The following is a 49,438-nucleotide window of genomic DNA, read 5'->3' as shown; positions in this document are numbered from 1 at the left end:
TCGTTTTGCTATTCGTGAAGGTGGTCGTACTGTTGGTGCCGGTATCGTCTCTAAGATCATTGAATAAATAATGCTTGTTGAGTGCTTTGATTATTGAAGGCACTTTGTATAACAGGGAAATAAAGAGCATGAACAGTCAGAATATTCGCATTCGCTTGAAAGCGTTTGATCATAGAATTCTTGATACGTCGACGCGTGAGATCGTATCGACTGCTAAACGTACCGGTGCAAATGTCCGTGGTCCCATTCCGCTTCCGACGCGGATTGAGAAGTTTACGGTCAATCGTGGACCGCATATCGATAAGAAAAGTCGTGAGCAGTTTGAGATGCGAACACATAAGCGTCTTCTTGACATTGTTGATCCAACGCCGCAAACAGTGGATGCGCTTATGAAGCTCGATCTTTCTGCTGGTGTGGATGTAGAAATTAAGCTCTGAGGTTTGAGGACAGAAGGAACAGACCCGATGCGTTCAGGTGTAATAGCACAGAAGCTGGGCATGACCCGTATTTATAATGATGCTGGTGAGCATGTGCCGGTGACGGTACTTCGTTTGGAGAATTGTCAAGTCGTTGCTCAGCGTACAGTTGAAAAGAATGGTTATACTGCTGTTCAATTAGGTGTAGGCTTTGCTAAGGTTAAGAATACTTCACAAGCTCTTCGTGGACATTTTGCTAAGGCTTCTGTTGAGCCTAAAGCCAAAATAGCAGAGTTTCGTGTGAGTCCCGACAATCTTCTTGATGTTGGTACTGAGATTACAGTGGAACATTTTGTTCCAGGACAAAGAGTTGATGTGACTGGTACCAGTATTGGTAAGGGGTTTGCTGGTGTTATGAAACGACATAACTTTGGTGGGCATCGTGCTTCTCATGGTAATTCGATTACACATCGTGCTCATGGTTCTACAGGGCAGTGCCAAGATCCTGGTAAAGTTTTTAAAGGTAAAAAAATGGCTGGCCATATGGGGCAAGTGCGTGTAACAACACAGAATATTGAAGTTATTTCCACTGATAGTGAGCGTGGTTTAATTTTAGTGCGTGGTGCTGTTTCTGGTTCTAAAGGTTCTTGGATTTTGATACGGGATGCTGTGAAGAAGCGTCTTCCTGATAATGCTCCAAAGCCTGCTGGTATTCGCCGTCTTGTGAAGGAGAAAGCGGAAATGGTTACTCCGGTGACGGAAACCTCTGAGGTTGAGGGAGCCTAATAATGGATCTTGTAATTAAAACTCTTGATGGTAATGAAGCTGGCAAATTAAAGGTTTCTGAAGCTATTTTTGATCTTGTTCCGCGTGAGGATATTTTGCAACGTGTTGTTCGTTGGCAGCTTGCACGTCGTCAGCAGGGAAGTCATCAATCCCAAGGTCGTTCTGATGTGTCGCGAACAGGGGCAAAAATGTTTAAACAGAAAGGAACTGGGCGTGCTCGACATTCATCTGCACGTGCACCGCAGTTTAGGGGTGGGGGTAAGGCACATGGACCGGTGGTTCGTAGCCATGCGCATGATCTTCCTAAAAAGATTCGTGCTCTTGGGTTACGTCTTGCTTTATCTGCAAAATTAAAAGCAAAAGATTTAATTATTGTGGATGAGTTGACTGTTAAGGATGCTAAAACGAAAATGCTTGTTTCTCATTTTTCTAAGCTTGGATTTAATAACGCTCTCTTGATTGATGGTAAAGAGATTGATATTAACTTTTTTCGTGCAGCCTCTAATATCCCTAATATTGACATTTTGCCTATTCAGGGAATTAATGTTTATGATATTTTGCGTCGCAGCAAACTTGTTTTATCAAAAGCAGCTGTTGAGGCTCTTGAGGAGCGTTTTAAATGACAGATCTTCGCCATTATGATATAATTATTAGTCCAGTTATTACTGAAAAGGCGACTATGATTTCTGAATATAATCAAGTTGCTTTTAATGTCGCGCCGAAAGCGACGAAGCCTGAGATTAAGGCTGCTATTGAAGCGCTTTTTAGCGTAAAAGTTAAAGCAGTTAACACGATAGTCCGTAAGGGTAAAGTGAAGCGTTTCAAAGGTATAGTTGGTCGGCAGAGTGATGTCAAAAAAGCGATCGTAACTCTGGCCAGTGGTCAGACTATCGACGTTTCGACAGGTCTTTAAGAGGCTCGGAGATAGGAATAATGGCACTTAAGCAGTTTAATCCAACGACACCTGGGCAGCGTCAGCTTGTTATTGTGGAACGTTCTTGTCTTTATAAGGGAAAACCTGTAAAGATGTTAACTGAAGGTTTGTCTTCAAAGGGTGGACGTAATAATCGCGGTCGTGTTACTGCTCGTTTTCAGGGTGGTGGACATAAACGTAGTTATCGGTTTGTCGACTTTAAGCGTCTTAAACGTGATGTTTCAGCAAAAGTTGAGCGTTTAGAATACGATCCTAATCGTACCGCTTTTATTGCTTTAATCCGCTATGAGGATGGGCAATTGAGTTATATTCTTGCACCACAGCGTCTTGGTGTTGGTGATTCTGTTATGGCTGGTTTAAATGTGGATGTTAAACCAGGTAATGCTATGCCTCTTGCTAATATGCCTGTAGGTACAATTATTCATAATGTTGAGATGAAGCCAGGGAAAGGCGGACAGATTGCACGTTCAGCAGGTGCTTATGCGCAGTTGGTTGGACGAGATCATGGTATGGCTATTCTTCGTTTAAATTCTGGTGAGCAGCGTTTGGTTCCGAGTAGCTGTTTTGCAACTGTTGGCGCTGTTTCAAATCCTGATCATGGGAATATTAATGATGGTAAAGCAGGTCGGTCACGTTGGCGTGGTAAGCGTCCACATGTTCGTGGTGTTGCTATGAACCCCGTTGATCATCCACACGGTGGCGGTGAAGGTCGTACATCGGGGGGGCGCCATCCAGTATCTCCTTGGGGTAAACCTACGAAAGGTAAGCGTACGCGCTCCAATAAAGCTACTGATAAATTTATTATGCGTACGCGTCATCAACGCAAGAAATGAGAAAGGTAGTCTGAGGTGGTTCGTTCAGTGTGGAAAGGTCCGTTTGTTGACGGCTATCTTCTTGGTAAAGCAGAGAAGGTACGTTCAAGTGGGCGCAACGAAGTTATAAAAATATGGAGTCGTCGCTCTACTATTTTACCGCAATTTGTTGGTTTAACTTTTGGTGTTTACAACGGTAATAAGCATATTCCTGTTTCTGTTTCTGAAGAGATGGTTGGGCATAAGTTTGGTGAGTTCGCTCCTACCCGAACTTATTATGGTCATGGTGCCGATAAGAAAGCGAAGAGGAAGTAGGAATGGGAAAAGCTAAAGTTTCGCGCCAGCTTAAAGATAATGAAGCAAGAGCTGTCACGCGGACAATTCGTGTTAGTCCGCAGAAGCTTAATTTAGTTGCTGCAATGATTCGTGGTAAAAGAGTTAATGTAGCGCTCGCTGATTTGATGTTTTCACGCAAGCGTATTGCTGCTACTGTGAAAAAAACGCTTGAATCAGCAATTGCAAATGCAGAAAATAACCACGATCTTGATATTGATTCGCTTGTTGTGGCGGAAGCTTATGTTGGTAAGTCGATAGTGATGAAGCGCTTTCATGTTCGTGGTCGAGGGCGTGCTAGTAGAATTGAACGTCCATTTTCGCATCTTACTGTTATTGTTCGTGAAGTTACCGAAAAAGTGGAGGCCGCGTAATGGGGCAGAAGATCAATCCAATAGGACTTCGTCTTGGTGTTAATCGGACTTGGGACTCTCGTTGGTATGCTGATAGTGGTGAATATGGGCGCCTTCTTCATGAAGATTTGAAAATTCGTTCATATGTGCTTGAGGAGCTTAAACAGGCAGCTATTTCTAAGGTTGTTATTGAGCGTCCTCATAAAAAGTGTCGTATTACGATTCATTCTGCACGTCCTGGTTTGATTATTGGTAAAAAGGGTGCTGATATCGAAAAGCTTCGTCGTAAGCTATCAGAAATGACGGATGCTGAAACTTCATTGAATATTGTGGAGATTCGTAAACCGGAGATTGATGCGACAATTATTGCGCAATCAATTGCTCAACAGTTAGAGCGTCGTGTTGCTTTTCGTCGTGCAATGAAGCGTGCTGTTCAGTCTGCTATGCGTCTTGGTGCGGAAGGTATTCGTATCAATTGTTCTGGCCGTCTTGGTGGTGCTGAAATTGCTCGTATGGAATGGTATCGTGAAGGTCGTGTTCCACTTCATACCTTGCGTTCTGATGTTGATTACGGTACAGCAGAAGCTAAGACCGCTTATGGTATTTGTGGTATTAAAGTTTGGGTCTTTAAGGGTGAGATTCTTGAGCATGATCCGATGGCTTCAGAACGTCGTGCTACGGAAGCTGATCAATCTGGTTCTTCATCGAATCGTCGCCGCGAAAATGCTTAGTTTTTGAGATTGAACTAAAATTTGGAGTAGAGAACAATGTTGCAGCCAAAGCGCACAAAGTTCCGTAAACAGTTCAAAGGCCGTATTCACGGTTTTGCGAAGGGTGGTACGGATTTGAATTTCGGTGCCTACGGTTTGAAGGCTGTTGAGCCGGAGCGGGTCACTGCTCGTCAAATTGAAGCGGCGCGTCGTGCGATTACACGTTATATGAAGCGTTCTGGTCGTGTGTGGATTCGTATTTTTCCAGATCTTCCGGTTACATCTAAACCGACTGAAGTTCGTATGGGTAAAGGTAAGGGAAGTGTTGATTATTGGGCTGCACGTGTTGCTCCTGGGCGCGTCATGTTTGAGCTTGATGGAGTTCCGGAGGATGTTGCACGTGAAGCACTAAGATTGGGTGCTGCAAAGTTGCCTATAAAAACGCGTTTCATCCAGCGTATTGCTGAATAGTGAGGTTAAGCGATGAGAGCCACAGAATTACGGGCGCAAACGCTCGACCAAATGAAAGATGAATTGGCTAAGTTAAAGAAAGAGCAATTTAATTTGCGTTTTCAAAAAGCAACAGGTCAATTAGAAAAGACTGCGCGCGTTAGACAAGTTCGTCGTGATATTGCGCGTATTAAAACTTTTCTTCGTCAAAAGATAAGTGAAAGTAAGGTTTAAGGAAATAAGAGATGCCTAAACGCGTTTTGCAGGGTGTTGTTATTAGCGACAAAAGTGATAAGACTGTTGTTGTCAAAGTTGAACGCCGTTATTCTCATCCGCTTCTTAAGAAGACTGTTCGGCAGTCTAAAAATTATAAAGCGCATGACGAAAACAACCAATTTAAGATTGGGGATCAAGTTTCTATTCAAGAATCTAGACCAATTTCGAAAGATAAATGTTGGATTGTTGTAAAAGACAATGTAGCGTAATGAGTTAAGCTTATTGTTTTAGAATTTAACAGTGTGGTTATCATTGATAAATTTGAAGGCGATAACTTTATCGTTATTTGGCAGGCAAATCCGAGTGTGTAAAAGGTACAATCGGATATATGTGTTAAGAGAAGGTGGCCAGTCATGATTCAGATGCAAACAAACCTCGACGTTGCTGATAATTCTGGAGCGCGTCGTGTCATGTGCATCAAAGTGTTAGGCGGTTCAAAGCGGAAATATGCTTCGGTCGGTGACATTATTGTTGTTTCGGTTAAGGATGCAATTCCTCGTGGACGTGTTAAAAAAGGTGATGTTATGAAAGCTGTTGTGGTTCGTACTGCTAAGGATATTCGTCGCGCAGATGGTAGTGTCATTCGTTTTGATAGTAATGCTGCGGTTTTGGTGGATAATAAAAAAGAGCCGATCGGTACTCGTATCTTTGGACCTGTTCCCCGTGAATTGCGTGGTAGGAATCATATGAAGATCATCTCGCTTGCTCCTGAAGTTCTGTAAGGAGTAAATGTTATGCAGAAGATTCGAAAAGGTGATAAAGTTGTTGTTTTGTCCGGTAAGGATAAAGGATGTAGTGGTGAAGTAATTAAGGTTAGTCCAAAAGAGAATAAGGCTTTTGTTCGTGGGATTAATATGATTAAACGTCATCAACGTCAAACGCAGAAGCAAGAAGCTGGAATTATTTCTAAAGAAGCTCCGATTCATCTGTCTAATTTGGCGATTGCTGATCCTAAAGATGGTAGGCCTACACGTGTAGGCTTTCGTGTGAATGCAGATGGTAATAAGGTTCGTTTTGCCAAGCGTTCGGGAGAGTTGATTAATGGCTGAGGAAAGACAAATACCGCGTATGAAAGCGCATTATTTTGAAGTGATTCGTAAAGTGCTTCAAGAGAGGTTTAATTACAGAAATGCAATGCAAATTCCGCGGATTGATAAAGTTGTAATAAATATGGGGATAGGTGAAGCAACTGCTGATTCCAAGAAACCTTCCCTTGCCGCTGAGGATTTAGGGCTAATAACGGGTCAGAAGGCTGTTGTTACGCGTGCGCGTAATTCTATTGCGACCTTTAAGGTTCGTGAAGGAATGCCTCTTGGGGCTAAAGTTACATTGCGTAAAGATCGTATGTTTGAGTTTTTAGATCGTCTTGTGACGATTGCTCTTCCGCGGGTTCGTGACTTTCGTGGTTTAAATCCAAAGAGTTTTGATGGTCGTGGCAATTTTGCTATGGGTATTAAAGAACACATTGTGTTTCCAGAAATCAACTATGATAAAGTTGATCAAATTTGGGGCATGGATATTATTGTTTGTACGACAGCAAAAACGGATGATGAAGCTCGTGAGTTATTGCGTGCTTTTAATTTTCCTTTTCGTTCGTAACGGCAAGCGTAGTGAGGTGAAATTATGGCCAAAGTAAGTGCCGTTGAAAAAAATAAGCGTCGTGAGTTGATGGTAAAGTGCTATGCTGCTCGTCGTGCACGTTTGAAAGCAATAGTTATGGATCAGAAGGTTTCTCTTGAAGAACGTTTTAAAGCTTCTGTTCAGTTGGCAGAGTTGCCGCGTAATTCTTCGAAAGTTCGTATTCGTAATCGCTGTGAGGTTTCAGGTCGTCCGCGGGCTTATTATCGTAAATTAAAAATGTCGCGAATTGCGTTGCGTGAACTTGGCTCTATTGGCTATATTCCTGGTATTGTAAAGTCTAGTTGGTAAGAGGAGATTATTTAATGTCTATGTCAGATCCTCTTGGTGATATGTTAACACGTATTCGTAATGCACTTGGTCGTAAAAAAGGTAAAGTAGTTACTCCAGCTTCGAAGCTTCGTGCACACGTTCTTGATGTTCTTCAGTCGGAAGGTTATATTCGCGGATATAATCGAATTGATTTAGGTGATGGGAAAGCTGAAATTGAAATCGAATTGAAGTATTTTGAAGGGCTGGCTGCTATTCGTGAGATTTCACGTGTATCAAAGCCAGGGCGTCGTGTGTATGTTTCTGCTAAGTCACTTCCTCAGGTGGCAAATGGCCTTGGTATTTCGATTTTATCGACTCCTAAAGGCGTCATGGCAGATCATGAGGCGCGTGAACAGAATGTTGGTGGAGAACTCCTTTGTCGTGTTTTCTAAGTTATGTCAAGAAAACGGAAGAAAAAGTAGGTTAGAACAATGTCTCGTATTGGAAAGAAACCCATTTCAATTCCTTCTGGAGTTACTGCTACTGTTGAAGGTCAGCTGGTTAAGGCAAAAGGTCCAAAAGGTGAGCTGAGTTACGTCGTCAATGATGAAGTCTTAGTCAAACTTGAGGACAATATCATATCAGTTATGCCGCGGGATCAGTCAAAAGATGCGCGTTCTAAATGGGGTATGTCGCGCTCAATGATTGAGAACATTTTTTGTGGTGTGAAAGATGGTTTTGAAAAGAGGTTGGAGATTAATGGGGTTGGTTATCGTGCTGCTTTGCAGGGTAAGGATGTTCAACTATCTCTGGGTTTTTCGCATGATGTGGTTTATAAAGTTCCGTCGGGTGTTACTGTGACTGTTCCTAAGCCAACGGAAATTGTTGTTTCTGGAATTGATAAACAGCAAGTTGGACAAGTTGCAGCGGAGATTCGTGAGTATCGTAGGCCTGAGCCTTATAAAGGTAAAGGTGTTAAGCATGCAGATGAACGTATCTTCCGTAAAGAAGGTAAAAAGAAATAAGGATTTTGTATTATGGTTTCATCTAAGGACATTATCCAACGTCGTGCAAGGCGTGTTCGTCGTAGAATTAAAATGGTTTCTCATGATCGTCCTCGGCTTAGTGTTTATCGTTCAAATCAGAACATTTATGCTCAAGTTATCGATGATTTGCGGGGATGTACACTTGTTTCAGCCTCTACTCTTGAAAGTGATTTGAAAAAATCGTTAAAGAGTGGTGCTGATAAAAAGGCGGCCTTTGCTGTTGGTAAGTTAATTGCTGAGCGTGCGAAGAAAGCGGGTGTTAATGAGGTGGTTTTTGATCGTGGAGCGTATGTGTACCATGGTCGCGTCAAAGCTTTAGCTGAAGCTGCTCGTGAAGGTGGTTTGAATTTCTAAAATTTCTTATTTATGAATGAGTAAGGAGAGTTTAGAGTATTTCGTTTAAGTTCTTCCAGTTTGATGAGGGACTTTGTTATCGTGCTTCCGGAAAAGAAAAAGGAATGAGGAATGGCACAAAAAGAACGTGGTGAGAGAGAAGAACGCGATAATGAATTTGTCGATAGGCTCGTTCATATCAATCGTGTTGCTAAAGTTGTAAAGGGTGGTCGGCGTTTTGGTTTTGCCGCTCTTGTTGTCGTTGGAGATCAAAAAGGGCGTGTGGGTTTTGGACATGGTAAAGCCCGTGAAGTTCCAGAAGCCGTTCGTAAAGCAACGGAATCTGCAAAACGTGGGATGATTTATGTTCCGCTTCGGTCTGGGCGTACATTGCATCATGATCTTGAAGGTCGTCACGGAGCTGGGCGTGTTTTGCTACGTTCGGCTTCTGCTGGTACTGGTATTATTGCTGGGGGACCGATGCGTGCTATTTTTGAAGCTCTTGGTATGCAGGATGTCGTTGCAAAATCACTAGGATCGTCGAATCCTTATAACATGGTTCGTGCAACATTTGATGCATTAAAACATCAAGTGCATCCTAGAGATATTGCTGCTCAACGTGGTATAAAGTATTCGACTTTGCAGGCGCGTCGTCGCCATTTAGTCGACCTAGAAGGGTAGTTTCTGAGATTATCAGAAAAGGAATTAGGAAATGGTTCAGAAAAAATCTCAGAGTGGTAAAACTGTGACTGTGGAACAAATTGGAAGCCCTATTCGAAACTCACAGATTCAGCGTGCAACCTTAAAGGGGCTTGGACTAAATAAAATGCGTCGTCGGCGCGTTTTAGATGATACACTTTGTGTGCGGGGTATGATTGCTCGGGTTCGGCATCTTGTTCGCGTTATAGATGAAGGTTAAGGGTTGCGGGAGTATTAGATATGAAACTCAATGAACTGCGTGATTGCGAAGGCGCAACAAAAAATCGTAAGCGTGTTGGGCGTGGTATTGGTTCCGGTATGGGTAAGACTGGTGGTCGTGGTGTAAAAGGGCAAAAGTCACGTTCTGGTGTTTCCCTTAATGGTTTTGAAGGTGGGCAAATGCCTATCTATCGTCGTTTGCCAAAACGTGGATTTAGGAATTTCTTTGCTAAAACCTACAATGAAGTTTCACTAGGACGTATTCAGTTGGCAGTTGATGCAGGTAAGTTGAATATTGAAAAGCCTGTTGATATGGTTTCTTTGAAAGAGGCTGGTATTATTCGTCGTGAAAAAGATGGGGTTCGTCTTCTTTCTGCTGGTGATTTGAAAACTAAGATTACCTTTCATGTTTCTGGTGCTTCACAAGCTGCTCGTGTTAAGATTGAAAAAGTGGGTGGTCAGGTTATTCTTCCTGATATTGCTCGATAATTTTTTAATATGAATAGAGACCTAAAGAAGAATGATATCTGTTTTGTGGGATCTTTTGTGGAGAATTGTTTAAGTTCTGCATTTGTTTATGTATGCATATATGAATTTTAGGATTATACTTCTGTGATTTAAAGAACTGGAGTGTAAAGTGGAGACGTTTTATGGCATCAGCAGCAGAGCAATTTGCTTCCAATATAAACTTCGGCACCTTTTCGCGTGCAACTGAATTAAAGAAACGTATCTGGTTTACTCTGTTGGCGCTTCTTGTATATCGTTTTGGCACTTACATCTCTCTTCCAGGTATCAATATCGATGCTTTGCGGCAAACATTTGAACATCACGCGTCGGGTGTATTAGGACTCTTTAATATGTTTGCTGGAGGTGCCGTTGGGCGTATGGCTATTTTTGCGCTGGGTATCATGCCTTATATATCGGCATCTATTATTGTGCAATTGTTAACATCTATTATTCCTTCTTTGGAAACTCTTAAAAAAGAAGGAGATTTAGGTCGTAAGATTATCAATCAATATACGCGTTATGTAACAGTCGTATTGGCAATCCTACAAGCTTTTGGTATTGCGGTTGCGCTTGAAAGCGGTATAGGGTCGGGGCTTCAAATTGTTTTAGAACCAGGTCTTATGTTTCGTATTTCTTCTGTTATTACGCTTGTTGGCGGAACGATGTTTCTTATGTGGCTTGGCGAGCAAATTACGTCACGTGGTATTGGTAATGGGGTTTCTCTTATCATTTTTACAGGGATTGTAGCCAACTTTCCTTCTACTTTTGCTCAGCTTTTGACAGCTCATAGTCAGGCTGATTTATCAACTTTTCTTTTAATAGGAATCGTTCTTATTGCTGTTTTGGTTATTGGGCTTATTGTTTTTATAGAGCGTGCGCAACGGCGAATTCTTATCCAATACCCGAAACGTCAGGTCGGTAATCAAATGTTTCAAGGAGATATGTCGCATCTTCCTTTAAAGTTGAATACTGCTGGTGTTATTCCACCTATTTTTGCTTCATCTTTATTATTATTACCTGCCACTATTAATAATTTTTCTGATAAAATGCCACAATGGGTTCAGGAGATTTCTTATGCTCTTGGTCATGGACAGCCACTTTATATGATTGTTTATGCATTTTTAATGGCGTTTTTTTGCTTTTTTTATACAGCTATTGTGTTTAATCCAAGTGATACTGCAGATCAGTTGAAAAAACATTCTGGTTTTATTCCAGGGATTCGTCCAGGTGAGCGTACAGCCGAATATATTGATTACGTTTTGACGCGTATTACTGTTGTGGGGGCACTTTATATTATCTTGGTTTGTTTGTTACCTGAATTTATGATATCTGCATTACAGGTTCCTTTTTATCTTGGGGGAACATCCTTGTTGATTGTTGTTACTGTTACACTTGATACGGTTGCTCAAATTCAGGGGCATCTTGTTGCCCACCAATATGAAGGGTTGATAAAAAAATCAAAACTTCGTGGAGGTAGAAGGAATCGATGAGAGTTATTCTTTTAGGTCCTCCTGGAGCGGGAAAAGGTACGCAAGCAAAAATGTTGACTGAGGAATATAGCATTCCTCATTTATCAACAGGGGATATGTTGCGTGAGGTGATTGCCAAAGAAACGGAGATTGGTAAAAAAGCTAAAGCTATTATAAGTTCTGGTGCTTTGGTACCTGATAGTATTGTTAATCAAATCGTATCAGATCGGATTGATGAAGCTGATTGTGTAAACGGTTTTGTTTTGGATGGATATCCGCGAACTGTAGGGCAGGCAGAAGCGTTGCAACAGATACTGAATTCAAAAAATACGCAGCTTAATGCTGTTATTGAGTTGTGTGTTGATGAAGACGTGTTGATTGAACGTATGAAGAAGCGCGTTGAAGAAACAATAGCGGCTGGTGGACAGGTTCGTTTAGATGACAATCCTGTTGCTTTTGCAAAAAGATTAGTAGAATATCGTGAAAAAACAGCTCCCTTATCAAAATTTTATTCAGAGAGGGGAATGTTGAAGGTTATTGATGGAATGATTGGTGTTGCTGAAGTGACACGTATGATTAGAGGGTTTCTTTCATGAGATTTTTTTAGAAATAAATGAAAAGAGTTGACTTTTGAGATGAAATCTATCAAAAGTGAATTTAATTTATTTTAGTGAAATAATAGGATTCGGAAGAATTTTTTTCTGAGTCTATTTTTTTCTATAAGGTATATCAGGTATTTTATAACAATTTGTCAAAAATAACTAAGGAGAGTAGGCGTGGCTCGTATTGCTGGCGTCAATATCCCGACAAATAAGCGTGTAATTATTGCGCTTCAATATATCCACGGGATTGGACCAAAATTTGCTCAAGAAATTATTGAAAGAGTTGGCATTCCTTTGGGGCGTCGTGTGCATGAGCTTTCAGATGCTGAGGTGCTGCAGATTCGTGAGGCAATAGATCAGGGGTATCAAGTTGAAGGTGATCTTCGTCGTGAGGTTGCTATGAATGTTAAGCGTTTGATGGATCTTGGTTGTTATCGAGGATTGCGTCATCGCCGGTCTTTGCCTGTCCGAGGACAGCGTACACATACGAATGCTCGTACGCGTAAAGGTCCGGCTAAGGCAATCGCCGGTAAGAAGAAATAAGGGCCTTTGTGGAAGGTTTTTATATGTTCTTTTTCTTGTTTGATTTGTTTGACAAGGAAAAAAAGGTGGAGCTGCTGATGTTACGGCAGTGATGAGATCGTTGAAAGGGAAATTATGGCCAAGGAAGCCACACGTGTTCGTCGTCGCGAACGTAAAAATATTTCATCGGGTGTTGTTCATATTAATTCAACATTTAATAACACAATGATTACTATTACTGATGCTCAGGGTAATGCAATTGCTTGGTCATCTGCGGGAGCTCAGGGGTTTAAAGGTGCGCGTAAATCGACACCTTTTGCTGCTCAAGTTGCTGCGGAGGATTGTGCAAGAAAAGCGCAAGAGCATGGTATGCGTTCTTTGGAAGTTGAAGTTTGTGGACCTGGATCAGGGCGTGAATCTGCTCTACGAGCATTGCAATCTGTTGGTTTTGTCATTACTTCTATTCGCGATGTAACACCAATTCCTCATAATGGATGTCGTCCGCGGAAAAGGCGGCGTGTTTAATTGGGTGTTGTTTTTTGTTGTCGGAGATTTCTCTGATGTTCACATTGGTCGTTACGATTGAATGGTAACGGAACTAAAGAACGGGAATAAAAATATGATCCAGAAAAACTGGCAGGAACTTATTAAACCCAATAAGGTTGAATCATGTGCACATGATAATCCAAATATTATAAGTGTGATTGCTGAACCTCTTGAGCGTGGTTTTGGTTTAACGTTAGGAAATGCGCTTCGTCGCGTTTTGTTATCTTCGCTTCGTGGTGCTGCTATTACTGCTGTGCAGATTGACGGTGTCTTGCATGAATTTTCATCGATTCCAGGTGTGCGTGAGGATGTTACGGATATTATTCTGAATATAAAAGAAATTGCGCTTCGTATGGAAGAAGAAGGTCCTAAACGTGTCGTCGTTTATAAAGAGGGGCCTGGTGTCGTGAAAGCGGGAGATATCAGTACAGTTGGGGATATGGAAATTCTAAATCCAGATCATGTTATTTGTACTCTTGATGAAGAAGCTGAAATTCGTATGGAATTTATTGTCAACACAGGAAAGGGGTATGTTCCATCTGATCGTAATTGTGTTGATGATGCACGTATAGGGCTTATTCCAATTGATAGTCTTTATTCACCGATCCGTAAGGTATCTTATAAAGTAGAAAATACACGCGAAGGTCAAGTTCTCGATTATGATAAATTAACGCTCACGATTGAAACAAACGGTGCTGTTAATGGTGAGGATGCTGTTGCTTTTGCAGCACGCATTCTTCAGGATCAATTATCGTTATTTATTAACTTTGAAGAGCCACAGAAGGAGCCTGTTGAAGAGGCTGATTCTGAGCTTTCTTTTAATCCTGCTCTTCTCAAAAAAGTGGATGAATTAGAACTTTCAGTTCGTTCGGCAAATTGTCTTAAGAATGATAATATTGTCTATATTGGTGATCTGATTCAGAAAACAGAATCTGAAATGCTTCGGACACCGAACTTTGGTCGAAAATCGTTGAATGAGATTAAAGAAGTTTTGGCGTGTATGGGTTTACATCTTGGGATGGAGATTCCTGCGTGGCCGCCTGAAAACATTGATGATCTTGCAAAACGTTATGAAGATCAATATTAAAATTAGAATTTAAGGAGAGGGCTTATGCGCCATAGTAAGTCAGGACGCAAGTTGAACCGTACTGCCAGTCACCGTAAAGCGATGTTTGCAAATATGGCAACTTCGTTGATCGAGCATGAGCAGATTGTGACAACGCTTCCAAAAGCTAAAGAAATTCGTCCTATTGTTGAAAAACTTGTTACTCTTGGTAAGCGTGGTGGTTTGCATGCGCGTCGGCAAGCTATTGCAGCACTTCGTGATGCAGGAAAGGTTGCGAAATTATTTGATACGCTTGCGCCACGTTATGCATCACGCAACGGTGGGTATTTGCGTATTATGAAAGCGGGGTTTCGTACCGGTGATAATGCGCCCATGGCTGTTATAGAATTTGTTGATCGTGATGTTGAAGCGAAGGGTGCTGGGGATCGTGCTCGCATGGAAGCTTCTGAGAATGAAAAGGGAACATCTTCGTAGAGTTTTTTATTCTGTTGGATTTTTAAAGGCCGCCTTGTCTTGGGCGGTTTTTTTGTGAGCATTTTTAAGTTTGTTTTAGTTGAGAAATAGGTGCAGAGAGAAAATTATAGAATATTGAATTATCTTATTTTTATAATATTTATTGTTCAAATAGGTTGTTTTTATTCTCTATTATGAAATATTAATAGAGGTCCTTAATTTGCGGGGATACGTTTTTTTATTCTATTAATCTTCAACAGAATGTGCTGATTTTATAAGGAGTGGATTATGAGGTGTTCTTTTTGGGTGCAGATTTTTTTTGTAATTATGATGCAGATATCATTTGATCATGTATATGCTCATGTTCCTCAAACACAAACAGAAATCACTCTTTCATTTGCTCCTTTAGTTAAAAAGACAGTTCCATCTGTTGTAAATATTTATGCAGCTCGACAAATTAGAGCTAGATCACCTTTTGAAGGCGATCCATTTTTTGAGCAATTTTTTGGTCGTTTTCAAAATAAATTTCCTGTTCGTAAGCAATCGTCATTAGGATCAGGGGTGATTGTTGATGCACGTGGTTTGATCGTTACAAATTACCACGTCATTAAAGATGCAAGCGAAATTAAAGTGGCTTTTTCTGATGGACGGGAGTTTGAGAGTAAGGTCGTGCTCAAAGATGAAGCAACTGATATTGCAATTCTTGAAGTTAAGGAAAAAGATGCTCAATTTCCGGTTCTTTCTTTGGGAAATTCTGATACTGTTGAAGTTGGTGATCTTGTTCTTGCTATTGGTAATCCTTTTGGTGTTGGTCAAACAGTTACAAGTGGTATTGTTTCAGCGCAAGCGCGTACACGTGTTGGGATTTCTGATTTTGACTTTTTTATTCAAACAGACGCAGCCATTAATCCAGGGAATTCTGGTGGCGCTTTAATTGATATGAAAGGTCAGTTAATCGGAATTAATACGGCTATTTATTCGCGTTCCGGTGGTTCTGTAGGGATTGGTTTTGCTATTCCAGTTAATCTTGTAAAAGTAATGCTTGATACTGTTAAACGCGGTGGAAAATATTTTGTGCCGCCTTATATTGGGGCTTCTTTTCAAAATGTTACACCTGATATTGCTGGTGGTTTAGGTTTAGAACGTCCCTATGGTGCTCTGATTATTGAAGTTATCAAAGATAGTCCTGCTGAAAAAGCTGGATTGAAAGTAGGTGATGTTATTTTGAGTGTGCAGGGGGTACGCGTTGACAGCCCAGATAGTCTTGGGTATCGTTTGATGACAGCTGACGTTGAGCATAGTCTTGCTTTGGAATATTTACGAAGTGGAAAAACTTTAAAAACACAAATAACAGTTTCATCGATATCAGAAACTGCATTTTTAAAATCTGAAAAAATTACGGGTGAAAGTCCTCTTGCTGGTGCTGAGGTGTTAGATTTAACACCGCAAAATAGTCGACGTTTTCATCTTCCTATATCTGCAAAAGGGGTTGTGATTACCAATCTTGAGGAAATGAGCAATGCTGCTGGAATTTTTCAGTCAGGAGATATTCTACGTGTTGTAAATGGCCATAAAATTCAAACAGTTCATCAGTTGAAAAAGGTTCTTATGCAAGGTCGCTCAAATATGTGGCAATTGGAATATGAACGTGATGGTATGTATATTCGCCAATTTATTCGTTGAGGTTTTTTTGAAGAAAGATTTTTTTACTTCGTCGTTTGATTTTCAAGTTAATAAAAATCAGCCACTAGCAGAAAGAATGCGCCCTTGTTCTCTCAATGATGTTGTGGGACAAAAGCATTTGATTGGAGAGGATGGTTTGCTTTCACGTATGGCGGCAACAGGCTCAATTGGATCGATGATTTTTTGGGGACCTCCAGGGACGGGAAAAACGACCGTTGCACGTTTGTTAGCCCTTGAAACAAATTTCGCGTTTGAACAGGTTTCTGCTATTTTTACAGGAGTTTCTGAACTTAAAAAGATTTTTGAAGTTGCGCAGAGGCGTTTTATATCTGGGGATAAAACACTTCTCTTTGTTGATGAAATTCATCGGTTTAATCGTGCACAGCAGGATAGTTTTCTTTCTGTGATGGAAGAGGGTACTGTGGTACTTATAGGTGCAACAACCGAAAATCCTTCTTTTGAACTGAATGCTGCCCTTCTTTCGCGTGCACGTGTTTTAACATTTCTTTCTCATGATCATGAAAGTTTGGACATGCTTTTGAGGCGTGCTGAAGAAGTGGAGGGAAAAACTCTTCCCTTGGATAATGATGCCAGAGACGTTTTGATAGAGATGTCTGATGGTGATGCGAGGGTTGCGTTAACATTGGCAGAGGAAGTTTGGTCTATTGCATCATTGGGAGAGATTCTTGATGTTGTTGCTTTGCAAAAAGTTATTCAGCGTCGTGCGCCTATTTATGATAAAGGACGAGATGGGCATTATAATCTCATTTCAGCGTTGCATAAATCCGTTCGTGGATCTGATCCTGATGCTGCGCTTTATTATTTGGCACGTATGTTGGATGCTGGTGAAGATCCTCTCTATATTGGGCGAAGATTGGTTCGTATAGCCGTTGAAGATGTTGGTTTGGCGGATCCTCAAGCTCTTGTCATTTGTAATGCAGCAAAAGATGCCTATGATTATTTAGGATCACCAGAAGGAGAATTGGCTTTGGCGCAAGCATGTCTTTATGTTGCAACTGCGCCAAAGTCAAATGCAGCATATCTTGCGTATAAAGCAGCACTGCGTTGTGCACGCAAAAATGGCTCTTTACCACCTCCTAAGCATATTCTTAATGCTCCTACGAAATTTATGAAGGAAGAAGGGTATGGAAGTGGTTATTGTTATGACCATGATGAACCAGATGCTTTTTCAGGACAAGAATATTTTCCCGAAAAACTTGGGCGTCAGAGTTATTATAAACCAGTTGAGCGTGGTTTTGAGCGTGAAATTGTGAAACGTCTTGAGTGGTGGCAACAGTTGCGCAAAAAACGTAAAGATCAAAATAAAATTTGAGTTGAAATACGTTTTTTATTGATCTCTTATGTTATTGTATGAGAAATTTAGCTTATATTTTAAACATTTATTGCATTGCTTGTAGAGATTTTTTTTTGATATCTCCAAAATTGCATATTTTTTCAAATTTAAATATGTCATTCAACTTTTAAGCTGCTTTATTTTTTTTGGTTTTTATTAAATAATATATTGACTTATAATGATAATTGACTGTTTCGTAAGTTGAATGAAAGTTTCAAATACCGTAAATTTCTCTCATCCCAAGTCTGTTATTTGTTGAAGCAATCAAGTTATTCGCTTGCATGTTACAAGCAGGATTAGCGTGTGATAAAAACTGTACAAGAAAGGACTAAAAATCCCTCTTATGAATCGTCTCAAGTGCCGAGAGCTGTCGCAACATTGGGGGATGATAAATAGTGTGATGGTGCCGGCTTGCTCCTTCTATAGAGTAAAGATGGTGGTGCCTAAAGGGTTTTGCAGTATACCACATTCATAGGTGTTGTCACAAAATGAGCTTGGAAGTTTTGAGAGATGTTTCTTAAATCAAGTGCATGAATATGCAACACAATAGCGTTTTGTTCTTCGATGCAATAGGGTATGAGGTTGATTGATGATGCGTTTTTTGTGTGATCAATAGTGGGAGAATTCTTAGTCTCTCAAGTATTTAATCAAAGGGATAAGCAGAAGGGTTGTAGAACATTGTGTTTAAAATTAAATTGTTCCTTTTCTAGAGAGATATAAATATGTTAACTATGCTCCCATAGAGATATTACTTTATTGAAGTTTATTATGTGTCATAAGATAAGCAATGCCAATTCTTTATTGTGATGGTCATGAATGTTTATGGACATAATGTGGAGATAGGAATGGAAATAGTCTGTGAAAATCTAAACTCAAGCCTTTAGTTAAATTAAAAGTACAGTGTACACTAAAGTTTTAGGTTATTATGGATTCGGTCAAGGATATAATCGTGGATAAAACAAAAGCTCTCGATGCTGCTCTCTCACAAATTGAACGTTCTTTTGGTAAAGGCTCGATTATGCGTCTTGGGCAAAAAGAGCAGGTTGTTGAAATTGAAACAATTCCAACAGGGTCGTTATCCTTGGATATTGCTTTAGGGATTGGTGGATTACCGAAGGGGCGTATTGTTGAGATTTATGGACCAGAAAGTTCTGGGAAAACAACATTGGCTCTCCATGCTATTGCTGAGGCACAGAAAGGTGGTGGGATTTGTGCTTTTATTGATGCAGAGCATGCGCTTGATCCTATTTATGCGCGTAAGCTTGGTGTTGATTTAGAAAACTTGTTCATTTCTCAGCCAGATACCGGTGAACAGGCATTGGAAATTACAGAAACGTTGGTTCGTTCTGGTGCCGTTGATGTGCTTGTTGTGGATTCTGTCGCAGCTTTAACACCGCGAGCAGAAATTGACGGTGAAATGGGTGATGCTTTGCCCGGATTGCAAGCTCGGTTAATGAGTAAAGCGTTACGAAAATTAACCGCAGCAATTTTTCGCTCTAACTGTATGGTTGTTTTTATTAATCAAATTCGCATGAAAATTGGTGTGATGTTTGGTTCTCCTGAAACGACAACGGGTGGAAACGCTTTAAAGTTTTATGCTTCTGTTCGTTTAGATATTCGTCGCATTGGATCCATTAAAGATAGGGATTCAATCGTTGGTAATCAGACGCGCGTTAAAGTGGTGAAAAATAAATTGGCACCTCCATTCAAACAGGTTGAGTTTGATATTATTTATGGTGAAGGTATTTCCAAAGTAGGTGAATTGATTGATTTGGGTGTCAAGGTTGGTGTTGTGGAAAAATCTGGTGCATGGTTTTCTTATAATTCTCAGCGTTTAGGGCAGGGGCGTGAGAATGCAAAGCAGTTTTTACGTGAACATGTGGAAATAGCTACAGAGATTGAAGCAGCTTTGCGCCAAAATGCTGGTTTGATTGCGATTGAATTGTTAGAAAATGCAGGGTCAGAAAATATAGAAAGTGATGAAGCCATTTGATGGGGCGTTTTTTTCGTTTATAATTTTTTTCCTTTAAGATTTTTCTGTTTTTTTGTTTGAGTTTTTAAATACGCAGTCGTTGTTTCTCAATTTTTTAAAACAAATATTCCATTTTTGATTAAATTGACTCCATGCGTGGCGAAGAGGATTTAATGAGGGGGATTTTTCTTTTATGGTTTTGTGCTGTATTGAGCAGGTGTCAACATGAATAATGTTAATAATATTCGGTCAATATTTTTGGATTATTTTCATCGTAATGGGCATAAAGTTCTTTCTTCTAGTCCGCTTGTTCCGCGGAATGATCCTACACTTATGTTTACAAATGCAGGGATGGTGCAGTTTAAAAATGTTTTTACTGGACTTGAACAACCTTCTTATACGCAGGCAACAACGGCACAAAAATGTGTTCGTGCGGGTGGAAAGCATAATGATCTTGATAATGTTGGTTATACGGCGCGCCATCATACATTTTTTGAAATGCTGGGTAATTTTTCTTTCGGTGATTATTTCAAGGAAGAAGCTATTTTTTTATCATGGAATCTTTTAACAAAGGAATTTTGCCTGCCAAAAGATAAATTGTTGGTGACAGTTTATCAGAGTGATGATGTTGCTGCTGAACTGTGGCGTAAAATTTCTGGTCTTCCAGATGAAAAAATTGTCCGTATTGCGACGGCTGATAATTTTTGGTCGATGGGAGAAACAGGCCCTTGTGGGCCTTGTTCGGAGATTTTTTATGATCATGGTGATGAAATCTGGGGCGGTCCTCCTGGAAGTGCTAATGAAGATGGGGATCGCTTTATTGAGATTTGGAATCTTGTTTTTATGCAGTATGAGCAAGTTTCTAAGGAAGAACGTGTTAACTTACCTCACCCTTCTATTGATACCGGTATGGGGTTAGAGCGTATTGCAGCTGTTTTACAGGGTGTTCATGATAATTATGACATTGATCTTTTTCGTGCATTAATTGACGCGTCAGAAGAAATTACAGGGATTGAGGCAAAGGGTGATTTTATTGCCAGCCATCGTGTCATTGCTGATCATCTTCGCTCATCTGCATTTTTGATTGCTGATGGTGTGCTTCCTTCTAATGAAGGAAGAGGATATGTTTTACGTCGTATTATGCGTCGTGCTATGCGTCATGCGCATCTTCTTGGTGCTAAAGAGCCCTTAATGTGGCAACTTTTGCCTGCTTTAATTCGCGAAATGGGACAAGCTTATCCTGAGTTGGTGCGTGCTGAATCTTTGGTTTCAGAAACTTTAAGGTTAGAAGAAATACGTTTTCGTAAAACGCTTGAACGAGGACTTGGTTTGTTGAACGAAGCAAGTACCGATCTTAAAGAAGGGGACTATTTGAATGGTGAAGTTGCTTTCAAGCTCTATGATACCTATGGTTTTCCGCTTGATTTGACGCAAGATGTTCTTCGTCGTCGCGGAATATCTGTTGATGTTGGTGCTTTTGATAAAGCGATGGAACGCCAAAAAGAGGAGGCACGTGCCAATTGGTCTGGTTCTGGAGAAGCTGGAACAGAAAAAATCTGGTTTTCTGTTCGTGATCAAGTGGGGGCTACAGAATTTTTAGGTTATGAAACTGAGACGGCGAAAGGTATTCTTACAGCTCTTGTGTGTGATGGTAAAATTGTTGATCATATTTCTTCAGGTCAGAAAGCTATGCTTGTTGTTAATCAGACACCTTTTTATGGTGAATCTGGTGGGCAAATTGGTGATAGCGGTATCATTTCTGGTGAAAATTTTATTTTTAAGGTGCATGATACCCAAAGAAAGGGTGATGGTGTTTTTATCCATATTGGGGAGGTGAAATCTGGTCAGGCATCGAGGTCTGATTGTGTAGAATTAACGGTTGATATTGTTCGTCGTAAGAAAATTCGTGCGAATCACTCTGCTACTCATTTGTTACACGAAGCTTTACGCCAAACATTGGGGGACCATGTTACACAAAAGGGCTCTCTTGTATCGCCAGATCGGTTGCGTTTTGATTTTTCACATCCAAAATCCGTTTCACCAGAAGAGTTGAAAAAAATAGAAGATTTAGCCAATGAGATTATTTTGCAAAATAGTAGAGTGATAACGCGCCTCATGGCTGTAGATGATGCCATTTCTGAAGGAGCCATGGCATTGTTTGGTGAAAAATATGGTGATGAAGTTCGTGTTGTTTCTATGGGGGAGCCACTTGAACAGGGAAGATTAAAAAAGCGTTGGTCAATTGAGCTTTGTGGAGGGACACATGTGGAGCGAACAGGTGATATCGGTTTGATTCATATTGTTTCTGAAAGTTCTGTTTCAGCTGGAGTGCGGCGTATTGAAGCTTTAACAGGCAAAGAAGCACGTCTTTATCTTAGCCGCCAAGATGAACGTATTCATGAAATTGCTGATCTTTTAAAAATTTCTTCTGTTGGCGTGGAAGAACGGGTGCGAATTTTGCTTGATGATCGTCGTAAACTTGAAAAAGAATTGAATGATGTACGCAAGAAAATGATGTTGAGTGGTGGAATAACAGAAAGGAGCCAAGATGATATTATCATCATCAATGGGTTTTCTTTTACCGGACGCGTTGTTAAAAATATTTTACCACGGGATCTTAAGGCGCTTGTCGATTCTGAGAAAAAACAAATTGGATCTGGAGTGGTTGCTTTTATTAGTGTCTCGGAGGATGGAAAAGGGAGTGCTGTTGTCGGTGTTACGGATGATTTAACGGATAAATTAAATGCTGTAGATCTCGTTCGTATTCTTTCAGCGATGCTTGGTGGTAAAGGTGGAGGTGGCCGTCCTGATATGGCGCAGGCTGGTGGTCCTGAGGGGAACAAAGCTGAGGAGGCATTTGCGGCACTAAAAGATTTTCTTGAAAAAAATTAAAGAATGAAATCATTCTGCATAGGTGTTTTTCACATTGTTATATTTGGTTGGCATCTATGTATCATGAATATCTGTCTGGTGTATTTCTGAAATGCAGATACAGCGTAATTGGGGAAAATACAATTGTAAAGATAAAGACAGTGTTTGTCTTTATCACCACTTTATCATTTGGCTTTATAGCTTCCAAGCGTTTCAGGAATCACCTTTTTAAGATAAGATAGATTATGCAGCACTTCATGCTTTGCTGTGTATTCTTTTACTAGGGAGACTAGTTATTATGTTGCTCTTATAGATTTTTTGAAGAAACATCTCTTTTTATGAAAGAAAAATATAAGATTTATTGCATACGATTATCCTTATAAAGTTATAAGCTGTCATTATTCGATTAGTTTTCAAATGAATAAAATCTCTTTCCTTGAAAAGGCTTATAAAAGCGTTGTTATATCTTAGAGCTATTGTTTTCATTTTGCTTGTTATGTACAAAAAAACAGTTTTTTGGTTTATTATTAAAAGGTCTTGAAAGGAATATTCTCCTATCTTTATAAATCTTTATTTCATATTATAAAGTAATGAATTATCAATATGAATCAAAGGAATATCACATAAATCTAAAGATTTAGATTAACATCTAATTTATTTATGATAAAATTGCTTTAATACATTGAGTTATAATGATAATTTATCGTTTTATCTTTTGAACAAGAGCTACGAATATTCGTAGGGTTTTATTATTTCAAATTCTGTGTATGTTAAATTAATCAAAACCACTCACGAATGTCGTTGTGAAATGGGCTTAAGAGCATTGAAAAATGTTTCTTAAAAAAAGTCATATGAATGTGCAAAACAATGATGTTCTGTTCTTTATGAGAGGACTATAAAGAAAGTGATAAACAAAAGTGCAACGCAATACATAATATTCATTATTTAAAAGATATTACTTTAGTTCGTTTTGAAATTCGTAAAGCTGAGTTAAAAGAAGACGGTAAAACTGGAAATTGTTTTTACCTTTACATCTTTACATTTTCCCTAAATGAGAATGTATACTCGTCAATATGCACAGATATAGGAAAATATTTTTGTTCTAATCTAGTAAAATTGCAATAGCAGAGAAAATACTAAACTGTTTTAATATTTTTCTTAAATACCTAAAATGGATTGTGGCATTTTTAGAAATCTTTTTACTTGTATCATATATAAGCACTCTATCTTGTATTGAAGAGGCATTTTTTGCATAAGATCTATGAAGAGTATCGTTTTTATGATGCTATGGCTTCATGTAAGGGGATAACATTTTCTCCTTCTCTTTCTGGTGGTTTGATTGTTAAACCACTTGCCTTTAAAAAATTAGAGAAACGTCCCCCTTTATCGATCAATTCTTGAAAGTTTCCTTTTTCCATTAAGTGACCATGATCCAGAAAGAGTATCACATCAGCATTGCGTACTGTTGAGAGGCGATGTGCTATAATAAAAGTAGTGCGGTTATGGCTTATGCAATCGAGAGCATCTTTGACACGTGCCTCTGTTTCAACATCAAGAGCGCTTGTTGCTTCATCTAGAATGAGAATAGGGGCATTTTTTAAAACAGCGCGTGCAATTGCTAGTCGCTGTTTTTCTCCACCTGATAATTGAGATCCTCGTTCGCCCACCATTGTGTTATAACAATCAGCTTTTTTTAGAATAAAATCGTGAGCTTCTGCTATTTTTGCTGCTTCATAAAGTTCTTCATTCGTTGCGCTCGCTTTTCCTATTGAAATATTGTCATGAATAGTACGGTTGAAAAGACCCGAGTCTTGAAATACTGTTGCTAGAGATTTGCGTAAAGATTCGCGATTGATTGAGCATATATTTATTCCATCAATGGAGATATGCCCAAGGGTAGGGTCGTATACGCGCTGCAACAGATTGATCAATGTTGTTTTTCCAGCCCCTGTTGGTCCTACAATCGCAACAGTTTGTCCTGCTTTAACCTCAAAGGAAATATCAAAAACACCTTGAGAAGAATTTGGGAATTGATAGGTCACGTGATGAAATTGTATGGCGCCTTTAACATTTTGGAGGGAAGGAAGATTTTGTGGTTCGTTGATATGAAAGGTTGAGTCTTCCATTTCAAAAAATTCTTGCAGTTTTGCTTGTGAGGATATTGCACAATTAATAAAATTGCTCATTTGGTCTAGGCGGCTAATCATGAGTTGTGCAAATCCAACAAAAGCAACGACTTCACCTACTCGTAATTGATCTTTTGCAACAAAAAAAGCTCCAAGGAGAAGAACACAAACGATTGAAATTGTTGAAGCCATTCGATTTAAGCCACTGGCGAGCGCCCACCAATTGAGAACAGGATTTTGTGCTTTAAGAAGAGCATTTGTATGTTGATGCAGTATGGAAGTTTCTTCTTTTATTCGGTTATAACTTTGTACAATGGAAACATTAGAGATTGAATCACTGACATGTTTAAAAAGGTTATGATGATAGCATTCTACAGCGGCTTGTCCGTCTTTTGTTTTTCGCATCACTAAACGTGCAATTAATACATAAATGATGGCAAGCACAACCAAGACTATTGAAAGACGCCAATTCATATTAAACGCTATGGGGATGAGAACCAATAAGGCGACAAGCGTTGAGAGATGTTGGCGCATAAAATCAAGCCATATGGTTGACATGGAATCTATTGCGCGCAAAAGTGTATGGAGTGCGTTGGAAGTTCCACGTTGTTGATGCCAAATTAAAGGCATGGCAATGATACGTTCGAAAGATTCCGTTAAAACCGTTAAGCGGCGTCTATGGGCTAAGCGGTCAGCACCGCGAGCAACAAGGACATAAGCAATAATATGTGAAAGTCCAAAACAAACCCAAATGGCAAGAGTAGGGATGATAGCTGTTTTGTCTGTAATAGAATCAATAACCCGTCCAAATAAAATAGGTTCTGCAATAGTGATAATAGCTAATATAACATTAGCGGTACAGATTAAAAGGGATGCATTTTTTTCTCTATTTAGGTAAGTGAGAACACGTGCATAGGTTTTGAATAAGGACACGGTTAATTATCTCCATTCGCTATTAAGCGTAAAGGCTGTTGATTTTTACAACGCTTAGTTTTTAGCTAATAAAATTTGGACGTTAAGAAAAGGAAATTTTGGATACTAACTGTAATATGGTGTGATAAAACCAACTAAAATATGAATTTTTGTGTTTATAAAGGCGCAAAAATAGATCAATAAAATTATCAGGTAAGGGAATTTTCATGGCAGGCATAGAAATAAAAAAAGTTGAGGCAGATGAAAATGGAATGCGCTTAGATCGCTGGTTTAAAGTGCATTATCCAGGACTTGGTTTTGGAGCTTTGCAAAAATTGTTGCGTTCTGGTCAGATACGGGTTGATAGTGGACGTGTTAAAGCCGATACGCGTCTTTGTATAGGGCAAGCTGTTCGTATTCCACCTCTCCCTATTAATGACAAGGAAAATCTTTCAATAACGGATAAAACACTTCGTGGGCAGGATGATGGGACCGTTTTGAAAAAAATGCTGCTTTATGAAGATCCAAAGGTATTTGTTTTTAATAAACCAGCTGGGTTGGCTGTACAAGGAGGCTCTGGTTTAACACGTCATATGGATAGTATGCTTGAGGTATGGCGCAATAAAAAAGGTGAAAAGCCGCGTTTGGTTCATCGTCTTGATCGTGAGACGTCGGGTGTGCTTATTGTTGCGCGATCAAGGGGAGCTGCTCAGTCCTTAACTGCTGCTTTTAGAGCGCGAGAAACAAAAAAGACTTATTGGGCGTTGGTTCGGGGTGTGCCTAAAAAAAAGCAGGACAAAATTTCAACGTGGATGGTTAAGGAAATGACTGCACAAGGTGACAAAATGCGTGTTTGTGAACATGGGGAGCCAGATTCACATCATGCGGTTTCCTACTATCGCGTTTTAGATACGCGAGGGCGGGCTCTTTCGTGGCTTGAAATGGAACCCTATACAGGGAGAACACATCAGCTTCGTGTGCATGCTGCCCATATGGATCATCCTATCATTGGCGATACAAAGTATTTTTTTTCTGATAGTAATTGGACATTACCAGGAGGAATTCAAAATCGTCTTCATCTTCATGCACGTCGTATTCGTATTCCTCATCCTTCAGGAGGAATATTGGACATTGTTGCACCTTTACCACCTCATATGGTCCAAAGTTTTAATCTTTTATCTTTTAATGAGAGTGATGCTGAAACCAACTAAACAAACTTCATTTGTTCTTTTTGATTGATACAAATTTTGTCTATAAATTTTATAAGATGAATAGGGCATTATTTGAAGAAAGTTTTTGATAAGTCAATTGCTATGAGAAAATTGTGTTTTTGAGTGATGAAATTTTCGAATATCATGGCTTTCTTTCTACAGATCTTTATCCATAATTGATTGTATTGTTATTTTTGGATATGATGTATCGTTTAATAATCTGAGTTTATGAAGCTGCTCCTTTGAATTATCTACAGAGGTCATATATTGGGGAGGCGTGTCTGTTGAGGGAGATGAGTTAGATAAAATCTGAAAGATATTTACTAAAATAGTGAAAGCAATTTTAGTTTTTTCATGGGGAATAATGGAGGCATTTTATAGTAATGCTGAGGGAAAGTAGCCTCTCAAAAAATTCCTGTTGTCAAGGATTTTTGTTTTGTTATCAATGTGGTTTGATATGCTTATAGTATAGATTTATGCTTTGTATCTTTGCTTACACAATGAAGCCTTCTTAGCAAAGCTCTCCTTTCAATGACCAATTATTTTTCTACTTACTTAGTTTATCCAAAAGATTATCTTTCATAAAAGAAGAAATAAGTTTTTAGTATCTTAATGCTTCATTGAAGTGAACTCATCACATTGAAAAAATATCTAGACAAAAAATTGGAGATAAAACGTCAGGTGCGTTTTATTGCTCTAGGGAGGGCTTGAACACTTTTGTTTTTTCTAGTGAACAAAAACAGATATTTATTATGGGAACATTCAAAGGGGAGATAAGTTGAAATTAGGAGTGACTGATGGGATCATTATTGATTGACGTTAATAACGTCTCAAAAATATATCGCAACATTGACAGAGAAATTGGTTTTAAAAACAAGGTGTTTTCTCTCTTCAAGCCGGATTATACAAATCATTATGTGTTAAAAGATATGAGTTTCACCCTCTTTTCAGGGCAATCGTTAGCAATTCTTGGCCCTAACGGAGCGGGTAAATCGACACTGATTAAAATACTTTCTGGTATACAATACGCTGATGAGGGATGTGTTAAAGTCCTTGGTGTTGATCCTTATAAAGCGAAGAAAAATCTGTTCAAGTCTTTGGGTGTGGTCTTTGGTCATAAGAATTGTTTATGGTGGGATTTGCCCTTACGCTACAGTCTGGATATGGTTCAACCATTATATGGTCTTGAACGCGCCTCTTTTACCCGTGATCTTAAAGAGATCGCTGAGTTACTGGGTCTTGAGCATATTATGGATAAGCCAGTGCGGATACTTAGTCTGGGTGAGAGAGTGAAAAGTGAATTGGCATTTAATCTCTCCTTTAGACCTAAACTGTTGTTTCTCGATGAGCCAAGTATTGGTCTTGATCTTACATCTAAGCATGAAATCAGGGAGCTTCTTAAAAAACTGAAAAGGGAGCGTGGCACTGGGTATATCATCACAAGTCATGATATGGGAGATATTGATGGATACGTCGATGATATTATTCTCTTGCATAAAGGAAAGAAACAGTTTCATGGTAATCTTCATGCGCTTAAAAATGTCATTCCTTCTTTGGTGAGAATGACACTTTTTTGTGAACACTTGGCGGCACCTTCAGCTGTTGTAGAAAAAATTGATGAGATTGCGTTGAAATTATCTACTCCTTTAAAAGATAAGTACTTTAACGCTGAAGAATGCTCGCTGGAGGTTTCGTTGCCCCGTGAGGATTTTGCGCGTTTTGTACGCGAAATTACAACCAAATTGAACTGTACGTTCTCTGTATCCACTCCCTCGCTTGAAGAGATGCTCCGTGTTAAATTTAAAGAATTTATCTAACCACTGCTTTGGTATGTTTCTTTTTGCCAAGAATGGATTACTGACTGTTCTAAGTGATAGAGCAATGTTTTTTACCGATATTATCATTGGGACACTTTCGCCATTTGTTATTCAACTTCTATTATGGAATGCACTTTTCTCTGATACGGGCAACACCATAAATGGCTTTAGCTTTTATGATATGATGTATTATTATGCTTTTGCTTTAGTCCTAGGTCGCTTAAATAATGGTTATAATGTGATTAAGTTTTTCTCTCATCATGTTAAAGAAGGTCAATTAGAAGTATATCTTACAAAGCCCTTTAGTTATATGACACAAATGCTTTTTACTTTTTTAGGGGAGAGTGTATTATATAGCATTCCCTTATTGGCTCTTTTTGTTGTTAAGCTTGTTTTATCCTATGAAAATATTCTGGGATTGGTCATCGCTTTTCTGTTCTTTTTTTTGGTTGTTATTCTATCACAATTGCTTTGTTTTTTAATCTCTTTTGGAATTGCCTTATTAAGCTTTTGGGTGATTGAGTACAATATATTACTTTCTTTCAGTATTCTCAGTTCAGCGCTTCTTGGGGGTGTTCTTTTACCACCATCTTTTTGGCCGGTGTGGCTTATTCCGCTTATGCAATTTAATCCTTATCGTTTCATGATATCAGCTCCTGCCGAGTTTTTCGCGACGCAAAATTTAGCGTTGTTTCAGCAGTTTATTTTCGGAAGTTTTACTTATATTTTGTGTTTTTTATTCTTAATTTATATTGCTTGGAATAAAGGGATGAAAGCATATAATGGAGCAGGTGGTTGAGATGAAAATCATCCTTCATTTTATCAGTCTGAATATCCGCCGACAGATTGTTTATGGTAAGAATTTGGCTGGGGAGTTTATGCTTTCTCTATGCTATTATTTTATTCAATTCATATTTATTGATAGAATATCTTCTTTTTCAGGAAAGATCGGTAACTATAGCAGAGATGAAATCCATTTTATCTTTGTTGTCTTTGTTTTACTTGGAATATTTTTGAATATTTTTACTAATTCTATTGAAACGTTTTTTGAAAAAGTAGCGGATGGTAAAATTGAACCATACTTGATAAAGCCCGTTTCAATCTGGTTGTTGATGTTGTTTGGTTGGTGTAAACCTCTTAATTTGATCAAGCTCTTTGTCCTTTATGTTAGTGCCTATTTATTTGTATCATTACCGAATATTTCTGATCTTAAGCTAAGATGGATCTCTTTTATTGTTGCAATATTTTGTGTTTTTATCGTCAATATTTGTTTTTTCATGATGTTCAATTTTATAACATTTATTATTAGCCGTAAGATGCCTGTCGAATATTTTCATGAAATGATTTACGAGCTTTCATTTGTGCCAATAGGAATTTATCCTTTAAGCATTGTAAAATGGCTTTTGTTTATGCTTCCCATGGCTTTTTCTGCTTCCTTGCCTGTGTCATTGTTGCTTGGTAAAGACGAATGGAATATTGGATATCTTCTGTTGAGCGCTTTTCTTTCCATGGTCATGACTTTCATAAGTTATAAGAAAACAATGCGTAAATTTAATGGATTAGGGGGATAATATAAAAGTCATCATGATTATAAAAATAAAAAATTGAGTGAAAATTCTATCGTACTGTAAAATATCGTTATTTATCCTGGCGGTATAGGGTATGTAAAATTTACACATGAGGATTTTTATTAGACATATTCATGCATAAAATCGGTCGTATTTCTATAGCTATGAGCAAAGAATTTACAACAGAAATCATAGAGTTAAATTTCTTGGTTTTAGATCAGTTTTAGTTTGAGTTTGGATGGCTGCTTGATGACACAAGCCAATTGTAAGATGGTGTACAATATTAGTAGTGCTTTCTCCTCCGAGCAAAATTTACTTTTGTTGCGTTTATAGTGCTAAAAAACTGTCAAAGATGGGTAATTTTTATATGTGCAAAATGTGGTTATTCGTGCGGATTTTGTTGGTACATTCAATATATTATTACGTGGATGAGTTTTTGCTTAAACAATAAGAAAATTGACAGAATAAAGCTTTTAAGTTGCCCGATAGAAAGCTAAGAGCTTCGCCAAACAACATGATAGCAATTATCAAGACAACAATCACATAGAGATTTTTCAGCATGCTGAGCAGTCAAAATTCAGTTAATAATTGCTTGGAAATAAAAGGATTCACCAATCCAAGCAGGCAAAAACGATGGCAACGCAACTGAGTTCAATAACATAATTAAATATATTTCTTTGTTGTTCTTGTAAACAAAGAGAATTATACTTTATTTTCTTGTGAATTTCTTATTCTATTTAATAGAAAGATAATTATTATGTAATATTTTAGTATTATTATAAATATTATTATTTAATTAAAAATATACAATTTAAACACATACAATATAAACATAATATATTTATATTATTTTAAATAGGTTATTTTAAAAAGTAATTAAATAAGATATTATTTTGTAAAAAAATATTTTCTATTTTTTAAATATTAATAAGCTCATTTTTCAATTTTTCTTAACAATGATAAGAGTAAAATGGAGTTTTACATCCTCTTTTACAATAAATAAAAATTATACTTTAATCTGGTGTTACTCTCTAAGCTTAGAGCTATACAGATGTTATTGCTTATCATTAATAAAACTAATGTGATTGATGGCGTAGAGATTACAAAGGGCTAAATTTTTTTGCATGTAATTCATATCTTTTACAAGACTTTAAAAATAACACAGAAAAAATGAGAGAGGAAGGGATAGTGAACAAGAGTGATAAGCTTTTTCATTTTCTAGTGTTATGATTACTTTTGTATTTTACGGTTCATTCATTGTATGTATGATCAATTCCAAAATTTTTATTTTAAGCTTATAGTGAATCTATATTTTAGTCTGTTATTGAAGTGTTGTAGTGATTGAGATTAAAATATCACAATAGTGAACACTCTGATTTAATAGAGAAGATTGTTTGCTAGCAAATAATCTATCCATATCAACGTTATTTAAATTTTTTATGATTTATATTTTTAATCATTTTATCTTAGTTAGAAAGAAGGTGTATTCATTTTTATTTCTCTATTTTATCTTAAAGTCGTGGAATTATATTAATGTTAGAAAGTTATAATTCTGGAAGACAATGAACTTTATTAAAATTATTCCACGTTCTTGTAGAAACGCATGGCTGTGAAATTGTTGAAATGTGTAATAGCATATGGCATTAGATTTGGCGCATTCACCAAAGTTATCCCTTATCTTACCTAATTTAGCTTTTTTAATCAAAGAGTTAAGCTGGTTCTTACGCTAATTGTAGCTGGGGCAAATATTTTTTCTCAATCTATACTAAGGAAAAATTATTTTATAAAAATATTTATTTTACTATATTATACAAAAAATAAAAATATTATGTGTAACAAAAAAACAACATATTGATATTTTTTATATTATAAAATCATAATAATATTTATAACAATAAAGCTAAATTTATAATAAAAACAATAAAATAATTTTATTTTAATATATTTTTATCATTAAACATACATAATGTAAATTACAAATAAAATAATTGACAATTATTAAATAAACATGTAGCGGATATATTATAAGTTTAATATAACACAAAAATAACAATAAAATAAAATTATTAATTAAATTTTGTATTATATTTTTATTATTAGAAGATAAATATACTTTATCGATAGATAACGGAATGTTTTCTATTTAGAGGGGGCGGTAAAGAAAATTTATTTTACTAAATATTGTAATTAGGTGGTTATGATGAAAATATTCAAGCATTGTATAGTATGTTTTGTTGCAGTAGCGATTTTCTTTTCACAGATTTTAAGAGCCAATGCTGATTCTTTAAATGGCAGATTTCAAAATGCTGGTTTTATTTCTGTAATGACACAGGAAAATAGAGTTATTAAAGCTGTTGATATGATTATTAGCCAGTTTGGAGGACAAGGGGCTGAGAAAAATGTCCAAAAAGTTGCGGGTTTAATGGGGTTGGAGACAGCGATTTTTGGTCTCATCGCATATCTTGTATATTTCTTTACTAGAAAGCCACCGAGTCCTAACAGAGAGACAGGTGGAAGAACATTCGATGCTTTTGCTCATAGTTCATGGGCTTTGAATTAAAAGATATTATCCTTGATAAACTTTGAATTATGCTGTTATTGAATGTTTTATATTAAATAAACCGTGATATTTAATCACGGTTTATTTATTTTTTTTAATCTTAATGACCTTGATAAGTTTATCCTTTTATATCATTAAGATATTGTTTTGTGGATGCCTGTATATGGTGCATTAAATTCAGCTAATCAGTTGCTTTTTAAATTTACTTAAATTTTTTTCTCTTCAAAATGCGCATTTGAGCTAAGTTTGTGGTTGATATTTTTTTTATGATGAAAACGCGAATGCATTAATTGAGATATCCATAAACTTTGTATATCAACTCAAAAAATACAAGGTCACACAATCTTACGACTATTTGTGGGTTTTATGTTGATGAACTGAATAAGTATAGCGATGCGTCTTACAAATATTTGCAAAAATGCTTTTATTGGAATCTTTTAATCTCTTTGTGGTTTACAATTCATTTTATCATTTTATCTTAAGCAAAGAGAATGTGGATTCATTTCTATTTCTCTATTTTATCTGAGAAGGGTGGAGTTATACGAATGTCAAAAAAAGTCATGATCGTGGAAGATAATGAGCTTAATATGAAGTTATTTCGCGATCTTGTAGAAGCGAGTGGTTATGAAACCGTTGAAACGCGTAATGGTCTTATGGCATTAGATTTGGCGCGTTCATCAATGCCATCTCTTATTCTTGTGGATATCCAGTTGCCAGAGGTCTCTGGAATAGATGTTATTAAACAATTAAAAGAAGATGAAAAACTTCGATCAATCCCCGTTGTTGCTGTAACAGCTTTTGCTATGAAAGGCGATGAGGAGCGAATTCGTGCCAGTGGATGTGAAGAATATATGTCAAAGCCTATTTCTGTCCCTCATTTTATCACAATGGTAAAGCATTTCTTGGACTAAAGCTTGTTAAGTGATAATAGAAAAAACATTGAAAAGCTTATAAGATTGCTAAAGTCGTCGCGTAAATGTTTTTATGCTTCAGCACGTGGATATATTCAAGTTAGTAAAACAGATTTTAAAAATTGAAACTGAAGTTTTGAATTTTTTCGGTCTATTTTTCTTGCCTTTTATCTTAAGAGAAGAGGTTGTTTTGCATTCTTGTTTTTTCTAATCGGTATAGATTTGTTCCTACATTCATCTAAAAGTCTGTTTTAGCAGTTTAAAAAAGCCCCGTTTTTGTCCGAGGCTTTATGCATTGTACAAAAAATGAAATTAACGCTTTGAGAATTGGAAAGAACGACGTGCTTTTGCTTTACCGTATTTCTTACGTTCAACAACACGGCTATCACGGGTAAGAAAACCACCTTTTTTTAAGATTGAGCGAAGTTCTGGTTCGTAATAGGTTAAAGCTTTGGAAATGCCATGGCGCACTGCACCGGCTTGTCCGGAAAGCCCCCCACCAGCAACGGTTGCAATAATATCAAACTGGGTATCCCTGTTTGTTGCAACAATTGGTTGACGAAGAATCATTCTAAGAACAGGACGAGCAAAATATTTGTCAAATTCCTTATTGTTGATCGTGATTTTTCCAGAACCTGGTTTAATCCATACGCGTGCAACAGCGTCTTTACGCTTTCCTGTTGCATAAGCACGTCCTTGTGAATCAAGCTTTTGCACGTGGACAGGAACAACATTTTCATGTGTTTCTGTAATACTTGTTACTATGCTAAGCTCAGAAAGAGAATTAATTTCAGCCATAATCAAGCAATCCTTTTGTTTTTGCGGTTTAAAGCACCAACGTCAAGAGATTCAGGCTGTTGTGCTTCATGTGGATGTTGGCTTCCAGCGTAAACACGTAGATTCTTCAATTGACGGCGACCAAGAGGTCCACGAGGAATCATACGCTCTACCGCTTTTTCAATAACGCGTTCGGGAAAACGCCCCTCAAGAAGTTGACGTGCTGTACGTTGTTTGATTCCACCAATATAGCCGGTATGCCAATAATATTTTTTATCCGTATATTTTTTGCCAGTGAGAGCTATTTTATCTGCATTAATGACAATAACGTTGTCACCATCATCAACATGTGGAGTAAATGTAGCTTTATGTTTGCCACGTAAGCGGTTAGCAACAAATGTGGCAAGACGACCTAAAACAAGGTTTTCTGCGTCAATAATAACCCATTTTTTCACCACTTCAGTTGGCTTTTGTGAAAAAGTTGCCATAGAAGTATCCTTTATTAGAACCCTTTTAATATAAGGGAATTTTTACTGTTTTGCGTTGAAAATTGTTACCATAGCGAAATATTTAACGCATACCACTTGTTCTGATATAATGTCTTTTGATTGACGTCAAGAGAAAATAAAAACTTTATAAAACAACATGTTATGAGAAAGGTATTATAATACTACATTAAAGAAGTTTGTGGACCATTTAAATTTAAAATGAATGTTGCAAAAGACTATTTTATCTTTAACGCATGATTGTATTTTATCGTTCTTCATTATAAAATAAGTAATAATGCAGTGGTCTCGTTATTTTCTTAATGTTGAATCTTCTGCTTGTGGTCAAGCTTGGTTAGATGCCCTTGATGTTCAAGGGATAAATAATGCGCGCGCTATTTCTCAAAAATTTGGTTTTCCAGATCAGTTAGCTCGAGTACTTTCAGCAAGAGATGTGGATGAAGCTGAGGCTATTGCTTTTATTAATCCAACATTGCGTACACTTATGCCGGATCCAGAAAGTTTTAGGGATATGCAATGCGCTGCAGAGCGTATTGTTAAGGCTCTTCTCAATCAAGAACAGGTTGCTGTTTTTGGTGATTATGATGTTGATGGTGCTTGTTCTTCAGCACTCATAGCGCGTTTTTTTCGTTATTTTGGTATTGAAGTCAAAATTTATATTCCTGATCGTATTGTTGAAGGCTATGGTCCGAATGAACAAGCAATGAGGATGCTTGTGCAAGAAGGTGCTCGGTTAATTATCACTGTTGATTGTGGCGCAAATAGTCCAGATGCGGTAAAAGCAGCGAGGCTTGCTGGTGCTGATGTTGTGATTTTAGATCATCATCAAATGTCAGAGATTCATCAAGAAGCCGTTGCTCTTGTCAATCCTAATCGCCCTGATGATTTTTCTAAACAGGGGCATTTATGTGCAGCGGGCGTTGTTTTTGTTACGTTAGCTTGGGTTCATCATTTGCTGCGGAAAAAACAATTCCAAGGGCAGCTGCCTGATCTTTTAAGTATGCTTGATCTTGTTGCATTGGCAACCATATGTGATGTCGTTCCATTACAGGGGGTTAACCGTGCTTTTGTGATAAAAGGGCTTCAAGTTGCTCGTTCTATGCATAATCCAGGAATAACAGCTTTAACAAAGGTTTCACGAATAGGGGAGCCGCTTAATAGTTTTCATTTAGGTTTTTTATTAGGTCCTAGAATTAATGCAGGAGGGCGCATTGGTGATCAAGCTTTGGGAGCACGTTTGCTTAGCTGTGAGAATAAAGATGAAGCGGACAGAATAGCAGAACAATTAGATCAGCTTAATCAAGAACGCCAAGAAATGGAGAACATTCAATTAGCACAAGCGGAATCTTACATTGCATCTCTTTATCAAGATCAAGAAATACCCTTGTCACTTGTAATTTCTCATAAAGAATGGCATCCGGGAATTATTGGTATTCTTGCTTCCCGTCTCAAAGAGCGTTTTTTTTGTCCTGTTTTTGCTATTGCTTTGAAAGAAGATGGAAATGGCGTAGGGTCGGGACGCTCAATTAATGGTATAGATTTAGGAGCACTCGTTCGTGAAGCTGTTACATTAAATTTATTAGAAAAAGGAGGGGGACATAGTATGGCCGCAGGAATTATAATTCAATCAACAAAAATTGAAATCTTTCGAAAATGGCTAGAAGAAAAAGTTTCTTTAATGGTTTCACAGTTGCGTGCAAAAAAATCTCTTAGTATAGATGGTTCTCTTTCTGCTTCTGGTGTTAATGAAGCACTGTTTGAATTGCTTGAAAAAGCAGGGCCATTTGGAGCAGGGAATGCAACACCTGTTTTTGTTCTTCCCTCTCATAGACTGGTGAATCTATCTGAAGTTGGTAAAGGACATCTTCGCCTCGTTGTATCTAATGTTGAAGGAAAAAAATTGCAAGGAATAGCTTTTCGTGCTGTAGGGACATCGCTAGGTGATTTTCTTTTTGAAAATATTGGTGAAATGATTCATTTAGCTGGTCATCTTAGTTTGAATTATTGGAATGGAACGATCAATCCGCAACTGCGCGTGATTGACGCAGCTGCAGTGGTTTGAAAGGGATGTTTTTTACATTAGATGTCTAGATTAGAAGCAAAAGTAGAGTTTTCTTGTATGAAACGAAATCGTGCTTCTGGTTTTGTTCCCATGAGACTTTCTACAGTCTTTTTCGTTTCTTGCATTTCCACGGCATCAATAGAAACACGAAGCAATGTACGTTTTTGAGGATGCATAGTCGTTTCTTTAAGTTGTTCTGCGCGCATTTCACCCAGCCCTTTAAAACGCCCGATTTCGATTTTAGCTTTTCCAGTAAATTCAGTTTTGAGCAATTCATCCTTATGAATGTCGTCACGAGCATAAGCAACTTTTCCTCCTTGCGATATTCTATAAAGGGGAGGGACGGCAAGATATAAATGTCCCTGATGAATAAGGTCAGGCATTTCTTGAAAGAAGAAGGTAATGAGCAGTGACGCAATATGAGCACCATCAACATCAGCATCTGTCATGATGATAATACGTTCATATCTAAGATCTTTTTCACGATACTTGGAGCGTGTTCCACATCCAAGAGCAAGGATAAGATCGCTAATTGTTTGGCTTGAGTTCATTTTTTCATGTGCAGCATTGGCGACATTTAAGATTTTACCACGAAGAGGTAAAATTGCTTGGTTTGCTCTATTTCTTGCTTGTTTAGCAGATCCTCCTGCAGAATCCCCTTCAACAATGAATAGTTCAGCACCCAAAGCATGGTTCTGGCTACAATCTGCAAGTTTACCGGGCAGACGTAATTTACGGACAGCAGTTTTTCGACTTATTTCTCTATCTTGGCGTCGTTTAACACGTTCTTCAGCACGTTCAATAACCCAATCGAGAAGTTTTGTTGCTTCTTGTGGGGAATTTGCTAACCAATGATCAAAAGGATCGCGGATTGCATTCTCAACGATACGCTGTGCTTCAATGGTTGCTAATCGATCTTTTGTTTGTCCAACAAATTCAGGGTTACTGATAAAGACTGAAAGTATTGCGGCTGTTGAAATCATAATATCGTCAGACGTAATAATCGTTGCGCGCTTGTTTCCTATTAACTCAGCGTAGGATTTCAATCCACGCAAAAGAGCTTGACGTAATCCTATTTCATGTGTTCCGCCTTCTCCTGTAGGAATCGTATTGCAGTAAGATTGCACACAAGAATCACCACCATGCCAAGCGATAGCCCACTCAACGGAGCCATGGCCATTATTGTGTTGTGTTTTGCCAGAAAAAATTTCTGACGTTACTCGATATTCATCTTTTAGTGACGAAAGTAAATAGTCTTTAAGCCCATCGGGAAAATGAAAAACAGCTTTTTCAGGAATATTTTTTACGCCTTCAAGTATGACGGGATCACAAGACCAGCGAATTTTTACGCCACCAAAAAGATAGGCTTTGGAGCATGTCATCTTATAGATTTTTTCTGGATCAAAAGCTGCTTTTTCACCAAAAATTTCATGATCAGGATGAAAACGAACGCGCGTACCACGACGATTATAAACATCTCCCAGATCTTCCAATCCAGATTGAGGAATACCACGTGAGAAACGTTGGCGGTAAAGTTTTCGTTCTCGTGCAACTTCAACTTCCATATCATCAGAAAGAGCATTGACGACAGAAATTCCTACTCCATGAAGTCCACCTGCAGTTTGATAAGCCTTTCCATCAAATTTTCCCCCTGAGTGGAGTTGTGTCATAATAACTTCAAGAGTCGATTTCTCAGGCATTTGAGGATGATTTTCAACAGGAATACCGCGTCCATTATCTGTAACGGTTATATAACCGTTCCTATCTAATGAGACCTCAATAGAATCTGCATAACCCGCAACAGCTTCATCCATCGCGTTATCAATAATTTCGGCAAATAAATGATGAAGCGCTTTACTGTCTGTTCCACCAATATACATTCCAGGGCGTAAACGTACAGGCTCTAAACCCTCAAGAACTCGAATAGAGAGGGCATTATAGTCATCTTCTTGCGTATCTTTTGCACTTTTTCTTGAAATCATCGCGTTTGATTTCATTGGAGACTGCAGAGTGTTTTCTTTTGTATTTACCCGAGATTGGGCTTTATTTAAAACACTAAAAAGATCCTTTTTGTTATCGCTCATAGCGTTTAACTATCCACCTCATAAAATCAAATATTATTAAAATAATTTTATGCCTGTTTTTTATTTAAAAATCAATGCACTTAGGAAACATCGATTGTTGGGCCAAAAATTTGTTCAAAAGCGTGTTTGAGAGCAATATCAACATCATGTATTGCTACATGGCAACCGAGATTAAGAAAGCTTGTTACACCGTGGTTTGTAATTCCACAAGGAACAATTCCTGAATAATGGGCTAAGTTAGGATTAACATTGATAGAAACTCCATGAAAACTTATCCATTTGCGCACTCGAATGCCAATAGCTGCAATTTTATCTTCGGAAGAAAGATCATTTTGTTTTGATGGGCAATGAGACTGTTTAACCCAGACACCAACGCGATCTTCTCTGCGTTCGCCTTTAATATTAAAGTTGGCAAGCATCTGTATGATCCATTCTTCTAATGCACTAATGAAAGCACGAATGTCTTGTTTTCGGCGTTTAAGATCAAGCATGATATAAGCAATACGCTGTCCTGGACCGTGATATGTAAATTCACCTCCACGTCCTGCTTCATAAACAGGGAATAAATTAGGCGCTAAAAGATCTTTTTTATTTGCACTCGTTCCCGCTGTATAAAGGGAAGGGTGTTCAAGAAGCCAAACTTGTTCATGCGCGGTTTTTGCAAGAATTTTTTCTACACGTTCTTGCATATAACGCAGAGCTTCAGGATACTCAACTAGATGATCACTTATCTTCCATTCAACGGGTGGATTTCCTAGAATTGCATTAAAATGATGTGATAAGTGATTACGATCCGTATGTTTCAATTCAAATGTCATTGGTAATATTTATCTTGATGTTTGAGTTTATTTTGTAATCAATAAAAGTGATTACAGAGTAAGGTATAGAATTGTTGAATAAAAGAGAATACGTTCATAAATTTTATCTTAAGAAGATTTGCTACGCTTAAAAATCCACGTTCCTTTTACCATCTTCCTGTTGCACCACCACCACCTGATGATCCACCACCACCCCTAAATCCCCCTCCACCTCGAGGACCACCGAACCTTCCACCAGGATATCTGCCACCGGCACTTAAGTTAAGAAACCAAGGTGTGAAGATGATCCCCAGCCAGAGATACTTTTGTGGACCCACTTTTTTACCAAAAATCATTGCAAGAATGGGCAAACCAACGACTATAAAGAGAATGAGAAACATGATTGTATTTATAATTATTTCTTCTTTTTCAGCTTGTTTACGTTGTTCTTCAACGATTTTAGCTTTTTCTTTGATGCGAAAAGTAAAATCAGAATCACTTTCTGTAATAACTTTGATAATTGCATCAACTGCTTCAGCAATTCCTTTTTGATAATTTCCTTCACGAAAATTAGGAATCATGAAGCTATTAATAATGACAGAGGAAAGAGCATCTGTTAGCTCTCCTTCCAAACCATATCCAACTTCGATACGTGCTGTGCGTTCATTCGGTGCAATGACCAGTAATACACCATTATTGATCTTCTTTTGGCCTAATCCCCATGTACGAAAAAGAGAATTGCTGTATGTTTCTATATCATTGCCAGAAAGAGTAGGGAGTGTCACAAGAACAATTTGATCTCCCGTTTTCTCTTCGAGTGCTGCCAGTTTTTTTGTCAAGTCTTCTTTGGTTGCATTATCGAGCAAATGAGCCACATCATTAACATAACCTGTTAAATGAGGAAATTTTATTTGCGAACAAGCGATACTTCCCAATGCAGCAACTAAATACAGAGAGCAGATAAAAGCCCATAATTTTGGAAATACAATACGTTGCAAAGAGTATCGAAATGATTTCATTAATTAAAATTAACCTTTGGTGTTTGTTGGCTATCAGTATCGATGGTAAAAGTTGGCATAGGTTTAGCATCACGAAACCATAATTTTGCCCAAATCATCGTCGGCATTGTTTTGAGTGCAGTATTGTAGGCACGTACTGTTTCAATATAATCGCGGCGCGCAACGGAAATACGGTTTTCTGTTCCTTCTAATTGTGATTGAAGAGCAAGAAAGTTTTGGTTTGCTTTAAGATCCGGATAGTTTTCAACAACAGCCATAAGCCGCGAAAGTGCACTTGATAAATTTGCTTGATTTTTGAGATATTGCTGCATAACTTCTGGATTATTCAACATATCTGCATTAATGTTGACCTGCGTTGCTTTGGCGCGTGCTTCAATTACATTTGTGAAAACGCTTTGTTCATGAGCTGCGTAAGCTTTAACTGTTTCTACAAGATTGGGGATGAGATCTGTACGACGTTGATATTGATTGAGCACTTCACTCCATGCTGCATGTGCTTTTTCTTCATTTGTTGGTATCGTATTAAATCCGCACCCACTTAAAAATGGCACTAACCATGCCAAAAAAATCACGATTGGAAATTTTTTTAATATTTTAAACATTGAAGAAGTTTGTACATTTAACATAAAGATGTCTCCACAGATATTTTATGTATTATATAGGGTTTATTTTCTTGGTGGAAAGTATTTTGAACTTTATAAACAGGCGTATTTATCAATAAATTGATATCTCTATGCGTTTTAGGTACGCTTAAGTGACTTGTTGATATTAAAATAATAATAGTAATATAGATGTCATCTTATAAAAGATCAATAATATTTATATCAATTATTATTACAGAAAATTATATTATTTTCGTAGGAGTTTTGGATTTCGCAACGTGCAGATAACAATTGGAAAAGAGAAAAATGTAAGTATCAATCTTATGGAAAGATAGAAGGTCAGGGCAGTTCTTATTTTCCTCCTTTAGAAGTTATGTTTAATAAATTGGATAAAAAAGGCTTTTTTATTATGTATGGTAGTAATTGAGAAGGAGGGTGAAAGTCCTATGATAGAAAGTGTTCAGCGGCAAAGTGAAAAGTTTGATGGATTGGCTAATGATTATGATCGTTATCGTCCTCGCTATCCCCTTACTTTATTTAAAACCATGCTCCATCCTTTTAAGAACAAAAAGCATTTGTCCATTGTGGATGTGGGTGCTGGGACAGGCATCGCATTAGAGGGAATTGTTAAATTTTTAGGAAATGAGCACCAATATCATGCTATCGATGTATCGGCAGATATGATTAAGCAGGGGCGAAAAAAATTTCCTACGGTGCAGTGGTATCAGGGCCGTGCCGAATACCTATTGCCTCAAATTGGCGAGGTTGATCTTGTCATTGCAGCGCAAGCGTTTCAGTGGATGGATCGTTCTAAGTTGCTTTGTTCTGTTTCAGATCAACTTCGGGTCAATGGTGTCATGGCGGTTATTCAAAATAATCGCGATTTCCAGCATAGCGAATTTCTAGAGGCTTATGAGACATTGTTAGAGAAAATGAGTCCGAACTATTCTCGGTATTATCGTAATTTTGATTTTTTACAGGAAATGAGTGATGGCTTTGGGGTAGATCCAGAAAAGATTTTTTTTCATACGCACAATTGGACGATGATGATCCCATCTGAAGCTTTTATTGGAATGAGCCGCTCTTCAACGCAAGCGCAACGCGCTATTGCTTTCTATGGGGAAGAATATTTGCGGCAATTGGTCGCATTGATAAAGAAATATGAAGTGCAAGGCAATTTGGAGCTTTTGTATCGAAGTGAGCTCTATATGTATGCAGGATAATCCGATATCGATGATTGCTTTTGCTCTTTTAGCACATCAGAGTGGGCGGTATTCAGGAAATTAACGCATTATTAAGGCAGACTTTGAGGGGGAAAGTTTTTTTCTTCAGCATTCACATTGACATCTTATTACCGTTGATTTTCATTATTCATTTAATATGAGAGAGTTTAAATAGAAAATTTATGCACTGCATTATAGCATCGAAGCGCTTTCTTTACTGCAGTTTAACAACAGATTATTTTATAAAATGGAAAGAGGTAGATTGAATAGAAATATTTGATAATTCTTTGTTTTTATGATTGCTTTTTATTATTAAATGAGAGTGTTTTTAATAAATTTTGACAAAAATAACTGAAAAAGTACAAAAAATTATCATAATCAGAAATTTGTAGTAAAAAAGGTAATGGCTTGGAAGAACCTTTAAAAAACAACTCATTTTGAAATTATCTCTAAATTCAGATTGAATATAACAAAAAGTAAAATATAAATATGCTATATGAAGCATTTCTCTTTTTAGAAGATATAATATAAAAACAATATATTAATTAATTTTTTTTGATATAAGAAAACTTCTTTTATTTTCTATTTTAAATAACGGGTTAGTCCGAGTCTTATGTGGTTTTATTGAAGATGTGTTTTTCAAGGTTTAATCTGGCGCTTTAAATACAATTTTAGAAGTGGCAAATAAGCTCAATTTTTTCTCTGTTGTGATGTGTTGAATAAGTTTTTTAATTTTCTATAGAGTTTAATTTTTGCAATCATGATAGATTGTGGCAGCTATCTATTTAAGGTTTTTATAAGTTTAGTAGGAATAGCTTGATGATAAATCCATTGAGTTCTCCATCTTTACGCTTCATAAAAGAATAAGCCTGCACCATCACACACTTTGTCATTTTCCAATGTTGCGACAGCCCTTGACATGGTTTATAAGAGGAGTTTTTAGTCCTTTTTTGTACAGTTTTATCCATACGACAATCTCGCTTATGACGTGCAAGCGAATGGTTTTGATTGATTCAACATACACAGATTTGGAATGAAAGAATCTTAAGATATTCCGCTCTCTCATTTAATATTAATAATGCTAGATCATGATTATAAATTAATGTGTTGTCTATTTTTGAAATCCATGACCTTGGTTGAGCTTGTCAATATTTCATTTTCATTTATCGTAAACTATTCTACTTTTGAATAATGACTCCACTGTAAGGAATGTCTTTAAGAAAGCATTCTCGTTTTAAAGAGTCGTTATAGTTTTTTTGTTTTATAGAAGGATCAATAATGCTAAACATTATACTTTGATAAAAAAAGAAAGTAAATTATGACTATTATACTGAAACCGAGCGAAGTGACGCTTAGTGAACTTGCAGCTATTTATTTTAATGGTGAAGTGAGTAAACTTCATAATGACACGCATTTAGCTATCAAGAAAGGGGCTCAGCGCATTGCTGAAATTGCTGCTGGAAGTGAGCCTGTGTACGGTATTAATACTGGTTTTGGGAAGTTGGCTTCCATTAAAATTGATGCGGACGATGTCGCTGTTTTACAGAGAAACCTTATTTTGTCCCATTGTTGTGGGGTAGGAGAGCCTTTAGCTGAAAATATTGTGCGTTTGATAATGAGCTTAAAGCTTATCTCTTTAGGAAAAGGGGCTTCAGGAGTTCGTCTAGAATTAGTAAATTTGCTGGAAAATATGCTTGCAAAGGGCGTCATTCCTGTCATCCCTGAAAAAGGGTCTGTTGGTGCTTCAGGTGATCTAGCTCCACTTGCTCACATGGCGGCTGTTATGATGGGAGAAGGGGAAGCATTTTTTCAAAATATTCGTATGAGTGGGGCGGTTGCATTAGAGAAAGCGGGATTGTCCCCTATTATTTTAGAGGCAAAGGAAGGTCTAGCTCTTATTAATGGGACTCAAACATCAACAGCCCTTGCACTTGCTGGTCTTTTTCGAGGTTATCGGGCATTGTGTGGTGGATTGTTGGCAGGGGCTTTGACGACAGATGCTATCATGGGATCAACGGCGCCATTTCATCCTGATATCCATATTTTACGAGGACATTATGGGCAGATTGCCGTATCGAAAACATTAGAAAAGCTTGTAGAGGATTCAGAAATTCGTGCAGCACATTTACAGGGGGATGAGCGTGTACAAGATCCTTATTGTATACGTTGCCAGCCACAGGTCATGGGGGCATGTTTTGATATTTTGCTGGCAGCAGCAAAAACACTGATTATTGAAGCAAATGCTGTTACAGATAATCCATTGATTTTAAGGAATGGTGAAGTTGTATCAGGTGGGAATTTTCATGCTGAACCTGTAGCGTTTGCTGCTGATCAGATTGCTCTTGCTTTATGTGAAATAGGATCTATTTCTCAACGGCGTATTGCTCTTATGGTTGATCCAGCAGTTTCTTATGGACTTCCAGCCTTTTTAGCACATAATGCGGGTCTTAATTCAGGTTTTATGATTGCTGAAGTAACAGCGGCAGCTTTAATGTCTGAAAATAAGCAAATGGCCCATCCTGCTTCCGTTGATTCAACCCCAACTTCTGCCAATCAAGAAGATCATGTTTCAATGGCTTGCCATGGAGCGCGTCGGTTATTGGTAATGAGCGAAAATCTTTTTACACTTATTGGCATTGAAACGCTTGTTGCAGCACAAGGAATTGAATATCGTGCACCTTTAAAAACAAGTACTTTTTTGCAATCTGTTATGGAATGTCTACGAAAAAATGTTGCTTCTCTTAAGGAAGATCGCTATCTGGCTCCAGATCTTCATCAAGCACATATACTTGTGCGTGAAGGGCACTTATTATCTGTTTTACCAGAAACAATTTTTCCTTCATTAAGTTTTCAATAGTATTTGTTTTAAGGTCAATGCTGAAGGGGGGATATTGAATTTTGAAACTTCCTCATATGAAAATATAGAGGAGCAATACTATATTTGAATTATTTAATAAATTATATATTTATTACTGTATATATCTGATTTTTGTAGTTAACTAGATATTTTGTTATTTTATAGAAACTATAAAATTAAAGCACCTATATTTTCTGATTTATATCAGAAATTTTAATATAAGTTAAATAATATATACGAATTATATATTCGTGATATTGTATTTTTATAAATATAAATTATGATATATGTATTGTATCAAGTAAAAATAAAATTTTTATTTTATATTCTTCTTATTTTTAATACTTTATGAATTTTATAGTTCATTTTTGATATTTAAAATAAAAAAGGAGAAAAGAATGTTTAAAAGTGCTAAATTATGTGTTTTAATAACACTTCTTTTTTTCTCTCAAATTCTTGAGATTCATGCAAATTTTAGGAGAGCTAGCTTTCCAGAGGAAGTTTTCATTATGATAGTGGCCCAAGAGAAAGAGCCTCTTATTTCAGCGAAAAACAAAGATTTTATTGCTATCTCAGGGCAAATTCCCAGAGGTAATGAGAACGCTATCATCGGACCAATAATCAAAGATGCTCTTTTTATCGTATATTTTTTTTTCATTGGAAAGCTTGTCGTTAAGGCAGCTGGAGTCCTTAAAAGATGGGTTGTAGATAAATTTTCTCATGCTTTTGAAAACTTGCGAGATTCGTATTATCATTGATTGAGCTATTCAATTGGCATAAAAAGTTTGTTTTATGGGCTCAAAGAAAGTTTGCTTAAAGTAACAAAAAATTAATTGTATGCATAGTTAATGTGTTTGTTATGAATTTTTAGGCTTCTATTTCAGTGCACCGAAATAGAAGCCTAAAGTTTAGATTACATTAAGGTTAATTTTCTCTGTAAAAAAACTAGAGAATACGAAATGAATTAAATGACAATTATGAAAAAATTCATTATCACTTTATTTGAATAAAATAATACGAAATTGCAGGCTATAAAAGCTGAATAATTCGCAATATATAAAAGCTGAATAATTCGCAATACGCAATAAAAGTATTTTTTCATTGTTTAGAGCAAAGTGTTGGACTGGCTGGTCTTCGATGTTTTTTGAAATATATTTGTGAAAGAAACATGAGGCTTTATTTCTCATAGAGCTGTTATCGTGGTGTGGATTGTCAGCATTTCAAAAAGTAAGGAAAGAAATGGCAATAAATGAACTGAAAAGAGGGATGAGTAAACGCCAAGTTATTTTTTTAGCTCTTGGTTCTGCTATTGGAACAGGTCTTTTTTATGGGTCTGCACAGGCAATTAAGCTTGCGGGTCCCAGTGTTTTGATTGCCTATTGTATTGCTGGTTTAGCTATTTTTATGGTTATGCGGGCTCTAGGAGAGATGATACTTCATAATCCATTGCCTGGTTCTTTTGCTCGTTATGCGGCAAATTACATATCACCATTAGCAGGTTTTTTAACGGGATGGACATATGTATTTGAGATGATTCTTGTTGGTTTGGCTGATATTACAGCTTTTGCGACTTATATGGGGTTTTGGTATCCTGATGTTGCTCCTTGGGTATGGGCACTGAGTATTACATTAATCATCACAGGTATTAATTTAGCTGCTGTAGAAGTCTATGGTGAACTAGAGTTTTGGCTATCTTCTATTAAAGTTATCGCTATCATTGCGATGATTATTTTAGGAATAGCAATTATTTTTTGGGGGTGGGGTGAAGGTACAGATTTTTCTACCGTTACTGTTCATAATTTATGGAAAAATGGTGGACTTTTTCCCAATGGTTGGTTTGGTTTTTTAGCTTGCTTTAGTGTTGTTGTTTTTGCTTTTGGTGGCATAGAAATCATTGGCATGGCAGTCATGGAAGTTCAAAACCCTCATCAAACGATTTCAAAGGCAATTAATTCTACTCCAGTTCGTATTTTGCTTTTTTACGTCATGACGTTAGCTATTTTAATGTCTCTTTATCCTTGGAATGAGATTGGTCTCATGGATAGCCCTTTTGTATCCATTTTTGAAAATCTTGGGATTTCATATGCAGCAAATATTTTAAATATTGTTGTTGTTACAGCGGCTATTTCAGCAATGAATAGTGGAATGTATGGTGCTTGTCGTATGATCCATGGTTTATCGCAGGAAGGTTATGCTTTAAAAAAGTTTCAATATTTATCAAAAAACGGTATACCAGTTTTTGTTATTTTGATGATCTTTGGTATTTTTCTTCTTGGTGCTGTCCTTAATTATTTTTATCATGAAAAGCTTTTTTTTCTTATTGCTGCAATGGCAACATTTGCGACAGTTTTTGTTTGGATGATGATTCTACTTTCACAATTTTTTATGCGAATTAAGATGCCTAAAGAAGCTCAGAATGGTTTAAAATTTCCCATTCCATTTTGGCCAATAGGATCGATTTTTTCTATTTTATTTATGGTTTTTATTTTTATTCTCCTATGGTACTTTGATGAGACACGACCAGTTTTAATTATAGGTGTTAGTTGGATTGCTTGGCTTGTTATTTGTTTCTATGCACTTAAACTTTATAATTTTAAGCAACGGTAACAAATAATAATTAAATCAAAAAGTTATATTTGTAGTAAGGGATTAGGTGCTTATTGATTCTATTATGTTTTTTTATCTCTATCCCTAACTTTTTTGGAGCTTTTGTATCGATTCAAGGGAGAGTTTTTTGCGATCTGCGCTCTTGGTATAAAGAGATGCCATACTGTCATTTGTCCAGCCAAAGAGTGCTTTCAATTGTGATACTGTTGCACCAGAGTTAGCTGCGCGTGTTGCTGCTAATTTTCTTAAGCCATGCGCTGATTTTTTGATACCTGCTTGGGTACAAGCATTATAAAATGTAATTCCGAAGCTTTTTTTGGGTATTTTTTTTCCGCGTTTACCACAAATGAATGTTTCTTCTCCAATAGGACCAACTTCAAGCGTTTTGGCTAATTCCGGTAAAATAGGTAGAAAGACATCTGTTTTAAATTGGCTCTTTTCTGTTTTGATGTGAATGATATTATTCTTTACATCTTTCCAGCCAATGCGGACCGCATCACCACGACGCAAACCCGTATACAAAAGGACATCAATCCAAACGCGTTCATGGGTACCATGGGACCATCTTTGATAATATTTCTCAACATCTTCTTCTGTCCAAACAGCAAACCCATCTTTGTTATGAAGGGCTGGTCTTTTAACACCTAAGGCTGGATTATTTTCTAAAAGACCTTGGTCAATCGCCCAATTAAAAAGCCCATTAAGGGCTTTCAGAAAGTTTCTAGCCATTGCTGGTGTTTCTTTGCGTCGTTCAACGCCGGCTATGATATGTTTCTTTTCAATTGCTTTGTATGGAATGTTTCCTATGGTATCACATACCTTCATAAGGATGAGTTCTTTTTGTTTTTTTGTAGCTTTAGTGTAGCTATGCCAATTAGAGCTGTTAAAGTATTGTTTAAGCAGCCATGCAAATGACCCTTCAATCAGTTTGCCGATTTTCGGTTTTGGAGGGATTATGCCTTGTAATTCGGCAAGTGCGCTTTTGTAGTTGTCAACAAACTCTTGTGTTCCATAAGTTCCGCGTATTCTAATACGTTTTCCATGACCAATACGTACATACCATACGATTTTGCCATGTTGGGTAATTTGTTTAACGAGATGAGGGGGGCGTGGTTTTGGCATGATCAATTTTACATCTTAGAGAGTGCGATTTCGTAATATTCATTCTTTGACAAATCTAAAAGTTTGTCTGGGTGTGCTGTTGAGTTTGGTATTGGAATATCTGCTTTAAGATAGATAAGCAGTTCACCGGTAGGTTTGATTTCTATGAGTTCGCATTTTTGCTTTTTTGCTTCTCTTAAAGCTCGTGCAATGTCTGCTTGCGTTATGATAGCTTTACGAGGCGCCATATCTTTTCTCCTACATTGAGACGCAATTTACCCATTTCGTGAATCACGCATGACTTAAAAGTTGTTATGAAAGGGTGGGGGTGCTCGTAGATATGCGGGGAACAAAACACCCCCATAAGGTTAAGCAGCTTTTGTTGAGAGTTGTTTT

The 49,438-nt window shown here is 37.4% G+C and carries 51 protein-coding genes and 1 pseudogene; 43 read left to right on the top strand and 9 right to left on the bottom strand.

Annotated features, from left to right (window positions below):
- The 32 genes and pseudogenes from ACFIL7_RS02320 to alaS all read left to right on the top strand — a co-directional run.
- Positions 1–67, top strand: a pseudogene (locus ACFIL7_RS02320) (elongation factor Tu); the annotation flags it as partial.
- 61 nt (positions 68–128) lie between these two features.
- Entirely contained in the window at positions 129–437 is a 309-nt protein-coding gene (gene rpsJ / locus ACFIL7_RS02315; RefSeq protein ID WP_005773267.1) for a 30S ribosomal protein S10, read from the top strand.
- A 27-nt stretch (positions 438–464) separates the two neighbouring features.
- A complete protein-coding gene (gene rplC / locus ACFIL7_RS02310; RefSeq protein ID WP_273791404.1) occupies positions 465–1,202 on the top strand; it encodes a 50S ribosomal protein L3 in 738 nt (245 codons plus the stop codon).
- Between the two features lie 2 nt (positions 1,203–1,204).
- The gene (rplD, locus tag ACFIL7_RS02305; protein WP_375613145.1) at positions 1,205–1,825 is read left to right on the top strand and encodes a 50S ribosomal protein L4; all 621 of its coding nucleotides are present in this window, start codon (positions 1,205–1,207) and stop codon (positions 1,823–1,825) included.
- Positions 1,822–2,115, top strand: a complete 294-nt coding sequence (locus ACFIL7_RS02300) for a 50S ribosomal protein L23 (protein WP_273723987.1) — start codon at positions 1,822–1,824, stop codon at positions 2,113–2,115. Before rplD ends, ACFIL7_RS02300 begins: the two co-directional genes overlap by 4 nt.
- Before the next feature lie 20 nt (positions 2,116–2,135).
- Entirely contained in the window at positions 2,136–2,969 is an 834-nt protein-coding gene (gene rplB / locus ACFIL7_RS02295) for a 50S ribosomal protein L2 (protein WP_375611474.1), read from the top strand.
- 15 nt (positions 2,970–2,984) lie between these two features.
- Complete coding sequence (gene rpsS, locus ACFIL7_RS02290; protein ID WP_375617719.1) at positions 2,985–3,263, top strand: 30S ribosomal protein S19; 279 nt, start codon at positions 2,985–2,987, stop codon at positions 3,261–3,263.
- Positions 3,264–3,265: 2 nt separating this feature from the next.
- Positions 3,266–3,655: a 50S ribosomal protein L22 gene (gene rplV / locus ACFIL7_RS02285; protein WP_273791407.1), complete on the top strand. Its 390-nt coding sequence runs from the start codon at positions 3,266–3,268 to the stop codon at positions 3,653–3,655.
- Complete coding sequence (rpsC, locus tag ACFIL7_RS02280) at positions 3,655–4,365, top strand: 30S ribosomal protein S3 (protein WP_273791408.1); 711 nt, start codon at positions 3,655–3,657, stop codon at positions 4,363–4,365. The genes rplV and rpsC overlap by 1 nt, the downstream gene beginning before the upstream one ends.
- 36 nt (positions 4,366–4,401) lie before the next feature.
- Entirely contained in the window at positions 4,402–4,815 is a 414-nt protein-coding gene (gene rplP, locus ACFIL7_RS02275) for a 50S ribosomal protein L16 (protein ID WP_375611475.1), read from the top strand.
- Between the two features lie 12 nt (positions 4,816–4,827).
- Positions 4,828–5,028, top strand: coding sequence for a 50S ribosomal protein L29 (rpmC, locus tag ACFIL7_RS02270; protein WP_375606714.1), 201 nt, complete (start codon positions 4,828–4,830; stop codon positions 5,026–5,028).
- An 11-nt stretch (positions 5,029–5,039) separates the two neighbouring features.
- Entirely contained in the window at positions 5,040–5,279 is a 240-nt protein-coding gene (rpsQ, locus tag ACFIL7_RS02265) for a 30S ribosomal protein S17 (RefSeq protein ID WP_012231991.1), read from the top strand.
- A gap of 144 nt (positions 5,280–5,423) precedes the next feature.
- The gene (rplN, locus tag ACFIL7_RS02260; protein WP_004855715.1) at positions 5,424–5,792 is read left to right on the top strand and encodes a 50S ribosomal protein L14; all 369 of its coding nucleotides are present in this window, start codon (positions 5,424–5,426) and stop codon (positions 5,790–5,792) included.
- A gap of 12 nt (positions 5,793–5,804) precedes the next feature.
- Complete coding sequence (rplX, locus tag ACFIL7_RS02255) at positions 5,805–6,119, top strand: 50S ribosomal protein L24 (protein ID WP_375617722.1); 315 nt, start codon at positions 5,805–5,807, stop codon at positions 6,117–6,119.
- On the top strand, positions 6,112–6,669 hold the full coding sequence (rplE, locus tag ACFIL7_RS02250; RefSeq protein WP_375617723.1) for a 50S ribosomal protein L5: 558 nt from the start codon (positions 6,112–6,114) through the stop codon (positions 6,667–6,669). Before rplX ends, rplE begins: the two co-directional genes overlap by 8 nt.
- Before the next feature lie 24 nt (positions 6,670–6,693).
- Positions 6,694–6,999 (top strand): 30S ribosomal protein S14, encoded by a 306-nt coding sequence (gene rpsN, locus ACFIL7_RS02245; protein ID WP_375617724.1) that lies wholly within the window; start codon positions 6,694–6,696, stop codon positions 6,997–6,999.
- A 14-nt stretch (positions 7,000–7,013) separates the two neighbouring features.
- The gene (rpsH, locus tag ACFIL7_RS02240; protein ID WP_375613142.1) at positions 7,014–7,412 is read left to right on the top strand and encodes a 30S ribosomal protein S8; all 399 of its coding nucleotides are present in this window, start codon (positions 7,014–7,016) and stop codon (positions 7,410–7,412) included.
- A 39-nt stretch (positions 7,413–7,451) separates the two neighbouring features.
- A complete protein-coding gene (gene rplF, locus ACFIL7_RS02235) occupies positions 7,452–7,985 on the top strand; it encodes a 50S ribosomal protein L6 (RefSeq protein ID WP_375617726.1) in 534 nt (177 codons plus the stop codon).
- Positions 7,986–7,997: 12 nt separating this feature from the next.
- Complete coding sequence (gene rplR / locus ACFIL7_RS02230) at positions 7,998–8,360, top strand: 50S ribosomal protein L18 (protein WP_273791414.1); 363 nt, start codon at positions 7,998–8,000, stop codon at positions 8,358–8,360.
- A gap of 111 nt (positions 8,361–8,471) precedes the next feature.
- The gene (rpsE, locus tag ACFIL7_RS02225) at positions 8,472–9,020 is read left to right on the top strand and encodes a 30S ribosomal protein S5 (protein WP_375617727.1); all 549 of its coding nucleotides are present in this window, start codon (positions 8,472–8,474) and stop codon (positions 9,018–9,020) included.
- A gap of 31 nt (positions 9,021–9,051) precedes the next feature.
- A complete protein-coding gene (gene rpmD / locus ACFIL7_RS02220; RefSeq protein WP_375611481.1) occupies positions 9,052–9,258 on the top strand; it encodes a 50S ribosomal protein L30 in 207 nt (68 codons plus the stop codon).
- 20 nt (positions 9,259–9,278) lie between these two features.
- Positions 9,279–9,746: a 50S ribosomal protein L15 gene (gene rplO / locus ACFIL7_RS02215; protein ID WP_375617728.1), complete on the top strand. Its 468-nt coding sequence runs from the start codon at positions 9,279–9,281 to the stop codon at positions 9,744–9,746.
- Between the two features lie 161 nt (positions 9,747–9,907).
- Positions 9,908–11,254 carry a preprotein translocase subunit SecY gene (gene secY / locus ACFIL7_RS02210; RefSeq protein WP_375617729.1) on the top strand — a complete coding sequence of 449 codons (1,347 nt, stop codon included), beginning with the start codon at positions 9,908–9,910 and terminating at the stop codon, positions 11,252–11,254.
- Positions 11,251–11,829 carry an adenylate kinase gene (locus ACFIL7_RS02205; RefSeq protein WP_375633793.1) on the top strand — a complete coding sequence of 193 codons (579 nt, stop codon included), beginning with the start codon at positions 11,251–11,253 and terminating at the stop codon, positions 11,827–11,829. Before secY ends, ACFIL7_RS02205 begins: the two co-directional genes overlap by 4 nt.
- A 180-nt stretch (positions 11,830–12,009) precedes the next feature.
- Positions 12,010–12,378, top strand: coding sequence for a 30S ribosomal protein S13 (rpsM, locus tag ACFIL7_RS02200; RefSeq protein WP_026500557.1), 369 nt, complete (start codon positions 12,010–12,012; stop codon positions 12,376–12,378).
- Between the two features lie 114 nt (positions 12,379–12,492).
- The gene (rpsK, locus tag ACFIL7_RS02195) at positions 12,493–12,882 is read left to right on the top strand and encodes a 30S ribosomal protein S11 (RefSeq protein WP_007347762.1); all 390 of its coding nucleotides are present in this window, start codon (positions 12,493–12,495) and stop codon (positions 12,880–12,882) included.
- 94 nt (positions 12,883–12,976) lie between these two features.
- Positions 12,977–13,990 (top strand): DNA-directed RNA polymerase subunit alpha, encoded by a 1,014-nt coding sequence (locus tag ACFIL7_RS02190; RefSeq protein WP_375611485.1) that lies wholly within the window; start codon positions 12,977–12,979, stop codon positions 13,988–13,990.
- A 24-nt stretch (positions 13,991–14,014) separates the two neighbouring features.
- Positions 14,015–14,443: a 50S ribosomal protein L17 gene (rplQ, locus tag ACFIL7_RS02185; RefSeq protein WP_273791421.1), complete on the top strand. Its 429-nt coding sequence runs from the start codon at positions 14,015–14,017 to the stop codon at positions 14,441–14,443.
- Positions 14,444–14,710: 267 nt separating this feature from the next.
- Positions 14,711–16,105: a DegQ family serine endoprotease gene (locus ACFIL7_RS02180; protein WP_375634735.1), complete on the top strand. Its 1,395-nt coding sequence runs from the start codon at positions 14,711–14,713 to the stop codon at positions 16,103–16,105.
- Between the two features lie 7 nt (positions 16,106–16,112).
- Positions 16,113–17,438, top strand: a complete 1,326-nt coding sequence (locus ACFIL7_RS02175) for a replication-associated recombination protein A (RefSeq protein WP_375683290.1) — start codon at positions 16,113–16,115, stop codon at positions 17,436–17,438.
- A 970-nt stretch (positions 17,439–18,408) separates the two neighbouring features.
- Complete coding sequence (gene recA, locus ACFIL7_RS02170) at positions 18,409–19,452, top strand: recombinase RecA (protein WP_273791424.1); 1,044 nt, start codon at positions 18,409–18,411, stop codon at positions 19,450–19,452.
- 204 nt (positions 19,453–19,656) lie between these two features.
- Complete coding sequence (gene alaS, locus ACFIL7_RS02165; protein WP_375634736.1) at positions 19,657–22,323, top strand: alanine--tRNA ligase; 2,667 nt, start codon at positions 19,657–19,659, stop codon at positions 22,321–22,323.
- A gap of 1,256 nt (positions 22,324–23,579) precedes the next feature.
- Here the strand turns inward: alaS and ACFIL7_RS02160 are convergent.
- Positions 23,580–25,361, bottom strand: a complete 1,782-nt coding sequence (locus tag ACFIL7_RS02160; RefSeq protein ID WP_375671851.1) for a glucan ABC transporter ATP-binding protein/ permease — start codon at positions 25,359–25,361, stop codon at positions 23,580–23,582.
- A gap of 206 nt (positions 25,362–25,567) precedes the next feature.
- On the opposite strand from ACFIL7_RS02160, the gene ACFIL7_RS02155 reads away from it, so the two are divergent.
- The 6 genes from ACFIL7_RS02155 (at position 25,568) to ACFIL7_RS02130 (ending at position 33,407) form a co-directional block, all read left to right on the top strand.
- Positions 25,568–26,551, top strand: coding sequence for an RluA family pseudouridine synthase (locus ACFIL7_RS02155; protein ID WP_375633788.1), 984 nt, complete (start codon positions 25,568–25,570; stop codon positions 26,549–26,551).
- Between the two features lie 797 nt (positions 26,552–27,348).
- The gene (locus ACFIL7_RS02150) at positions 27,349–28,368 is read left to right on the top strand and encodes an ATP-binding cassette domain-containing protein (protein WP_375636967.1); all 1,020 of its coding nucleotides are present in this window, start codon (positions 27,349–27,351) and stop codon (positions 28,366–28,368) included.
- The gene (locus ACFIL7_RS02145; protein ID WP_375634737.1) at positions 28,343–29,167 is read left to right on the top strand and encodes an ABC-2 family transporter protein; all 825 of its coding nucleotides are present in this window, start codon (positions 28,343–28,345) and stop codon (positions 29,165–29,167) included. Before ACFIL7_RS02150 ends, ACFIL7_RS02145 begins: the two co-directional genes overlap by 26 nt.
- On the top strand, positions 29,151–29,939 hold the full coding sequence (locus tag ACFIL7_RS02140) for an ABC-2 family transporter protein (RefSeq protein WP_375633785.1): 789 nt from the start codon (positions 29,151–29,153) through the stop codon (positions 29,937–29,939). Before ACFIL7_RS02145 ends, ACFIL7_RS02140 begins: the two co-directional genes overlap by 17 nt.
- A 2,197-nt stretch (positions 29,940–32,136) precedes the next feature.
- Positions 32,137–32,496, top strand: a complete 360-nt coding sequence (locus ACFIL7_RS02135; RefSeq protein WP_375613153.1) for a hypothetical protein — start codon at positions 32,137–32,139, stop codon at positions 32,494–32,496.
- Positions 32,497–33,041: 545 nt separating this feature from the next.
- Positions 33,042–33,407 (top strand): response regulator, encoded by a 366-nt coding sequence (locus ACFIL7_RS02130; RefSeq protein WP_345096953.1) that lies wholly within the window; start codon positions 33,042–33,044, stop codon positions 33,405–33,407.
- A gap of 312 nt (positions 33,408–33,719) precedes the next feature.
- Here the strand turns inward: ACFIL7_RS02130 and rpsI are convergent, their stop codons facing one another.
- Positions 33,720–34,205 carry a 30S ribosomal protein S9 gene (rpsI, locus tag ACFIL7_RS02125; protein WP_015856545.1) on the bottom strand — a complete coding sequence of 162 codons (486 nt, stop codon included), beginning with the start codon at positions 34,203–34,205 and terminating at the stop codon, positions 33,720–33,722.
- A gap of 2 nt (positions 34,206–34,207) precedes the next feature.
- Positions 34,208–34,672: a 50S ribosomal protein L13 gene (rplM, locus tag ACFIL7_RS02120; protein ID WP_015856544.1), complete on the bottom strand. Its 465-nt coding sequence runs from the start codon at positions 34,670–34,672 to the stop codon at positions 34,208–34,210.
- Positions 34,673–34,967: 295 nt separating this feature from the next.
- Between rplM and recJ the strand changes: the two genes are divergently transcribed.
- A complete protein-coding gene (gene recJ, locus ACFIL7_RS02115; RefSeq protein WP_375634738.1) occupies positions 34,968–36,752 on the top strand; it encodes a single-stranded-DNA-specific exonuclease RecJ in 1,785 nt (594 codons plus the stop codon).
- A gap of 17 nt (positions 36,753–36,769) precedes the next feature.
- Here the strand turns inward: recJ and parE are convergent, their stop codons facing one another.
- The 4 genes from parE to ACFIL7_RS02095 form a co-directional block, all read right to left on the bottom strand.
- A complete protein-coding gene (gene parE / locus ACFIL7_RS02110) occupies positions 36,770–38,836 on the bottom strand; it encodes a DNA topoisomerase IV subunit B (protein ID WP_375643287.1) in 2,067 nt (688 codons plus the stop codon).
- Positions 38,837–38,916: 80 nt separating this feature from the next.
- Entirely contained in the window at positions 38,917–39,654 is a 738-nt protein-coding gene (gene lipB / locus ACFIL7_RS02105) for a lipoyl(octanoyl) transferase LipB (RefSeq protein WP_375633782.1), read from the bottom strand.
- Positions 39,655–39,800: 146 nt separating this feature from the next.
- Positions 39,801–40,652 carry a TPM domain-containing protein gene (locus tag ACFIL7_RS02100; RefSeq protein WP_375633781.1) on the bottom strand — a complete coding sequence of 284 codons (852 nt, stop codon included), beginning with the start codon at positions 40,650–40,652 and terminating at the stop codon, positions 39,801–39,803.
- Positions 40,652–41,278 carry a LemA family protein gene (locus tag ACFIL7_RS02095; RefSeq protein ID WP_375633780.1) on the bottom strand — a complete coding sequence of 209 codons (627 nt, stop codon included), beginning with the start codon at positions 41,276–41,278 and terminating at the stop codon, positions 40,652–40,654. Before ACFIL7_RS02095 ends, ACFIL7_RS02100 begins: the two co-directional genes overlap by 1 nt.
- A 422-nt stretch (positions 41,279–41,700) precedes the next feature.
- Here ACFIL7_RS02095 and ACFIL7_RS02090 point away from each other — a divergent pair, with 422 nt between their 5' ends.
- The 4 genes from ACFIL7_RS02090 to ACFIL7_RS02075 all read left to right on the top strand — a co-directional run bounded on the left by ACFIL7_RS02090 (position 41,701) and on the right by ACFIL7_RS02075 (position 47,941).
- Positions 41,701–42,477 carry a class I SAM-dependent methyltransferase gene (locus ACFIL7_RS02090; protein WP_375634740.1) on the top strand — a complete coding sequence of 259 codons (777 nt, stop codon included), beginning with the start codon at positions 41,701–41,703 and terminating at the stop codon, positions 42,475–42,477.
- Positions 42,478–43,795: 1,318 nt separating this feature from the next.
- Positions 43,796–45,334 carry a histidine ammonia-lyase gene (gene hutH, locus ACFIL7_RS02085; RefSeq protein WP_375634741.1) on the top strand — a complete coding sequence of 513 codons (1,539 nt, stop codon included), beginning with the start codon at positions 43,796–43,798 and terminating at the stop codon, positions 45,332–45,334.
- A 398-nt stretch (positions 45,335–45,732) separates the two neighbouring features.
- Positions 45,733–46,092, top strand: a complete 360-nt coding sequence (locus tag ACFIL7_RS02080; protein ID WP_375634742.1) for a hypothetical protein — start codon at positions 45,733–45,735, stop codon at positions 46,090–46,092.
- A 481-nt stretch (positions 46,093–46,573) separates the two neighbouring features.
- On the top strand, positions 46,574–47,941 hold the full coding sequence (locus ACFIL7_RS02075) for an amino acid permease (RefSeq protein WP_375634743.1): 1,368 nt from the start codon (positions 46,574–46,576) through the stop codon (positions 47,939–47,941).
- Between the two features lie 84 nt (positions 47,942–48,025).
- Here ACFIL7_RS02075 and ACFIL7_RS02070 read toward each other — a convergent pair whose 3' ends face one another.
- Complete coding sequence (locus tag ACFIL7_RS02070; RefSeq protein ID WP_375683289.1) at positions 48,026–49,063, bottom strand: tyrosine-type recombinase/integrase; 1,038 nt, start codon at positions 49,061–49,063, stop codon at positions 48,026–48,028.
- An 8-nt stretch (positions 49,064–49,071) separates the two neighbouring features.
- Entirely contained in the window at positions 49,072–49,290 is a 219-nt protein-coding gene (locus tag ACFIL7_RS02065) for a hypothetical protein (RefSeq protein WP_375643864.1), read from the bottom strand.
- Between the last annotated feature and the right edge of the window lie 148 nt (positions 49,291–49,438).

Source organism: Bartonella sp. AP3QHHD, assembly GCF_042195765.1.
Lineage (GTDB): Bacteria > Pseudomonadota > Alphaproteobacteria > Rhizobiales > Rhizobiaceae > Bartonella.
The sequence above is the reverse complement of the archived record's forward strand: the minus strand, read 5'-3'. Positions and strand labels throughout refer to the sequence as shown.

What these genes read in the sequence shown, in the direction of transcription:
- rpsJ (WP_005773267.1), top strand. Translation starts at nt 129, where the DNA reads ATGAACAGTCAGAATATTCGCATTCGCTTGAAAGCGTTTGATCATAGA.
- rplC (WP_273791404.1), top strand. Translation starts at nt 465, where the DNA reads ATGCGTTCAGGTGTAATAGCACAGAAGCTGGGCATGACCCGTATTTAT.
- rplD (WP_375613145.1), top strand. Translation starts at nt 1,205, where the DNA reads ATGGATCTTGTAATTAAAACTCTTGATGGTAATGAAGCTGGCAAATTA.
- ACFIL7_RS02300 (WP_273723987.1), top strand. Translation starts at nt 1,822, where the DNA reads ATGACAGATCTTCGCCATTATGATATAATTATTAGTCCAGTTATTACT.
- rplB (WP_375611474.1), top strand. Translation starts at nt 2,136, where the DNA reads ATGGCACTTAAGCAGTTTAATCCAACGACACCTGGGCAGCGTCAGCTT.
- rplV (WP_273791407.1), top strand. Translation starts at nt 3,266, where the DNA reads ATGGGAAAAGCTAAAGTTTCGCGCCAGCTTAAAGATAATGAAGCAAGA.
- rpsC (WP_273791408.1), top strand. Translation starts at nt 3,655, where the DNA reads ATGGGGCAGAAGATCAATCCAATAGGACTTCGTCTTGGTGTTAATCGG.
- rplP (WP_375611475.1), top strand. Translation starts at nt 4,402, where the DNA reads ATGTTGCAGCCAAAGCGCACAAAGTTCCGTAAACAGTTCAAAGGCCGT.
- rpmC (WP_375606714.1), top strand. Translation starts at nt 4,828, where the DNA reads ATGAGAGCCACAGAATTACGGGCGCAAACGCTCGACCAAATGAAAGAT.
- rpsQ (WP_012231991.1), top strand. Translation starts at nt 5,040, where the DNA reads ATGCCTAAACGCGTTTTGCAGGGTGTTGTTATTAGCGACAAAAGTGAT.
- rplN (WP_004855715.1), top strand. Translation starts at nt 5,424, where the DNA reads ATGATTCAGATGCAAACAAACCTCGACGTTGCTGATAATTCTGGAGCG.
- rplX (WP_375617722.1), top strand. Translation starts at nt 5,805, where the DNA reads ATGCAGAAGATTCGAAAAGGTGATAAAGTTGTTGTTTTGTCCGGTAAG.
- rplE (WP_375617723.1), top strand. Translation starts at nt 6,112, where the DNA reads ATGGCTGAGGAAAGACAAATACCGCGTATGAAAGCGCATTATTTTGAA.
- rpsN (WP_375617724.1), top strand. Translation starts at nt 6,694, where the DNA reads ATGGCCAAAGTAAGTGCCGTTGAAAAAAATAAGCGTCGTGAGTTGATG.
- rpsH (WP_375613142.1), top strand. Translation starts at nt 7,014, where the DNA reads ATGTCTATGTCAGATCCTCTTGGTGATATGTTAACACGTATTCGTAAT.
- rplF (WP_375617726.1), top strand. Translation starts at nt 7,452, where the DNA reads ATGTCTCGTATTGGAAAGAAACCCATTTCAATTCCTTCTGGAGTTACT.
- rplR (WP_273791414.1), top strand. Translation starts at nt 7,998, where the DNA reads ATGGTTTCATCTAAGGACATTATCCAACGTCGTGCAAGGCGTGTTCGT.
- rpsE (WP_375617727.1), top strand. Translation starts at nt 8,472, where the DNA reads ATGGCACAAAAAGAACGTGGTGAGAGAGAAGAACGCGATAATGAATTT.
- rpmD (WP_375611481.1), top strand. Translation starts at nt 9,052, where the DNA reads ATGGTTCAGAAAAAATCTCAGAGTGGTAAAACTGTGACTGTGGAACAA.
- rplO (WP_375617728.1), top strand. Translation starts at nt 9,279, where the DNA reads ATGAAACTCAATGAACTGCGTGATTGCGAAGGCGCAACAAAAAATCGT.
- secY (WP_375617729.1), top strand. Translation starts at nt 9,908, where the DNA reads ATGGCATCAGCAGCAGAGCAATTTGCTTCCAATATAAACTTCGGCACC.
- ACFIL7_RS02205 (WP_375633793.1), top strand. Translation starts at nt 11,251, where the DNA reads ATGAGAGTTATTCTTTTAGGTCCTCCTGGAGCGGGAAAAGGTACGCAA.
- rpsK (WP_007347762.1), top strand. Translation starts at nt 12,493, where the DNA reads ATGGCCAAGGAAGCCACACGTGTTCGTCGTCGCGAACGTAAAAATATT.
- ACFIL7_RS02190 (WP_375611485.1), top strand. Translation starts at nt 12,977, where the DNA reads ATGATCCAGAAAAACTGGCAGGAACTTATTAAACCCAATAAGGTTGAA.
- rplQ (WP_273791421.1), top strand. Translation starts at nt 14,015, where the DNA reads ATGCGCCATAGTAAGTCAGGACGCAAGTTGAACCGTACTGCCAGTCAC.
- ACFIL7_RS02180 (WP_375634735.1), top strand. Translation starts at nt 14,711, where the DNA reads ATGAGGTGTTCTTTTTGGGTGCAGATTTTTTTTGTAATTATGATGCAG.
- alaS (WP_375634736.1), top strand. Translation starts at nt 19,657, where the DNA reads ATGAATAATGTTAATAATATTCGGTCAATATTTTTGGATTATTTTCAT.
- ACFIL7_RS02155 (WP_375633788.1), top strand. Translation starts at nt 25,568, where the DNA reads ATGGCAGGCATAGAAATAAAAAAAGTTGAGGCAGATGAAAATGGAATG.
- ACFIL7_RS02150 (WP_375636967.1), top strand. Translation starts at nt 27,349, where the DNA reads ATGGGATCATTATTGATTGACGTTAATAACGTCTCAAAAATATATCGC.
- ACFIL7_RS02140 (WP_375633785.1), top strand. Translation starts at nt 29,151, where the DNA reads ATGGAGCAGGTGGTTGAGATGAAAATCATCCTTCATTTTATCAGTCTG.
- ACFIL7_RS02135 (WP_375613153.1), top strand. Translation starts at nt 32,137, where the DNA reads ATGAAAATATTCAAGCATTGTATAGTATGTTTTGTTGCAGTAGCGATT.
- ACFIL7_RS02130 (WP_345096953.1), top strand. Translation starts at nt 33,042, where the DNA reads ATGTCAAAAAAAGTCATGATCGTGGAAGATAATGAGCTTAATATGAAG.
- rpsI (WP_015856545.1), bottom strand. Translation starts at nt 34,205, where the DNA reads ATGGCTGAAATTAATTCTCTTTCTGAGCTTAGCATAGTAACAAGTATT.
- rplM (WP_015856544.1), bottom strand. Translation starts at nt 34,672, where the DNA reads ATGGCAACTTTTTCACAAAAGCCAACTGAAGTGGTGAAAAAATGGGTT.
- recJ (WP_375634738.1), top strand. Translation starts at nt 34,968, where the DNA reads ATGCAGTGGTCTCGTTATTTTCTTAATGTTGAATCTTCTGCTTGTGGT.
- parE (WP_375643287.1), bottom strand. Translation starts at nt 38,836, where the DNA reads ATGAGCGATAACAAAAAGGATCTTTTTAGTGTTTTAAATAAAGCCCAA.
- lipB (WP_375633782.1), bottom strand. Translation starts at nt 39,654, where the DNA reads ATGACATTTGAATTGAAACATACGGATCGTAATCACTTATCACATCAT.
- ACFIL7_RS02100 (WP_375633781.1), bottom strand. Translation starts at nt 40,652, where the DNA reads ATGAAATCATTTCGATACTCTTTGCAACGTATTGTATTTCCAAAATTA.
- ACFIL7_RS02095 (WP_375633780.1), bottom strand. Translation starts at nt 41,278, where the DNA reads ATGTTAAATGTACAAACTTCTTCAATGTTTAAAATATTAAAAAAATTT.
- ACFIL7_RS02090 (WP_375634740.1), top strand. Translation starts at nt 41,701, where the DNA reads ATGATAGAAAGTGTTCAGCGGCAAAGTGAAAAGTTTGATGGATTGGCT.
- hutH (WP_375634741.1), top strand. Translation starts at nt 43,796, where the DNA reads ATGACTATTATACTGAAACCGAGCGAAGTGACGCTTAGTGAACTTGCA.
- ACFIL7_RS02080 (WP_375634742.1), top strand. Translation starts at nt 45,733, where the DNA reads ATGTTTAAAAGTGCTAAATTATGTGTTTTAATAACACTTCTTTTTTTC.
- ACFIL7_RS02075 (WP_375634743.1), top strand. Translation starts at nt 46,574, where the DNA reads ATGGCAATAAATGAACTGAAAAGAGGGATGAGTAAACGCCAAGTTATT.
- ACFIL7_RS02070 (WP_375683289.1), bottom strand. Translation starts at nt 49,063, where the DNA reads ATGCCAAAACCACGCCCCCCTCATCTCGTTAAACAAATTACCCAACAT.
- ACFIL7_RS02065 (WP_375643864.1), bottom strand. Translation starts at nt 49,290, where the DNA reads ATGGCGCCTCGTAAAGCTATCATAACGCAAGCAGACATTGCACGAGCT.